The organism is uncultured Oxalicibacterium sp. (assembly GCF_913776015.1).
Lineage (GTDB): Bacteria > Pseudomonadota > Gammaproteobacteria > Burkholderiales > Burkholderiaceae_D > Oxalicibacterium.
This window is the reverse complement of record NZ_CAJYMD010000014.1, coordinates 1-57,671: the sequence shown is the minus strand read 5'-3', so window position 1 is coordinate 57,671 and position 57,671 is coordinate 1. Positions and strand designations below refer to the sequence as shown.

General features: G+C 57.3%; 45 protein-coding genes and 1 pseudogene (1 of these 46 running past the window's edge). 33 read left to right on the top strand and 13 right to left on the bottom strand.

The genetic code is table 11. The features are described from left to right. Nucleotides 1-8,208 carry the 3' portion of a Calx-beta domain-containing protein gene (locus tag QZ725_RS02665; protein ID WP_293776083.1) on the top strand. Its footprint begins 1,152 nt before the window's first position, so the window shows 8,208 of its 9,360 coding nt (coding positions 1,153-9,360); its start codon lies off the left edge, out of view; it ends in the stop codon at nt 8,206-8,208. 102 nt (nt 8,209-8,310) lie between these two features. On the opposite strand, the gene QZ725_RS02660 is transcribed toward QZ725_RS02665, so the two are convergent. Together QZ725_RS02660 and QZ725_RS02655 are read right to left on the bottom strand one after the other, a co-directional pair. Further along, nucleotides 8,311-10,221 carry an EAL domain-containing protein gene (locus tag QZ725_RS02660; RefSeq protein WP_293776082.1) on the bottom strand — a complete coding sequence of 637 codons (1,911 nt, stop codon included), beginning with the start codon at nt 10,219-10,221 and terminating at the stop codon, nt 8,311-8,313. Between the two features lie 43 nt (nt 10,222-10,264). After that, entirely contained in the window at nt 10,265-10,927 is a 663-nt protein-coding gene (locus tag QZ725_RS02655; RefSeq protein WP_293776081.1) for a transglutaminase-like cysteine peptidase, read from the bottom strand. 238 nt (nt 10,928-11,165) lie between these two features. Here QZ725_RS02655 and QZ725_RS02650 point away from each other — a divergent pair, with 238 nt between their 5' ends. The 12 genes from QZ725_RS02650 to QZ725_RS02595 all read left to right on the top strand — a co-directional run bounded on the left by QZ725_RS02650 (nt 11,166) and on the right by QZ725_RS02595 (nt 23,352). Beyond that, nucleotides 11,166-12,977: a TolC family outer membrane protein gene (locus QZ725_RS02650; protein WP_293776080.1), complete on the top strand. Its 1,812-nt coding sequence runs from the start codon at nt 11,166-11,168 to the stop codon at nt 12,975-12,977. Nucleotides 12,978-13,113: 136 nt separating this feature from the next. Further along, on the top strand, nt 13,114-14,196 hold the full coding sequence (hemE, locus tag QZ725_RS02645) for a uroporphyrinogen decarboxylase (protein WP_293776079.1): 1,083 nt from the start codon (nt 13,114-13,116) through the stop codon (nt 14,194-14,196). Between the two features lie 1,106 nt (nt 14,197-15,302). Beyond that, nucleotides 15,303-17,348 (top strand): primosomal protein N', encoded by a 2,046-nt coding sequence (locus tag QZ725_RS02640; RefSeq protein ID WP_293776078.1) that lies wholly within the window; start codon nt 15,303-15,305, stop codon nt 17,346-17,348. A gap of 13 nt (nt 17,349-17,361) precedes the next feature. Next, the gene (locus tag QZ725_RS02635; protein ID WP_293776077.1) at nt 17,362-17,613 is read left to right on the top strand and encodes a DUF2164 domain-containing protein; all 252 of its coding nucleotides are present in this window, start codon (nt 17,362-17,364) and stop codon (nt 17,611-17,613) included. After that, a complete protein-coding gene (locus QZ725_RS02630) occupies nt 17,610-18,035 on the top strand; it encodes a lysozyme inhibitor LprI family protein (protein WP_293776076.1) in 426 nt (141 codons plus the stop codon). The genes QZ725_RS02635 and QZ725_RS02630 overlap by 4 nt, the downstream gene beginning before the upstream one ends. Beyond that, complete coding sequence (locus QZ725_RS02625) at nt 18,032-18,520, top strand: GNAT family N-acetyltransferase (RefSeq protein ID WP_293776075.1); 489 nt, start codon at nt 18,032-18,034, stop codon at nt 18,518-18,520. The genes QZ725_RS02630 and QZ725_RS02625 overlap by 4 nt, the downstream gene beginning before the upstream one ends. Nucleotides 18,521-18,753: 233 nt before the next feature. After that, the gene (locus QZ725_RS02620) at nt 18,754-19,248 is read left to right on the top strand and encodes a MarR family transcriptional regulator (protein WP_293776074.1); all 495 of its coding nucleotides are present in this window, start codon (nt 18,754-18,756) and stop codon (nt 19,246-19,248) included. Nucleotides 19,249-19,355: 107 nt separating this feature from the next. Further along, on the top strand, nt 19,356-19,916 hold the full coding sequence (ectA, locus tag QZ725_RS02615; RefSeq protein ID WP_293776073.1) for a diaminobutyrate acetyltransferase: 561 nt from the start codon (nt 19,356-19,358) through the stop codon (nt 19,914-19,916). 80 nt (nt 19,917-19,996) lie between these two features. After that, nucleotides 19,997-21,292 (top strand): diaminobutyrate--2-oxoglutarate transaminase, encoded by a 1,296-nt coding sequence (ectB, locus tag QZ725_RS02610; RefSeq protein ID WP_293776072.1) that lies wholly within the window; start codon nt 19,997-19,999, stop codon nt 21,290-21,292. Then, on the top strand, nt 21,289-21,720 hold the full coding sequence (locus QZ725_RS02605; RefSeq protein WP_293776071.1) for an ectoine synthase: 432 nt from the start codon (nt 21,289-21,291) through the stop codon (nt 21,718-21,720). The genes ectB and QZ725_RS02605 overlap by 4 nt, the downstream gene beginning before the upstream one ends. 11 nt (nt 21,721-21,731) lie before the next feature. Beyond that, nucleotides 21,732-22,646 (top strand): ectoine hydroxylase, encoded by a 915-nt coding sequence (gene thpD, locus QZ725_RS02600; RefSeq protein ID WP_293776070.1) that lies wholly within the window; start codon nt 21,732-21,734, stop codon nt 22,644-22,646. A 79-nt stretch (nt 22,647-22,725) separates the two neighbouring features. Next, the gene (locus tag QZ725_RS02595) at nt 22,726-23,352 is read left to right on the top strand and encodes a MarC family protein (RefSeq protein WP_293776069.1); all 627 of its coding nucleotides are present in this window, start codon (nt 22,726-22,728) and stop codon (nt 23,350-23,352) included. Between the two features lie 124 nt (nt 23,353-23,476). Here QZ725_RS02595 and QZ725_RS02590 read toward each other — a convergent pair whose 3' ends face one another. Beyond that, the gene (locus QZ725_RS02590; RefSeq protein WP_293776068.1) at nt 23,477-24,022 is read right to left on the bottom strand and encodes a hypothetical protein; all 546 of its coding nucleotides are present in this window, start codon (nt 24,020-24,022) and stop codon (nt 23,477-23,479) included. 295 nt (nt 24,023-24,317) lie between these two features. On the opposite strand from QZ725_RS02590, the gene QZ725_RS02585 reads away from it, so the two are divergent. Next, nucleotides 24,318-24,656 carry a BON domain-containing protein gene (locus QZ725_RS02585; RefSeq protein WP_293776067.1) on the top strand — a complete coding sequence of 113 codons (339 nt, stop codon included), beginning with the start codon at nt 24,318-24,320 and terminating at the stop codon, nt 24,654-24,656. Between the two features lie 84 nt (nt 24,657-24,740). Here QZ725_RS02585 and QZ725_RS02580 read toward each other — a convergent pair whose 3' ends face one another. Next, nucleotides 24,741-25,211 (bottom strand): SRPBCC family protein, encoded by a 471-nt coding sequence (locus QZ725_RS02580; protein ID WP_293776065.1) that lies wholly within the window; start codon nt 25,209-25,211, stop codon nt 24,741-24,743. Between the two features lie 227 nt (nt 25,212-25,438). Here QZ725_RS02580 and QZ725_RS02575 point away from each other — a divergent pair, with 227 nt between their 5' ends. The 5 genes from QZ725_RS02575 (at nt 25,439) to QZ725_RS02555 (ending at nt 30,781) form a co-directional block, all read left to right on the top strand. Then, nucleotides 25,439-27,493 (top strand): UvrD-helicase domain-containing protein, encoded by a 2,055-nt coding sequence (locus QZ725_RS02575; protein ID WP_293776064.1) that lies wholly within the window; start codon nt 25,439-25,441, stop codon nt 27,491-27,493. Between the two features lie 105 nt (nt 27,494-27,598). Then, nucleotides 27,599-28,981: a chloride channel protein gene (locus tag QZ725_RS02570; protein WP_293776063.1), complete on the top strand. Its 1,383-nt coding sequence runs from the start codon at nt 27,599-27,601 to the stop codon at nt 28,979-28,981. After that, entirely contained in the window at nt 28,978-29,181 is a 204-nt protein-coding gene (locus QZ725_RS02565; protein WP_293776062.1) for a SlyX family protein, read from the top strand. Before QZ725_RS02570 ends, QZ725_RS02565 begins: the two co-directional genes overlap by 4 nt. A 22-nt stretch (nt 29,182-29,203) precedes the next feature. After that, nucleotides 29,204-29,536 (top strand): DUF2288 domain-containing protein, encoded by a 333-nt coding sequence (locus QZ725_RS02560; protein WP_293776061.1) that lies wholly within the window; start codon nt 29,204-29,206, stop codon nt 29,534-29,536. A gap of 87 nt (nt 29,537-29,623) precedes the next feature. Continuing rightward, the gene (locus QZ725_RS02555) at nt 29,624-30,781 is read left to right on the top strand and encodes a hypothetical protein (RefSeq protein WP_293776060.1); all 1,158 of its coding nucleotides are present in this window, start codon (nt 29,624-29,626) and stop codon (nt 30,779-30,781) included. Between the two features lie 59 nt (nt 30,782-30,840). On the opposite strand, the gene QZ725_RS02550 is transcribed toward QZ725_RS02555, so the two are convergent. Then, complete coding sequence (locus tag QZ725_RS02550; protein ID WP_293776059.1) at nt 30,841-31,416, bottom strand: outer membrane beta-barrel protein; 576 nt, start codon at nt 31,414-31,416, stop codon at nt 30,841-30,843. A 95-nt stretch (nt 31,417-31,511) separates the two neighbouring features. Continuing rightward, nucleotides 31,512-32,207, bottom strand: a complete 696-nt coding sequence (locus QZ725_RS02545) for a hypothetical protein (RefSeq protein WP_293776057.1) — start codon at nt 32,205-32,207, stop codon at nt 31,512-31,514. 199 nt (nt 32,208-32,406) lie between these two features. On the opposite strand from QZ725_RS02545, the gene QZ725_RS02540 reads away from it, so the two are divergent. The 5 genes and pseudogenes from QZ725_RS02540 to QZ725_RS02520 all read left to right on the top strand — a co-directional run bounded on the left by QZ725_RS02540 (nt 32,407) and on the right by QZ725_RS02520 (nt 37,625). After that, entirely contained in the window at nt 32,407-32,739 is a 333-nt protein-coding gene (locus QZ725_RS02540; protein WP_293776056.1) for a hypothetical protein, read from the top strand. A gap of 189 nt (nt 32,740-32,928) precedes the next feature. Continuing rightward, the gene (locus QZ725_RS02535) at nt 32,929-33,357 is read left to right on the top strand and encodes a hypothetical protein (RefSeq protein WP_293776054.1); all 429 of its coding nucleotides are present in this window, start codon (nt 32,929-32,931) and stop codon (nt 33,355-33,357) included. Between the two features lie 233 nt (nt 33,358-33,590). Further along, nucleotides 33,591-34,757, top strand: a pseudogene (gene dinB, locus QZ725_RS02530) (DNA polymerase IV). 213 nt (nt 34,758-34,970) lie between these two features. Continuing rightward, the gene (locus tag QZ725_RS02525; RefSeq protein WP_293776052.1) at nt 34,971-35,348 is read left to right on the top strand and encodes a DUF2946 family protein; all 378 of its coding nucleotides are present in this window, start codon (nt 34,971-34,973) and stop codon (nt 35,346-35,348) included. 246 nt (nt 35,349-35,594) lie between these two features. Beyond that, entirely contained in the window at nt 35,595-37,625 is a 2,031-nt protein-coding gene (locus QZ725_RS02520; protein ID WP_293776051.1) for a TonB-dependent receptor, read from the top strand. Between the two features lie 379 nt (nt 37,626-38,004). Here the strand turns inward: QZ725_RS02520 and mqo (QZ725_RS02515) are convergent, their stop codons facing one another. From mqo (QZ725_RS02515) to QZ725_RS02505, 3 genes are all read right to left on the bottom strand, one after another. After that, a complete protein-coding gene (mqo, locus tag QZ725_RS02515) occupies nt 38,005-39,678 on the bottom strand; it encodes a malate dehydrogenase (quinone) (RefSeq protein ID WP_293776049.1) in 1,674 nt (557 codons plus the stop codon). 250 nt (nt 39,679-39,928) lie between these two features. Further along, the gene (gene mqo / locus QZ725_RS02510; RefSeq protein WP_293776048.1) at nt 39,929-41,542 is read right to left on the bottom strand and encodes a malate dehydrogenase (quinone); all 1,614 of its coding nucleotides are present in this window, start codon (nt 41,540-41,542) and stop codon (nt 39,929-39,931) included. Nucleotides 41,543-41,778: 236 nt separating this feature from the next. Further along, complete coding sequence (locus QZ725_RS02505) at nt 41,779-42,456, bottom strand: epoxyqueuosine reductase QueH (protein ID WP_293776047.1); 678 nt, start codon at nt 42,454-42,456, stop codon at nt 41,779-41,781. 390 nt (nt 42,457-42,846) lie between these two features. Here QZ725_RS02505 and QZ725_RS02500 point away from each other — a divergent pair, with 390 nt between their 5' ends. From QZ725_RS02500 to QZ725_RS02475, 6 genes are all read left to right on the top strand, one after another. After that, nucleotides 42,847-44,469: a sigma 54-interacting transcriptional regulator gene (locus tag QZ725_RS02500; protein WP_293776045.1), complete on the top strand. Its 1,623-nt coding sequence runs from the start codon at nt 42,847-42,849 to the stop codon at nt 44,467-44,469. A gap of 212 nt (nt 44,470-44,681) precedes the next feature. Beyond that, nucleotides 44,682-45,239: an OsmC family protein gene (locus QZ725_RS02495; protein ID WP_293776044.1), complete on the top strand. Its 558-nt coding sequence runs from the start codon at nt 44,682-44,684 to the stop codon at nt 45,237-45,239. Between the two features lie 29 nt (nt 45,240-45,268). Beyond that, on the top strand, nt 45,269-46,399 hold the full coding sequence (locus QZ725_RS02490) for an acyl-CoA dehydrogenase family protein (protein ID WP_293776043.1): 1,131 nt from the start codon (nt 45,269-45,271) through the stop codon (nt 46,397-46,399). Further along, complete coding sequence (locus QZ725_RS02485) at nt 46,396-47,655, top strand: FAD-dependent oxidoreductase (protein ID WP_293776042.1); 1,260 nt, start codon at nt 46,396-46,398, stop codon at nt 47,653-47,655. Before QZ725_RS02490 ends, QZ725_RS02485 begins: the two co-directional genes overlap by 4 nt. A gap of 132 nt (nt 47,656-47,787) precedes the next feature. After that, entirely contained in the window at nt 47,788-49,032 is a 1,245-nt protein-coding gene (locus QZ725_RS02480; RefSeq protein WP_293776041.1) for a PAS domain-containing sensor histidine kinase, read from the top strand. Continuing rightward, nucleotides 49,017-49,703 carry a response regulator transcription factor gene (locus QZ725_RS02475; protein WP_293776039.1) on the top strand — a complete coding sequence of 229 codons (687 nt, stop codon included), beginning with the start codon at nt 49,017-49,019 and terminating at the stop codon, nt 49,701-49,703. The genes QZ725_RS02480 and QZ725_RS02475 overlap by 16 nt, the downstream gene beginning before the upstream one ends. Before the next feature lie 46 nt (nt 49,704-49,749). Here the strand turns inward: QZ725_RS02475 and QZ725_RS02470 are convergent, their stop codons facing one another. The 4 genes from QZ725_RS02470 to QZ725_RS02455 all read right to left on the bottom strand — a co-directional run bounded on the left by QZ725_RS02470 (nt 49,750) and on the right by QZ725_RS02455 (nt 54,116). Next, a complete protein-coding gene (locus QZ725_RS02470; protein WP_293776037.1) occupies nt 49,750-51,090 on the bottom strand; it encodes an ATP-binding protein in 1,341 nt (446 codons plus the stop codon). After that, nucleotides 51,087-51,749, bottom strand: coding sequence for a response regulator transcription factor (locus QZ725_RS02465; RefSeq protein WP_293776035.1), 663 nt, complete (start codon nt 51,747-51,749; stop codon nt 51,087-51,089). Before QZ725_RS02465 ends, QZ725_RS02470 begins: the two co-directional genes overlap by 4 nt. Nucleotides 51,750-51,921: 172 nt before the next feature. Then, nucleotides 51,922-53,397, bottom strand: coding sequence for a phospholipid carrier-dependent glycosyltransferase (locus QZ725_RS02460; protein ID WP_293776034.1), 1,476 nt, complete (start codon nt 53,395-53,397; stop codon nt 51,922-51,924). Continuing rightward, nucleotides 53,394-54,116, bottom strand: coding sequence for a phosphatase PAP2 family protein (locus QZ725_RS02455; RefSeq protein ID WP_293776033.1), 723 nt, complete (start codon nt 54,114-54,116; stop codon nt 53,394-53,396). Before QZ725_RS02455 ends, QZ725_RS02460 begins: the two co-directional genes overlap by 4 nt. Nucleotides 54,117-54,492: 376 nt before the next feature. Between QZ725_RS02455 and QZ725_RS02450 the strand changes: the two genes are divergently transcribed. The 3 genes from QZ725_RS02450 to QZ725_RS02440 all read left to right on the top strand — a co-directional run. Further along, nucleotides 54,493-55,893, top strand: a complete 1,401-nt coding sequence (locus QZ725_RS02450) for a CmpA/NrtA family ABC transporter substrate-binding protein (protein ID WP_293776032.1) — start codon at nt 54,493-54,495, stop codon at nt 55,891-55,893. Nucleotides 55,894-55,895: 2 nt separating this feature from the next. After that, the gene (gene ntrB, locus QZ725_RS02445) at nt 55,896-56,765 is read left to right on the top strand and encodes a nitrate ABC transporter permease (protein WP_293776031.1); all 870 of its coding nucleotides are present in this window, start codon (nt 55,896-55,898) and stop codon (nt 56,763-56,765) included. After that, on the top strand, nt 56,755-57,671 hold a 917-nt coding region (locus QZ725_RS02440; RefSeq protein ID WP_293776030.1), incomplete at its 3' end, for an ABC transporter ATP-binding protein. The genes ntrB and QZ725_RS02440, both read left to right, overlap by 11 nt.

Here is a 57,671-nt window from a genome sequence, read left to right as displayed (position 1 = left end):
AGCACGGCAGATGGCACGGCGATTGCCGGTAGCGATTACTCGTCGGTCAACGGTACGTTGACATTCAATCCGGGTGAAACGATCAAGACCATCATTGTTCCTATCACCAACGATATCCTCCATGAAAACAGTGAAACCTTCACGGTCAACCTGAGCAATCCGGTCAATGCCATCATTGTCGATGCGCAAGGCGTGGGCACGATTGTCGATAACGATCCTGTGCCGGTCATTTCTGCGATCAACAATCCGAGTACGGCAGAGGGCGGCACGCTGGTTTATAACGTCAACGTCAATGGCACATCGAGCATGCCGACGACGTTCACGTTCGTTCTGGGTGGCGGTACCGCGACCGCGGGTGCCGACTACAGCACAAGTGCGCCGACCTTCAGCAACGGTGTGACGTATGACAGCAGCAACGGCACGATTAGCGTGCCTGCCGGCGTGACCAACTTCACGGTTAGTGTACAAACGATTGACGATGCCATCAATGAACCGAGTGAAACCGTGCCGCTGGTTATTGGCGGCGTCACTGGCACCGGCACGATCACAGACAACGATGCGCAACCGAGCCTATCGATCAACGATGTGAGCGTGAATGAAGGCGCAGGCACGGCAACCTTCACAGTCACGCTTTCGGCAGCATCCGGCCAGCAAGTCACGGTTGGCTACAACACCAGCAATGGCACCGCAATGGCGGGTAGCGATTACACCGCCATCAGTGGCACGCTGACATTTGCACCGGGTGAAATCACTAAAACCATCACGGTACCAATCACCGACGATACCTTGAGCGAAGGTAGTGAAACATTCAACGTCAATCTGACGGGTGCCACCAACGCCACGATTTCTGATAACCAGGGCGTGGGTACCATCGTCGATAACGATGTGGCACCAAGCCTGACGATCAATGATGTATCCGTCAACGAGGCCGCGGGTACGGCGACGTTCACGGTGACCTTGTCTGCGGTATCGGGGCAGTCTGTTACCGTCAACTATGCTAGCGCTGATGGCACCGCAACGGCCGGTAATGACTATGGATCGGTCAACGGCACATTGACGTTCGCGCCAGGTGAAACCACCAAAACCATCACGGTACAAATCAATAACGATGCCGTGCATGAAGGTGATGAAACCTTCAACATCAATCTCACCAATGCCGTCAATGCGACGATTGCCGACAGCCAAGGCGTTGGCACCATCGTCGATAACGATCCGGTACCCGTGATCAATTCGATCAACAACCCAAGTACTGGCGAGGGCGGTACGCTGGTTTACAACGTCAGCGTGACAGGTACGTCAAGCACATCGACCAGCTTTGCTTATCAACTGGGCGGTGGTACGGCGACGGCAGGATCGGATTACAGTACCGCTACACCGACCTTCAGCAACGGTGTCACGCTCAGTGGTGGCAATTTGATTGTGCCTGCCGGTGTGACCAACTTCACGGTCACCGTACAGACGCTGGACGATGCCATCAACGAACCGAATGAAACTGTGCCACTGCAAATTGGTGGTGTAACGGGTACGGGTACGATCATCGATAACGATGCGCAACCGAGTCTGTCGATCAATGATGTCAGCGTAAATGAAAGCGCAGGCACGGCAACCTTCACGGTTACTTTGTCTGCAGCTTCCGGCCAGCAAGTCACGGTTGGTTACAACACCAGCAACGGTACGGCCACGGCCGGTAGCGACTATACGGCTACCAACGGCACCCTGACTTTTGCGCCGGGCGAAACGACGAAGACCATTACGATTGCGATTAGTGACGACACCGTCTTCGAGGGCAATGAAACCTTCAACGTTAACCTGACGGGTGCGACCAACGCCACGATCAGTGACAACCTCGGTGTGGGTACCATTGTCGATAACGATGCCGCACCAACTATCGGTAGTATCAGCAGTCCGAGTGTCAACGAAGGGTCTGCACTGGTCTACACAGTGAATGTGACGGGCACGTCGAGTACATCGACCAGCTTTGCCTACACACTGGGTGGCGGTACGGCTTCGGCGGGCGATTACGGTACGCCAACCTTCAGTAACGGTGTCACCCTCAGTGGCGGCAATCTGATTGTGCCGGCCGGCGTCACCACCTTCACGGTGACGTTGCCGACAGTTGATGATGCGCTGAACGAACCGAATGAAACGGTGCCGCTCGTCATTGGTGGCGTGACTGGCACTGGTACGATTCTCGATAACGATGCGGCCCCAAGCCTGTCGATCAACGATGTTTCGGTCAACGAATCTGCTGGCACGGCAACCTTCACCGTCACCTTGTCGGCCGTATCTGGCCAGAGCGTTACTGTCAACTACGCCAGCAGCAATGGTACGGCGACGGCCGGCAGCGATTACACAGCAGTCAATGGCACACTGACGTTTGCGCCGGGTGAAACGACGAAGACGATCACGGTTCAGATCACCAACGACACAGTCTATGAAGGTAATGAAACCTTCAATATCAATCTGAGCAGTCCGAACAATGCGACGATCAGCGACAATTTGGGCGTTGGCACGATTGTCGATAACGATCCGGTCCCAGTTATCAATTCGGTCAGTAGTCCGACCGTAACGGAAGGAACGTCGCTGGTGTACACGGTTAACGTGACAGGCACATCAAGCACGTCGACGAACTTTGCCTACACGTTGGGTGGTGGTACGGCATCCACGAGCGATTACGGCACGCCGACCTTCAGCAACGGCGTGACATTGAGCGGCGGTATCTTGAGCGTACCGGCCGGCGTGACGAGCTTCACAGTCACGTTGCCAACAGTGGATGATGCGCTCAATGAAACGAGTGAAACGGTCCCGCTTGTCATTGGTGGCGTGACAGGCCTCGGCACGATCAACGACAACGATGCGCAACCGAGCCTCTCGATCAACGATGTGAACGTCAACGAAGATGCCGGCACGGCCACGTTTACGGTCACTTTGTCGACCGCTTCCGGCCAGCCGGTCACCGTCGGCTACAACACCAGCAATGGCACGGCGACGGCTGGCAGCGATTACACGGCTGTCAATGGCACGCTGACGTTTGCCCCGGGTGAAACTACCAAGACCATCACCGTGCCGATCATCAATGACACGGTGTTCGAAGGCAATGAAACCTTCAACGTCAATCTGGTTTCGCCAACCAACGCCACCATCAGTGACAATCTTGGTGTCGGTACCATTGTGGACAACGATGCAGCACCGGTCATCGCCTCTATCAGCAGCCCGAGCGTCAATGAAGGTACAGCGCTGATTTATACGGTCAACGTCACCGGTACATCGACGACAACAACCAACTTTGCCTACACCTTGGGCGGTGGCACGGCCTCCACCTCCGATTACGGCACGCCAACGTTCAGCAATGGCGTGACATTAAGCGGCGGTATCCTGAGCGTGCCGGCCGGTGTGACAACATTTACCGTTACGCTACCCACAGTGGACGATGTGCTGGATGAAGCCAACGAAACCGTGCCATTGATCATCGGTGGCGTCACGGGTACCGGCATTATCCTTGATAACGATCCAACGCCGAGCCTGTCGATCAACAACGTTTCGGTCAATGAATCGGCTGGTACGGCAACCTTTACGGTCACGCTGTCTGCCGCATCGGGCCAGAACGTCACGGTCAATTACGCCAGCAACAATGGCACGGCAACCGCTGGTAGCGATTACACGGCTGTCAGCGGTTCGCTCACGTTTTCTCCTGGTCAAACGACTAAGACCATCACGGTACCGATCATCAACGATACGGTTGCCGAATCGTCCGAAACCTTTACCGTTACTCTCAGCAATCCAGGTAATGCAACGATCGCGACCGCAACTGGTACGGGCACCATCATCGATAACGATCAGCCACCAGCGATCGACCTTGATGGCAACAATTCCACCACAACGGGCAACAACTATGTAACGAGTTACACGGAAAACGGTGCGGGTATCAGCATCGCTGATACCGATATCGCCATCACCGATGTGGACTCAAGCACATTGGCAAGCGCTACCATCACGCTGACCAATGCCCAAGCCGGCGATGTAATGACGGTGGGTACGATGCCTGCCGGTATCACGGCTAGTGTCAATGGCAATGTCATTACGCTCAGCGGTAATGCCTCGCTGGCGAATTACCAGACAGCGATCCGTGCGATTACTTACAGCAGCACCAGCGAAAATCCGAGTACTACGCCGCGCATCATCAACGTTGTGGTCAACGATGGACAAAGCAACAGCAACACGGCCGTTGCCACGATCAATGTAATTGCCGTGAACGATGCGCCAGTCGGTGTGGCTGATAACTACAACGGCAGCAATAGTGTCGTCGAAGGTAAGACAGTCGTGCGCGGCAACGTGCTGGCCAACGACACCGACGTTGATTCGACCACGCTCACCGTCGCGCAATTTGCGACCAATAGCGGCTCGACCGCTACTACCGTCAATGGCAGCAACGCCATTACTACAGCGCTGGGTGGCACGGTCGTGATGAATGCCGACGGTACGTTTACTTATACGGCACCGATACGTAACCATGCGGACAACATTTCGGACATCGACAGTTTCGTCTACCGCGCTTCGGATGGCAGTCTTAATTCGGGTTGGACCACGGTGCAGATCAATGTTACCGACTCGGCACCGGTTGCTAATCCCGATACGGATAGTGTCGGCATCGGTTATCGCGATCAATCGACAAATAGTGTGGCAAGCGTGGCGGGTAACGTCATCACGGGTGCCGGTGGAACAGGTGGGCCGGATATGCTAGGTGGCGATGCCGCTCGCGTATCGAGCATCGTCTTTGGCGGTACGACGTATAACCTCACGTCGTCGAACACCACGATCACAACGACGAACGGTACGTTGGTTATCAACGATACGGGTGCCTACACGTATTCGTCGAATTATCAGAACAAGGTGGTGACTTCTTCGTCTGCGACGGCAGCGACAATTGCCGGCTGGAGTGCGGCCGGAATCTCTTTGTTTGGCTTCGACGGCACATCGCCGCTGACCAATGGTAATAACAACTTGAGTCTGTCTGCCTTAACTGGCACAGCATCTGGCATCGTGCGTCAGCGTGATAACAGCGGTACTAACAACGATGGTGTTGGTGTCGAAAACTCGAATAACACAGGAAATAATAATGACCGCATTGAGAATGGTGAGCATCTTGTCTTGAATCTTGGTATGGCTAGCCGTAGCACCAGTATCACTTTGACGGATCTATCTGCAGGTGAAACTGCGCAATGGCGAGCTTATGATGCAAATGGCGCACTAGTTGTTTCGGGGACGATTGCCGGAGTTTCAGGCAATATCGCCAGTGCGACGATCAGCGCAAATTCGCCTTTTCAGTACATTGTGCTCTCGGGTACCAATGGTTCTGCCTATCGCGTCAACGGACTGACCGCCACGCCAGATCTGACGGCTGTTACACCGGATCAGTTCACTTACACACTGACTGACGCCGATGGTAGTGCTTCCACCACGACGCTTACGGTCTCTACCGATAGTGTGGTGACGGCAATTGCGGATACTGCCACGGTGTACGAGTCCGGCCTTGCCGGTGGTACGCAGGCAGGTAATGCTGCATTGCCTGTGACGGCCAGCGGCAATCTATTCGACAATGATGCCGGCGTGACACCGAGTACCATCATTACCAGCGTCAACGGCGTGACAGCATCCAACGGCACCATCACGGTGACCGACTCGATCGGAACACTGGTTGTTAATGCCAATACAGGTGCCTATACCTATACGCTTGTAAGCAAGACGACAGAGGGTGTCAATGATCATCCAACGTTCAATTATGTCGCGCGTGACACTTTCACGAACCAGACGACGAATGCCACGATGACGGTGAATATCGTCGACGATGTTCCAATCGGTGGCGATATTGAGCAAACGCTTCAGGCTGCATCGACTTCGCTCACGTATAACCTTGTCATCATTCTGGATCGTTCGGGCAGTATGGCCACGGATGCTAACGGCAATTACTCGTTCCAGTCTGGCTACGATCCTTCTACGGTGAGGATGGAAATTGCCAAAGAGGCGTTAGCCAAATTGATCGACCGCTATGATGGCTTGGGCAACGTGAACGTCAAGATCATCGATTTTTCCAGTACGGCGAGTGGTAGCGCGGCAGTCAACGAAACCGACTGGTTCATGGATGATAAAGGCAACGCGGTCAGTTACATCAACGGTATCCAGTCGTCTGGTGGTACCGAGTATTCGACTGCACTGAATGAAACGATGAATGGCTTTACCAAGCCGGCAGCAGACAAGACCTTGTTCTACTTCATTACCGATGGTGAGCCAAGTTCAGGTTTCGCCGTAAATGCCACGCAGCAGACACAGTGGCAAAACTTCGTTGCAGCCAATGGTGATGTTGCTTTTGGTATCGGTATCGGAAGTGCTTCGTTGAATGCGTTGCTGCCGATTGCGTATCCGAATACGGATGCCGATGGCAATGGCGTGGAAGACTATGCGATCAAGGTTAACAACGCGGCGGATCTGGCCGACACCCTGCTGGCAACTGTGGGTTCCGGTCTGGTAACAGGCAACCTCGGCGTCTTGAGTGGTAATGCTACACACGGGTTCTTGCTCGGGGCCGATGGTGGCGCGATCCAGAGCGTCACAGTCGATGGTCAAACTTATACTAATAATGGTAGCGGTTCTGTTTCCATTGCGACCAACAAGGGTGGCGTACTGGAGCTGAACTTCGTGACAGGTAGTTATACGTACACGTTGGCAGTCAACAAGACCACACAGAACCAGCAGGAAGTTTTCCAGGTAACGGCAGTCGACGGCGATGGGGACGCCAAGACCATCAACCTGAAGGTCAATCTCGATTACATCGCCAACCTTGATGCCAATCGCGATACGATCCTGACCAATGTGCAAACTGGTACGGCAATTACGATCTCGTCGGATGCGTTGTTGCACAACGATGCAACGGGCACCAGTGCCACCGTGACGAGTTCGCAGAACGCCGTCAATGGTTCGGTCAGTGGTAGCGGTACGATCACCTTTACACCGACTGCTGGCGCGAGCAGCGGCACGGCGATCAAGGTGACGAAAGAAGCCTTGCTGGACAATACGCAGGGCGGTCAGACGCCAATCAACGATGATCGTGCCAATGCGTTCGAGATGTTGCGCGAAGGATTCGGCACGGTCTTGCCAGGTGGTCAGGCCTGGGCGGTGGATGTGGCAGGCAGTACGCAAGTCTTCAGCGGCACGATCAACAATCGTTCGAACACCGTGCGTGACAGCGACTACGTCAAGATGGCTTTGTTTGCCGGAGAGCGTATCTTTGTCGATGTTGATAACCAGACTGCGGCCATGAATGCCTATGTCGAATACTATGATTCGCTGGGCGTGTTGCAGACGGTACAGATTACCAATACTGGAACCGGCACGGGCTCGGCACCGAATGGCTACTTTGTCGCACCGACCGACGGCGAGTTCTATATTCGGGTCGAAACCGCAACGATTTCCACCAACAGCAACACGAATTACAACCTGCTGGTGACGCTCGATCAGATACAGGGGCCATTGTCCGAGTCGGCGCAGTTTGATTACACCGTGACGGAAAATGGTGTCACGTCCTCTGCTACGGCCGACATTTATCACGTCTCCGGTACAACCATCCACGGTACGGATGCCGATGAAATTCTGATCGGCGGCAGCACGGATGACATTCTGTACGGTGGTGCCGGCAATGACGTGCTGATCGGTGGTGCCGGTAACGATACGCTGTACGGTGGCACGGGCGCGGATCGTCTTGATGGCGGCGCGGGTAACGACATCTTGAATGGCGGTGCGGGTAACGACATCCTCATCGGTGGTGCCGGCAACGACACGCTGACGGGCGGGCTCGGTGCCGATACCTTCAAGTGGATGCTGGCTGACAAGGGTGCGGTCGGTGCGCCTGCCATCGATACCATCACCGATTTCGATAGCGTGACAGGCGGTGACAAGCTGGATCTGCGCGATCTGCTGCAAGGCGAGATCGGTCAGGGCGTGGGTACCAACCTGACCAACTATCTGCATTTCGAGACAGTCGGTTCGGACACCAAGGTCCACATCAGTAGTAGTGGCGGTTTCAGTAACGGTTACAACGCCGCCAATGAAGATCAGACCATCATCCTGCAAGGCGTCAATCTGCTCAATGGCATGAGTGGCGATCAGCAGGTGATTCAGGATCTGATCACTCGCGGCAAGCTGCAGACGGACTGATCAATATCCGGCCACAAAAAAGCCCGTCACAAGACGGGCTTTTTTTATTTTCTCTGCGTCAGACTGGGGATCCGTCAAAGCGAAGTTCACTTGTTTACAGCTTTAACGCACGGCAGGCCCTGTTGCACCATCGAAATCCAGTGTACGCAGTATGCTCAATTCGGCTTCAGTGGATACGCCTTCGGCAAAGATTTGCAGATCGATCAGATGCACGATGTTGATCATGCCTTTGAGGAAAGCATGGTTGCTGGCATTGGTATCGAGTTCGCGGATGAAGCTTGCATCGACCTTGAGGTAATGGAATTCGAGTTCGTGCAGTTTGCCGATCTGACTGAACTGGCGGCCGAAGTGCTCAATGCCGACGCGGCAGCCATGCTGCGCGATGTCGCTACAGAAGCGACGGAATGCCGCCAAGTGTGCGAGCACGCCGTATTCAGGGATTTCCAGCAACAGACGCTGGCTAGCAAGGGGATGCTTGTGCAAGAGCGCCTTGATGTTTTGCAAGAACGTGGCATCGTGCAGCGATTCGCCGGACAGATTGATGGCCAGTCCGGGCAGGGCTTGGTCACGCGCCAATTCTTCCAAGCCGTGGCGTACTGCGATCAGATCCAGTACGCCAGTCATGCCGAGGCGTTCGGCAATCCACAGGAAGCGGCCAGCCGGCAGCCATTCGACTCCATCACTAATCTGAATGCGCAAGGCACTTTCGCGATGCACCACCTGATTGTGATTGTCGAGTACGGGGAAGAGGGCGAGCTTGGTGCGGCCATGCTGAATGGCTTCGTTGAGCGTCTTGCTCCATTCTTCAGCATTGCTTGGCAACGACTCCATACCGACTGTCGTACTTTCGTGAATGCCGTTGGTATTGGTTGCTTCCACCTTGGCGAGTGCATGGTCCACGCGTTCCAGCAAGGTACCCAGCATTTCGCCTTGTTGGAACGAGCCGATGCCGATGAAAGCAATTGCCTGATCCGGTACATAGACGGAAGCGGTGGCGACTAATTGCTGCAGCAGTTCATCGGCTTTTGTTCGTGCGTCCCATGCATCGGGCAGCATGATGGCGAAGTCGGCGCCATTGAGACGAGCGCTCAATGCACCGGGCAATGGAGCGCAGAAATGGTCGATGGTGGTGCCAATACGTTGCAACAACGCGTCAGTGGATTCACGACCAAGTTTGCGATTGATGTCAGCCAGGTGCGCGATGCGAATCAGCAGCAGATGACCGCGGTGTCCTTCATCGACATCGAGAAAGGCTTTGAGTCCGGCCATGAAGCGCGTGCGATTGAGCAGGCCTGTCAACGCATCGTGATTGGCTTCCCGTTTGAGTTGATCGAGACGTACGGTTTCTTCATCGAACATGCTCTTGAGACGCATAACGGATGAGTTCATCGCAGCCACAAGCTGGCGTAGTTCCGGTACCTTGGGTTCCGGTGTGGTGAGGAAGCGGCGATCACTGATGGCACGTGCCTGTTCGACGACCTTGTCGAGCGGCTTTTTGATGCGACGCAGGATCAGTGTGCTCAGATATGCGCCGACCAGGCCTGCCAACAACAATGCCAGTGCCAGTTGCTGGGTCGATGACCACAAGGTGCGATATACGAAAGCATGCTGACTGGTCACCTGCACGGTGCCCAACTGTTTCCAGCCATCGCTGATGCTGGCTTGACCTGCCGGCGCGCTGATCGGGAGTGTGTGAATGAACCACGCTGGCGCACCAGCATCGAGATCGCCTGCGGTGCGTTCAACAAGCATCTCGCCGCGTGGGCCGACGATGCGAATGGATTGGAAGTAACCGCTGTCGAACAGCGCTGCTGTCGCCAGTTCCATTTCGATCGTATCGACCCCGCCGCGACTGAGCGAAAGCGCCAGCGCTGTTGCTGTGTCATTGTTCTTGAGCCGCAACTGTTCTTCCAGATAGGTGCGTGCACTCAGCGTGGAGGCGAGAAAACCGCCGATCAGCGCAAGTGCAGTGCTGAGGATCAGAGCCAGCCATAGTTGACGATACATCGACATGATTTTTTCCTTCGTCTTTCCTGAGTCACATACGTTGCGTTATTCAAAAACCTTGTTCGCGTGCGCGCTGCAACAGATCACTCCAGCGCGAGAGTTGTTGCACACCGCCGCTGCCTACCGTGGCATGGCCTTCCACGCCGGCGAAGATGCCTTGGCTGTTGAAGCTGAACACCGGTTGCAGGTCGCTGCGGCGTGAAGCCGGGCGAATGTCGGTGATCAGATTGTCGAGTACCAGTGGCTCGGCGTCGGGAGAAGGGTAGTAGGCCAGCACCATGTGTGCCACTTGCACATTGCTGGCAGTGCCGCCAATGCGTGCCTTGACGTAAATGAGTCGCAACTGTTCGACAGGAATGCCGAGATGCAGCAGGGTGAAATATTTGGCGATGGTGAAGTCTTCGCAGTCGCCGGCACCCTTGGCCAGGGTTTCGAGTGGCGTTGCCCAGTAATCGCTTTGACGCCAGATTTCCATGTCGCTACGAAACTGGATGCGGCGATTGAAGAATTCATTGATGCGTCGCAGTTTGTCATTCGTACTGAAAGCCTGGCTTTCTTCCATCACGCGTTGCCAGTCGATGACATTCTGCTTGTTGCCGCCGAGTGTTTGCATCGCTTGTTGCAGGCGCGTGAAATCGATTGCCTTAACATTTCCATGTGGCAATACAAAGCACGCGATCAGCATCAGTGCAACGAGATGCAGCCATGCCATGCGAGACAGGCACTTGTTCAAGGGCGATTCACTAAGGAAGGAAAAACGATTGTGACAGTCATTTTGCCAGAGAGAAAGCAGCGTGATTTATGCCACACATTTCCATGTGGCAACCCTATCTTCGCAGACTTTAACAAAAATTTTCATTCGTAAATTTAAAACCTTGTATAACGTAATTTTTGGCAACACTGCTCGTGAGAAACAATTGAAAATGAAAAAGATTTGTTGCGGATTACTCTTGCTCGCACCTCTTGCCGGGCATGCCCAGACATTGAAAGAAGCAGCGCAACAGGCAGTGTTATCAAACCCGGAAATTCGCGCACAAATGCATGCGTTTGAATCAGCGGATGCAGAAAAAGATGTGGCATTCGGTGCCTTCCTGCCGCGCGTCGATGTGAATGCCGCTGTCGGTCGCGATCGTTATCAGGAGCCGATAGCCGACGAACGCAATCGTCGTACGACCAACGTTACGCTGACGCAACTGATCTACGATGGTTTTGCCACGAGTAACGAAGTGGCACGTCTTGATTATGCGCGTCGCGTGCGTCTCTATCAGTTATACGACATCACCGAAACGACGACGCTTGAGGTCGTGCGAGCCTATGCCGATGTCATGCGTCAGCGCGAGCTGGTCACGTCGGCAGAAGAAAACTATGTGCGCCATCGTGCCGTCTACGAACAGATTCAGCGCAAGACGGCCGCCGGTGTCGGTCGCCGTGTCGATCTTGAACAGGCCAGCGGCCGTCTGGCATTGGCCGAATCCAACCTGCTGGTCGATACCTCGAACTTGCACGATGTCAGCGCACGTTTCCAGCGACTGGTCGGCGCGGTGCCCGGCAAGGACATGATCATGCCAACCGGATTCGAGCGCGGTTTGCCTGCCGATTTGCGTACCGCCTTGAATGATGCCGGCAGCAATCCTGCCTTGCTGGCTGCAATGGAAAACGTGCGTTCGGCCAATAGCGCTGCCAAAACGCGCAATGCCGCTTTCCAGCCACGTTTCGATTTCCGCCTGCGTAATGATCGCGGCACCAACGTCTCGGCCAGTACCGGCCCGATCGGTGAAAGCCGCATCAATACCGCAGAAGTCGTGATGAGCTGGAACATCTTCAATGGTGGCAGCGACCGTGCACGTGTTCGTCAGTATGCAGAGCAGATCAATACTGCGCGCGAACAACGTGACAAAACCTGCCGCGATCTGCGCCAGACACTGGAAATCGCTTACAACGATACGCGCAAGCTGCGCGAGCAACTGACGTATCTGGATCAACACCAGCTTGCCATCGAGAAGGCGCGCGATGCCTATCGCAAGCAATTCGATATCGGCCAGCGCAGCCTGCTGGACGTACTCGATACCGAAAACGAACTCTTCCAGTCGCGCCGCGCTTACACCAATGCGCAATATGATCTCGCCATTGCGTATGCACGCGCGCAGGCTGGTATGGGCAAACTGTTCCAGATGCTGGAACTGGCAAGGCCACAGACGACCACGTTGCCTGAACGTTCGAACGATGGCATGGAAGATGTGGTGGGTTGCCCACCGGAAGGCCCGGTGACCTACGTCGTGGACAAATCGGCGCTGGATGCGCGTGCCGAACAACTCGTGAATGAATCGATTCCACAAGGCGTGCAGCCTGCGGGTATTGCCGCGGCAGCGCCAACCCCAACCCCTGTAATGCCGAGCGCGCCGGTTTCGTCGGAAGCTGCCACCAAGGCGGTTACCGATGCACTGGATCGCTGGATTGCCGCCTGGGTACGTCGTGAACCAAGTGCCTATCTGGCTGCCTATTCGGCGGGCTTCACGCCTGCGAACGGTGTCACGCGTGAAGTGTGGGCAGAGCAGCGCACACGTGCGCTGGCCAACGCCGGCAAGATCGATTTGCGCATCGAGAATCTCAAGATCGATGTGAAGGGCAGCAAGGCACAAGCCACCTTCAAGCAAAACTATCGTTCGGAAAAATACCAGGACATCGTGCAAAAAACGCTGCAGTGGGAACTGGTGGAGGGACGCTGGCTGATTACCAGCGAAACCAGCAGCCCCGCAAAATAAGTGGCTCGCGCTCCCCGGATTTCATCCCCAAGGCCCACTTCGGTGGGCCTTTCTTTTGGCTGAGGCGATTTGTCGAATGTACGTGGCGCAAGACGGTGGGTCATAATAGGGCTTCCCTCCATCTTCCGTTCCGCTGATGTCACATTTCGCTCCGCTTCAGAACGACACCTTCCTGCGCGCACTGCTGCGTGAACCTGTTGAATACACGCCGCTGTGGCTCATGCGTCAGGCCGGGCGCTATCTGCCGGAATATCGGGCGACGCGCGCGCGTGCCGGTTCCTTCCTTGGCCTGGCGCAGAATCCCGATTTCGCAACGGAAGTCACGTTGCAACCGCTGGATCGTTATGCGCTGGATGCCGCCATCCTGTTTTCGGACATCCTGACGGTACCGGATGCGATGGGCCTCGGCCTGTATTTCGTCGAAGGCGAAGGGCCACGTTTCGAGCGGCCCTTGCGCGACGAAAAGCAGGTGCAGGCGCTGGCAGTGCCGCCAATGGAACGTTTGCAATACGTATTCGATGCCGTTACGCAAATCCGTACGACGCTGGCCGGACGCGTGCCGCTGATCGGGTTTTCCGGCAGTCCCTGGACGCTCGCCTGTTATATGGTCGAGGGCGGTGGTTCGGATGACTTCCGTACCGTCAAAGCCATGCTGTATAACCGCCCGGACCTCATGCGCCACATTCTTTCCGTGAATGCGGCAACGGTGGCGGCCTATCTGAATGCACAGATCGATGCTGGTGCGCAAGCCGTGATGATCTTCGATACGTGGGGCGGTGCCTTGGCTGATGGGATCTACCAGCAGTTTTCGCTCCAATACACGCGTGAGGTGGTGCAGGCGCTGCAAAAGGAAAAGAATGGTCAGCGCATTCCGAGCATCGTGTTTACCAAGGGCGGTGGCTTGTGGCTGGAAGAAATTGCCGATATCGGTGCCGATGCCGTCGGCCTGGATTGGACCGTGAATCTGACCAAGGCGCGTGCCGCCGTTGGCAATCGCGTCGCGTTGCAAGGCAATCTCGACCCAACCGTGCTGTTTGCCGGACCGGAACAGATTCGCCAGGAAGTTGCCAAGGTACTCGATAGCTTCGGCGCGCATGGCGCAGGTTCGGGGCATGTATTCAACCTCGGGCACGGTATTTCGCAATTCACGCCCCCAGAAGCCGTTGCAACGCTGGTGGATGCCGTGCACACCATGAGCCGTCCTTTGCACAAAGCCTGAGCGAGGTATTGACGTAAAGAAAATAAATGGCTTGACAAAGGCGCCGGTTTTCCGCCCCACACACCCATTTATGCACAGAATATGGGAGTGGGTAAGCACTATCATACGTGGCAACTTATGTGGGTTGACGTACGAAGGCGAATTTATAAGTCATTGATTCTATTGGTTAAAAAATCTGCTTTTTGTTTTGGCATTTTATTGAAACCCGCGTGGAATCGGGCTTGAGCGGGCGATTTGTTGAGTTACCCACAAAGTTATCCACAGGATTTGTGGAAGAGTCGAAAAACCTCTTAATAATCGAACAGTTAGCGCACGAGTTGAGAAATCACTTCAGATTGTTAACTTGCTTTCATCAGAACAGGCTGGTTTGCCGCAGTACTAAAAAGGTGAATATCACTGTGTAAAAATTGCCAAAAAGAATGTGTTTTGGCGCAAACCGCGAAAGCTTATTCACAAAATGGTGCATGCACATGGATAAGAACGGTTATCGTCTTCTGCATGGTTCATTTTCCGTAAACATGCTAATGCATTGAATATAAAAGAGAAAATTCGATTGTTTGATGGTTAGCAGAGCAGGGTCGTAAAAGTCTGATCAGGCGATTATCGATTACCATCCAGTTGTTCACAAAGTTATCCACAGATGATGTGGGTAAATGAAAAAGTGTTTGGAAAACCGTGAGTTAGCGCGATTTTCCCCAATGACGATCAGCTTCATGTGCGATTGCAACATTTGTGAGAGATCGGCGGACGCCATCTACAAAATCAATTGTCAGCGCTTGTTGATGGTTCTTTGTAAGAATTACTTTCAGGATAGGGATAGGCGTTACCTTCGTACTTACTTATGCACATAAATGAATTTGTCGAAAAGCGCCAAAAAATTTTTCAAGAAAATTTCTCGCCGCTGAAGAATGTTTCTAAGTCATTGATTTTTAAGGCGTCATTTTTTGCACGGCTTTTGAGCAATCTGTTGAAACCCGCACGTTTCCTTGCTGTTCCGTGTGTCAAGGTATGCTTATGCACAAAGTTATCCACAAAGGATGTGGATAGCTGAAAAAGCACTTATGAAACGTACAGTTAGCTCATTTCTTCAGGATTTACCTTAACTCGTGGACGCTCGCATTCTCCAGATCGCGCTCGATACCCCGCTTGACAATTCGTTTGACTACTTGTGGCAGCCCGTAGACGGTGTTGTGCCGCAGGTCGGGCAATTGGCGCTGGTACCGTTCGGACGACGTGAAACAGTGGGCCTCATCATCGGCATGTCGCAGGAAAGCGATGTGCCGCGTGAAAAATTGAAAGCCGCGTTGGCCGTGCGCAGCCAGATGCCGCCGTTATCGGCGCAGTGGTTGGACCTGTGTGCGTTTGCCGCCGATTATTACCAGCGCCCGCTAGGCGAAGTGGCCTTGCCCGGTTTGCCCAAGAATCTGCGCGGCATCAAAACCACCTCACTCGACAAGGCGCTCAAGAAGCTGGCGGCTGCCGCAGAGAATGCAGATGTGACGCCGCGCGATGCGCCTGTGCTGAACCGGGCGCAACAGACCGCCGCCGATGCCATTGCCGACTTGGCCGGATTCCAGCCGGTGCTGCTGTACGGCGTCACCGGCAGTGGCAAGACGGAAGTGTATTTGCATGCGGTTGCCCACATGCTGGCGAAGGCCGCAGCCGACGGGCAGGCAGCGCAAGTGCTGATTCTGGTGCCCGAAATCAACCTGACGCCGCAGCTCGATGCCAATGTACGCGCGCGTTTTCCGGGGGTGACGGTAGCCACGCTGCACAGTGGACTGGCCGAAGGCGAGCGTCTGCAGCACTGGATGGCGGCGCATACCGGGCACGCGCGCATTGTGCTGGGTACGCGGCTGGCGATCCTTGCTTCGCTGCCGCATCTGAAGCTCATCATCGTCGATGAAGAGCACGATCCCTCCTATAAACAGCAGGAAGGCTTGCGCTATTCGGCGCGTGATCTGGCGATCTGGCGTGCGCATCAGTTGGCGATTCCGGTGGTGCTCGGCTCGGCCACGCCCTCGCTGGAAACTTGGCAGCACGTGCAGTCGGGCCGGTATCGCAAGCTCGAATTGCGCGAACGTGCGGTGGCCGATGCCGTCCTGCCCAAAGTTGGATTGATCGATCTGGAGCGCAAGGCACCGCGTGAGCAACTGACCGAAGGCTTGAGTGCGACCTTGCTGGCAGCGGTACGAAAACGCATCGAGCGTGGCGAACAATCGCTGCTGTTTCTCAACCGCCGCGGTTATGCGCCCGTACTGAATTGCGATAGCTGCGGCTGGATCAGCAATTGCACGCGTTGCAGCGCTTTCATGGTGCTGCACAAGCGCGACCGTCGCTTGCGCTGCCATCACTGTGGTTTCGAACAACGCATTCCGCTCGGCTGCCCCGATTGCGGCAATGTTGATCTGCAACCGCTCGGGCAAGGCACGCAGCGTGTCGAGGAAACCTTGCAGGCGATCTTTCCCGAAGCGCGTATTTTGCGCATCGATGCGGACTCCACGCGCCGCAAGGGAAGTGCGCAGCAGGCGTTCGATGCCGTGCATCGCGGCGAGGTCGATATCCTGATCGGCACGCAAATGGTCGCCAAGGGGCACGATTTCCAGAATCTCACACTGGTCGGCGTACTCAATCCCGATACTGCTTTGTTCTCACATGACTACCGCGCCAGCGAACGCCTGTTTGCACAATTAATGCAGGTCGCTGGCCGTGCGGGGCGCGCTGCACAGAAGGAAGACGGCAACGCGGCCGAAGTATTGATCCAGACGCGTTATCCGCATCATCCCTTGTACGCTGCCGTGCGTGCGCATGATTACGATCGCTTTGCGGGGGAGTTACTCGACGAGCGACGACAGGCGTGCTTTCCGCCATTCATGTATCAAGCCTTGCTGCGTGCCGAAGCACGCGAATTGCAGCAGGCGCTGGATTTCCTGCGTGCTGCGGTTGCCTGTGTGGATAACGCCGATATCACCGTCAACGATCCGGTGCCGATGACCATGACGCGTGTCGCCAATGTCGATCGGGCGCAGTTGCTGGTTGAATGTGGTTCGCGTCCTGCGTTGCAAGCCTTCCTGAAAGAATGGATGACGCATTTGCGGGCAATGAAAACGCGTGTGCGCTGGTCGCTTGAAGTCGATCCTGTCGATATCTGATTGAGAGATAAGTATGGCGATCAAACTGGGAAAAGAGACCGAAGAACGCCTGATCACGTCGATCCGGCGTTACTTCGATGCAAACATGGATGAAGGGATCGGTGACTTGCGTGCGCGTATGCTGCTGGATTTTTGCTTGCGCGAACTGGGGCCGAGCATTTACAACCAGGCCATTGCCGACGCGCAGTCGGCCATGCAGGAACGGATTGCGGAGCTTGACGTCCATTGCTACGAACACGAATTCAGTTACTGGAGCAAAAAATGAACGTTACGCGCATCGTTTCTACCGCATTTGTCATGTCCTTGTTCTGTGCTGCATCGATCGTGCCGGCGCAGGCAGAGGATGCCGTGTTGCAGGAGGCGCTCAAGGATTGCGAACGCAATCAGATGACGATGAATCTGTGCGCCGGCCATCGCTACACGGAAGCCGATCGCGAATTGAACCGCCAATACAAACGCACCATGGCAGCGCAATCGGGCGAACAGTCCAGAAAGCGGTTGCGTGATGCGCAGCGTGCCTGGATCACGTTTCGTGACAAGGATTGTCTGGCAGAAAATGGCCCGCGTGAACAATCCGGGTCGATCTGGCCGCTGTTACAAGCGACATGTCTGACGCAACATACCGAGCGTCGCACGCAGGATCTGGCGCGACAGGCATGCGGTATGGAAGGCTGTAGCAAGCCATGACAGCGGCGACGGTGCCGACAGCAGGCATGTCGATCGCATGGCAATGGGCACCGTTTGATGCCCTCGATGGCGTGACAGTCCATGCGATGCTGCAAGCCCGCCAACAGGTATTCGTACTCGAGCAGCAATGTTTGTATGCCGATATCGATGCGCTGGATTTGCGCGCCCATCATCTGCTTGGCTGGCATATCGTCGATGGTGTGAAAACGCTGGTGGCCTATCTGCGTTGCATTGCGCCCGGCGATCACTATGCGGAAATTGCCATCGGGCGTGTGCTGACTGTCGCGACCGTGCGGAATCAAGGGTTGGGTCTGGCGCTGATGACGGAAGGCATTCGACAAGCCGAGGCCTGTTTTCCCGGCCACTGTATTCGCATTTCCGCGCAGGCGCATCTTGCGCGTTTCTACGGTGCACTGGGTTTTGAGCGCACATCCGACATTTATCTGGAAGACGACATTCCGCATATCGCCATGCTGCGCGAGTGAAGCAATATCGATGGGGCCAATCTCGGCTGTTTAAACCGCTTTGCCTTGCCCGCACAATCATTTCATCAGTATTGATTCGAATTCGAATGATTTGACATGAATGAATGCCGGGCGTATAATGATTGTTCTTTTATAAACAGGGACATCAGAAAAACAGGAAAATGTGAGCTTGTTGCGAAACGGCACGGTTCTGGACACGACAGGGCAATATCGGATGTCGTACACTCCCGTTCATGAATGACACTGCTCCACTTGTTGCCGTTAATGATTCGATCCGCATCCTGCAAAGCGTTCGTCGCATTGCGCAATGTGTGGAACATCATTCGAAGCGTCTGGCCGTTACCCACAACATCACATCGCCCCAATTGGTGGCGCTTCTTGCCATTGCCCAGATGGGTCCCAGCACGCTCAAGGCAATCGGGCGTGCGATCCAGCTCAGTCCCAGCACCGTGGTCGGTATCGTTGACCGGCTGGAGGAAAAGGGGCTGGTCCACCGTCAGCGCGACACGCGCGACCGCCGCAATGTATTCGTGGCGGTGACGGCGGCGGGACAGACGATTCTGGCCAATGCGCCTTCGGCCTTGCCGAACGGCTTCAGTAGTGCACTCGGTGCATTGCCGGAACCGGAACGGCAAGCTTTGGTGGTATCACTTGAGCAATTCGCCACCTTGCTCGAAGCGAAGATTCCTGCAGAAGCAACCGAGGTATCGAGCAGCAAAACCGTTTGATTACCTTTGCTTCGGCGTTCGTCTAGCGTTTTTCTGATTTCCTTTTTTTGAGTGTAACTGCGGCAAACTTTGTCGCGGGGATCGCTTTTCTCAAAAAAGGAGAAAGCATGACCGCACGAGTACTTACACCGGCACCGACGCGTCAGACCGTTCTGCGCATGCCAGCCCGACGCGATGGCGCAGCTTTGCACGATCTGATCGCGCATTGCCCGCCTCTGGATCTCAACTCCCGCTATGCCTATCTACTGCAATGCGATCACTATGCTGATACCTGCGTAGTAGCCGAAGTGGATGGTCGTATCGTCGGTGCCATTACTGCCTACATCCCGCCGGGCAAGCCGGACACCCTGTTTGTCTGGCAGGTCGCGGTCGATCCCACCATGCAGGGTCAGCGCCTGGCGTCGCAAATGCTCGACAACCTCGTCGATCGTTGTCGCCAGCATCATCCGCTTCGCTACATCGAAGCCACGATCAGCCCAAGCAATATCGCCTCGCGCAAGCTGTTCACCAGCTTCGCTACGCGCTATGGCGTGCAGATTGCTGCCGGTCTGCACTATGCAGCGTCCGACTTCGGCAAGGGCGATCACGAAGAAGAGTGGCTGTATCGCATCGGCCCGTGGCCGTTGACGAACGAAGTTACTGCTTCTGCGCATTCAGCCCGTCGCTGATCCCTTTTTTCGATTTGCCGTTGCACGGTACGACTGTGCACGCCCCTTTATTTCCGATACAACCAGAACAGGAGAACGCCATGCGTATTTTCAATCGACTTGAATCAGAAGTTCGCGGTTATATCCGCTCTTTTCCCACCGTTTTTTCGAAAGCACAAAATGCCGTGCTGACGGATGAGGGCGGTACCGAATACATCGATTTTCTTGCCGGTGCCGGCACGCTCAATTACGGGCATAACAATCCCATACTCAAGCAAAGCGCCATCGAATACCTGAGCGAGGATGGCATCGTGCATGGTCTCGACATGGCGACCAGCGCCAAGAAACATTTCCTGCAGACCTTCGAGCAACACATCCTCAAGCCGCGCAAACTGCAGTACAAGATGCAGTTCACCGGCCCAACCGGCACCAACGCGGTAGAAGCTGCGATCAAACTGGCGCGTAATGTCACCGGCCGTCAAAGCGTGATCTCGTTCACCAACGGTTTTCACGGCGTGTCGCTGGGTTCGCTGGCGCTGACCGGTAATCGCAAGTTTCGCGATGCGGCTGGCACCGCGCTCAATGACGTACATCGCGCGCCGTATGCTGGTTATTTCGGCCAGAACATCGACACCATCGCCATGCTCGACAAGCTGATCGTCGATCCGAGTAGCGGCGTCGATCTGCCGGCTGCCGTGATCGTTGAATGCGTGCAGGGCGAAGGCGGTTTGAATGTCGCCGGCTTCAATTGGCTGAAGAAACTGGAGCAACTGTGCCAGCGTCACGACATTCTGCTGATCGTCGATGACATTCAAGCCGGTTGCGGCCGTACTGGTACCTTCTTCAGCTTCGAGCCGGCCGGCATCAAGCCTGACATTGTCACGCTGTCGAAATCGCTGTCGGGTTTCGGCCTGCCAATGGCCATCCTGTTGATGAAGCCTGAGCTCGACATCTGGAAACCGGGTCAGCACAACGGTACCTTCCGCGGTAACAACTTGGCGTTCGTCACGGCGGCCAAGGCGATCGAAACCTATTGGTCCGACAACAAATTTCAGGGCTCGGTGCAGAAGAAGGGGCAGACCATTGAGGCTTTCCTCGACAAGCTCGTGACTAGCTACCCGGATGCGCAACTGACGCGTCGTGGTCGCGGCATGATGCAAGGTATCGCCTGTGCCGATCCGGCATTGGCCGATCGCATTACCTCGATCGCTTTCCAGAACGGTTTGATCATCGAAACCTCAGGCGGTCAGGATGAAGTGGTCAAGCTGCTGATGCCGCTGACCATCGAAACCGAAAAAATGCTGGCCGGTCTGGACATTCTCGAACAGGCCGTCGCCGAAGCCGTCAACGAGAAAACAGCAAATGAAGTCGAATCGAATAGCGAGGTGACCGCATGATCGTACGCAAACTCAAGGACATTCTCGACACGCCGCGTGATGTAAAGGCGCCCACATGGTGCAGCCGCCGTTTGCTGCTGGCCGACGACAACATGGGCTTTTCGATGCACCACACGGTGATCTACGCCGGTACCAAGACGCACATCCACTACAAGAATCATCTGGAAGGCGTCTATTGCGTGCAGGGTACGGGGTCGGTCGAACTCGTGAAGACAGGCGAAGTGTTCAAGATTGAGCCGGGCACGCTGTACGCGCTCGACAAGCATGACGAACACTGGCTGCGTGCCGACGACACCGACCTGCACCTGATCTGTACCTTCAATCCTCCGCTGGTGGGTGACGAAGTGCATGACGAGAATGGTGTCTATGCATCGGCATCCGAATTCCAGCAGCAGGCGGCGCACAAGAGCGCCACTGCCAAGGCATAAGGAGAAACACCATGCTTTCACAAGATGCTTACCCCACAAGAACACCGAAAAGTGCCGCGATCCTGGCGCGTCAGGATCCCGTGGTCTATGCGCCGGGCGGTCTGAACGACAAACGGCTAAGCAAGGACCAACGTGCCTCGTATGAGCAAGATGGTTTCCTGTTGATGCCCGATCTATTCAATCAGGACGAAGTCGCCTTCCTGTTCGATACGATGCAGAACATGCGTGAAGAATTCACGCATGCCGGTCGCAAGGAAGTGATTGCCGAACCCGGTAGTGGCGAAGTGCGTTCGATCTTCAATGTGCATCGTCTAAACGACATCTTTGCGAATCTCGTTCGCGATCCGCGTGTGCTGAATGTGGCGCGCGAGATTCTCGGCAGCGAAGTCTACATTCACCAGTCGCGCATCAACTACAAGCCGGGTTTCACTGGCAAGGAGTTTTACTGGCATTCGGATTTTGAAACCTGGCATAGCGAAGATGGCATGCCGGCAATGCGTGCGCTGAGTTGTTCGATTTTGCTGACCGATAACAGCGAAGCCAATGGTCCGTTGATGGTAATTCCGGGCTCGCACCAGCATTACGTTTCCTGCATGGGCGAAACGCCGGACGAGAACTACAAGAAGTCCCTGAAGAAGCAGGAAATCGGCGTGCCCGATGAAATTCTGCTGCGCTATCTGGCCGATCTCGGTGGCATCAAGACGTGCACCGGCAAAGCCGGCACGGTGATCTTTTTCGACTGCAACACCATGCATGGGTCGAACAGCAATATCTCGCCGTTCCCGCGCAGCAATGTCTTCTTCGTCTACAACAGCATCGACAATCAGTTGCAGACGCCGATCAACGATCTCGTACCGCGTCCCGAATTCGTGGCGGCCCGTCAGGGGATCAAGGCACTGACGCCATCGCCGCTGGATATCGACTAAAGCCTGACAAGCAGTTACCGGTAAAGCCGGCGCCTTTTTCCGGCGCCGGCTTTTTATTTGACCTTTACTCCAGCATCTGATGGAAGATCCCTACCTGCGCTCGTTCGCGCTTTTTTTCGCCCTCTTCAACCCCTTCCTGATGAGCATTTATCTGCTCGACCTGATTCGGGGATTGCCGACGCAGGTTTTCTCACGCGTGCTGGTGCGTGGCAGTCTGATCAGCGCGATCGTTTTCATTCTGTTTGCCTGGGGCGGCGAAGCATTTTTCCGCGATTACCTGCAAGTACGCTTCGCCTCCTTCCAGATTTTCGGCGGCATCATCTTCTTGCTGATCGGCTTGCGCTATGTATTCTCCGGCGCGCATGCAATTACGGCCATGCGCGACAATCCGAGTGCAATGGCCGGTAGCGTCGCCATGCCCATCATGATCGGGCCAGGTACCGTCAGTGCTTCGGTGGTGATCGGCACGCGGCTGCCGTTGCCGGGTGCGGCTGCCGTCATCTTTGGTACATTGGCCTTGACGGTATTCATTCTGGTCGTGATGAAGGTGCTGCATGACCGTCTCAAGCAGCGCCATGCCGCCATGACGGATCGCTACATCGATCTGGTCGGACGTATGTCGGCGCTGCTGATCGGGACCATTGCGATCGACATGATCATTACGGGCCTGGCCAGTTCGGGGCTGTTGCCCGGAGTGACAGATTGACGGATTTATGGGCCAAAAAGAGCGGGCAGGGCACGGTAAGGCGCTTGAAAACAGCGCGTTCAGGCTGATGTGAATTATGGCAAGGCCGGCGCGGTGAGCGTAACCGCAATTGGTCGCCCGGCTCTTACTTTTCGCCGTCGATGAAATCCGGTGTCGATAGCGGATCGAAATCCACCCAGTCGCCATCGACGATCTGGCCTTGCGCACGTTCGAGGCAGGTGCCGCCCTGTTCGCGCAGTGTAGCAATCGCACGCTGTTCCTCGTCGGTATCGGTCACCGTGACAGCGACCAGCATGCCGGACTGGCGTATCGGCGGCATATCCTTGTCTTCATCGGTTTGCGAGAGCGACCCGATCAGCGATCCGATGTGCGCGCCGACCAGTCCACCGGCAATCGCGCCCAGCGGTCCGGTCGCAGGGGCCGTGATGGCACCGGCCGCGGCGCCTGCTGCACCACCGGCACCGATGCCGGCTGCGCTGCCTGCGTCAACATCCTCTGCACCCGGTGATTCGTCACGATCGCCGCCGACCGGATAGACGTCGTGCTGTCCCGGCGGGTTGACATAGAACGACGTGATTTGTGCGGCTGGTGCACCCGCCGCCTGTAATGCCGCGATGGCATCGCGAACCTGATCCTGCTGGGCGAAACGCCCGATGATGATGGTGGCCATGTCTACCTCTCTTCGATGCGTGCGTCCCCGCCCGTGCGCGGACCGTGTTTGCGCATCTTGGAACCGATGGCAGCGGCCTTCCGTTCGGTAGCGCACCGGCTTGCTGTTGCGAGCAGGCGACAGCAAGCCGGCCTAGTCCAGAGCGGCAGGCATGCACTGCGTAAATATTTTGCAGCGACCCATGCCATTTCCCCGAAGCCTGTGGAATACTCGATCGCGAAGGTGCAATGCCTTCAGATTTGCGACAAAAAATACAATCACAAGCTTTACCAACAATAGACAACGGAGGAGCACCATGAAGCAGATTCAACGTGTTTTCGCACTGGCTGTGTTCGCATCGGTTCTGGCAGGTTGTGCATCGACTGGTATGGACGAGAAAAAGGAAAGCAAGCCTGCGGCAGCCCCAGCGGCAGCGATGTCGAGCGCGGATGCAGCGACCAAGAAAGACGTGGAAGCCGCGATTGCCAAGGAGTCGCAGTTTGCCGGTAGCAAGATCAACGTGGCTGCCAAAGATGGCGAAGTTACGCTGACCGGCGAAGTCAAGAATGACTGGCTGAAATACCTGGCGGAAGACACCGCCAAAAAAGTGAAATCGGTCAAATCGGTGAAAAACTCGATCAAGGTGCCCGATTAAAAGGTAGCCGACTGAGCACGTTAGCCGTGTAGCAATAAAAAACGCCGGATCATCTCCGGCGTTTTTTTGTTGCTACGTATCAAGTTACATCGGCTGCGCCAGCCGGCCTTCTTCGGCCAGTTGGCGGATGACCTTGATCGTTTCGATATCGGCTTCGTGATATGCCGAGCGGCGGAACTCGTCGTAAAAGGCATCGGCATCGTCTTCGGGTTTGCCGTCGTCGTACAGAAAGCGCACGAACAGCGCGCCCGGTTGCGGTTCCTCGATCGTGACGACCAGACTGGAAGCCGGAATCTCACCCTGTGCCGGGACGTCGTAATGGACGCGCTCCTGCGGCGTGAAAGTAACTACATCGTGCACCAGCAGGGCGGCGTAGCGCAGCGTGCGTTGCAGGCCGGCATCGGTACGGGTAATCGTGGATTCGTCCAGATAGTCGACGAACAACTTGGGCATTTCGGCGCGCATGACAAGGCCGCGCCAGAGCTGGTCGCGGGTCAGCGCATCGATAAGGGGATTGAGCGGATCATTGATTTCAAGCAGATGTTCGAATTGCATGGGCATCCAGTACGAGCGGTGCGGGGCCTGCGCGGCAGGGCGGTTGACGGTCATTGTAGCGCGCACCCGCATTGACAGGAAGGCAAGTCGTTGCGGAAAGGTGAGGGCGGCGTGGTGATTCGGCAATCGCGTTTTGGCGCAACGGTGCGCGCTGCTACAATGTGCCGCTTCCATCGCGCCATTTTTGGCGCGCCTCGTTTGCCTTCCTGCCGAGCCGGTTCCTGTCGATGTCGTCTTCCGCTTCTTCCCGCATGCATGGTCTGAATACGCCGCAGCGCGAAGCCATCCAGTACATGGATGGCCCGTGTCTGGTGCTGGCAGGTGCCGGTTCGGGCAAGACGCGCGTGATCACGACCAAGATCGCCAGCCTGATCGAGGAACACGGCTACGAAGCGAAAAACATCGCCGCGCTGACCTTCACCAATAAGGCTGCGCTCGAAATGCAGGAGCGCATCGCCAAGCTGTTGACCGACCCCAAACAGGCCAAGCACCTGACGGTCAGCACCTTCCATTCGCTGGGCGTGAAAATCCTGCGGCAGGAAGCGCAGGCGCTGGGATTGAAAGATCGCTTTTCGATCATGGATAGCGACGACTGTTTTTCCATCGTGCAGGATCTGGCCGTCACCACAGACAAGCAGTTGATTCGCCGCATTCAGAATGCGATGTCGCTGTGGAAGAATGCGTTGGTCGATCCCGACACCGCCTTGCGCAATGCCATCGATGAAGATGAGGCACAGGCAGCGCGCATCTACGCCAGTTACGTCGCCACGCTGTCGGCGTATCAGGCGGTCGATTTCGATGACCTGATCCGTCTGCCGGTCGAACTGTTCCGCAACAACGAACAGGTGCGCGACAAATGGCAGCGCAAGCTGCGCTACCTGCTGGTCGATGAATACCAGGATACGAACACCTGCCAGTACGAGCTTGTGAAACTGCTGGTGACGGGGCCAGGCAAGAAGCCGATGTTCACCGCCGTGGGCGACGACGATCAGGCGATCTATGCGTGGCGCGGTGCCACCATCGAAAACCTCAAGCAGTTGCAGGTCGATTTTCCCGATCTGCGCGTGATCAAGCTCGAGCAAAACTACCGTTCCAGTACGCGCATCCTGCAGGCGGCGAATGCCGTCATCGGCAACAATCCCAAGCTGTTCGAGAAAGCGCTGTGGTCCGAACATGGCCTCGGCGATCCTATCAAGGTTGTCGCCATGCAGGATGATGATCAGGAAGCCGAGCAGGTCGCCATCCTGATTTCGGCGCACAAGTTCGAGCGCCGCGCCAAGTTTTCCGATTACGCGATTCTCTATCGCGGCAATCATCAGGCGCGTGTGATCGAACAGGCGCTGCGGCGCGAACGTATTCCGTACACGATCTCCGGCGGCCAGAGTTTCTTCGACCGCGCCGAGATCAAGGACATCATTGCCTACCTGCGCCTGATCGCCAATGAAGACGACGATCCGGCCTTCATCCGTGCCGTCACCACGCCCAAGCGCGGCGTCGGCCAATCGACGCTGGAAACGCTGGGCGCGTTTGCCGGCCAGTGGCAATGCTCGTTGTTTGAAGCCGTGTTCAAGGGCGGGCTGGAAGCCAAGCTGGCCGAGCGCCAACTGACGCCGCTGCGTGAATTCTGCAACTTCATCAATCATCTGGAAACGCATGCGCATCGCGAAGGCCATGCGGCGACGCTGCTCGACGAGATGATGAAAGAGATTAACTACGAAGCCTATCTGTACGATAACTTCGACGACCGGCAAGCGCAGTCCCGTTGGCAGAACGTGATCGATTTCACGATGTGGCTCAAGGAAAAAGGCAGCGGCGGCAAGGACGGCAATGACGATGAGCGCAGCCTGCTTGATCTGACGCAGATGGTAGCGCTAATGAGCATGCTCGAAGGCAAGGACGAAGAGCCGGATGCGGTGCGCATGTCCACGCTGCATGCTTCGAAAGGGCTGGAGTTTCCGCATGTGTTTCTGGTCGGTGTCGAGGAAGGCATCCTGCCGCACAAGGGCGATCCCGATGCGCCGGTCGATACGCTGGCCGCACGTATCGAGGAAGAGCGCCGCCTGATGTATGTCGGCATCACACGTGCGCAGCGCAGTCTGCACGTGACGTGGTGCAAGCGCCGCAAGCGCGCACGCGAATACATCAATTGCGATATTTCGCGCTTCATCAAGGAAATGAAACTCGACGAAGGTGATGCCGTGCCGACCGAGGATGAAATCATTTCGCCACAGGATCGCCTCGCCAACCTCAAGGCGCTGCTGCAAAAGCCGCGCGCGGCCTGAGAGAGCGATGGCACAGTTTGTGGCATGGATCATGCGTGATTTGCCGCATCCCGCGACGTCTGTTTGCGCTCCTGCTTTTTGCTGCTATCTGCCGATCTGATTGCCATGCCTGAATCGCCACGCCATCTCAAAAAACGCACGCGCCACGGGCGTCGTGTCTCGCGTCATTCGTGGCGTATTGCCGTTTTTCTTGGCGGTGCTGCGGTGGTGGCACTGTTCTCGCTCGGCTTTGCCTGGCTGGCCGAAACCATGTTGCACTGGAATCGCGAGATCACGCACGCGCATTGGTGGAGCGGTTTGCTGATGCTGCCGCTGGCATTTGCCGGCATTCGCTGGTTGACCATGCGCTACGCACCCGAAGCACGCGGCAGTGGCATTCCACAGGTAATCGCGGCCATGTCGATGCCGACAGGCGAAGAGCAGAGCCGGCTGGTATCGCTCAAGCAATCGTTGTGGAAGATCGTGCTGACGGCAGCGGGTTTGCTGGCCGGCGCATCGATCGGCCGCGAAGGCCCCTCGGTGCAGGTGGGCGCGGCCGCCATGCTGGCGTGGGGCAACTGGTGGCAGAAGCGTCGTCGCTTTGCCGTCGGCTTCCGCCCCGATGCGCTGATCGCGGCAGGTGCCGCGGGTGGTCTGGCGGCAGCATTCAATACGCCGCTGGCCGGTGTCGTGTTCGCCATCGAGGAACTGGGGCGCGGCAGCGTCGTGCGTTGGGACCGGCTGGTGATCGCAGCCGTCTTGAGCGCCGGTTTCATCGCGCTCTCGCTGGTCGGCAACAATCCGTATTTTCGTCTGGTCGCCATGATCGAAACCGCGCACGATGCCTGGGGCGCGGTGCTGGCTTGCGCCGTGCTCACCGGCGTGTTGGGCGGCTTGTTCGGCAAGACCTTGCTGGCCGGGCCGATGGTGTGGTTGCCGGTGCGCGCACGCGGCTGGGTGCAGGCGCATCCGATCCTGCTGGCCTTCGTGTGTGGCGTGCTGGTCGCCTTGCTCGGTTTGCTGACTGCGGGCGCGACCTATGGTACCGGTTATGAACAGTCGGCCGCCTTGCTCAACGGCCATCCGCTGGATACGGCGCTGTTTGGTATCGCCAAGCTGGGTGCGACCATTCTGTCGTATTTCGCCGGTATTCCGGGCGGCATTTTCACGCCCTCGCTGGCGATTGGTGCCGGCATCGGCGACAATATCGCCGCGCTGCTGCCGGGCGGTGTGGACGGCAGATTGATCGTGCTGTTGTCGATGGCCGGTTTTCTCGCTGCCGCCACGCAGTCGCCCATCACCGCTGCGGTGATTGTGATGGAAATGACGCGTACGCAGGAAGTGACCTTGCTGTTGCTGGCGACGACCTTGCTGGCATCGTTCGTCTCGCGTCAGTTCTGCCCACGGCCTTTTTATCACGCTGCCGCTCGCAATTTTCGCCGCGATGCCATGCACCGGCATCAGGTCCGGCAGGCATCGACCAACCCTACGGAAAAACCGCTTTCATGAACGAAGAACGCCTCGTCGATATCGAGATCAAGCTGGCCAGCCAGGATGATTTGCTCGATGTACTCAACAAGACGGTGTACGAACAGCAGAAGAAGATTGATGAACTCGAAACGCTGTGCGTTACGCTTGCACGCCGCCTGATCGAGATTCGCGAAGAAGTGCAGCAGAAACCGCTCAACGAACCGCCGCCGCACTATTGATGCGGCTTCATACCGAACAACCATGACGCAAAATGACAAAGAGCAGCAACTGCTGCACGCCAAACTGAATCTTGAAACCTCGCAGATCGCATGGAGCGAGTTGCTGCGCTATTTCGCCGGCGGCCATGTGGTGGTCGTCAGCAGTGCGCTCGATCTGGTCGATGTCGCCGCCCGTTTCACGGTGGACGATAAGGCGATGGTCGAACAGTGGATCAACGAAGGCCGCATCCAACGCGCCACGGACGAACAGGCGCGTGCGTGGCTGGATGCCGACGCGATGCTATGGGCGGTCGTCACGCGGCCGTGGATTCTGGTGCAGGAGAAAAAACCGGATCCGGCTGCTACCGTGCACTGAACGCAATTGTGTTGCTTGCCGGCATTGGCTAAGATGTGCTGACGAAACCATTCGTCCTTGCAACTTCGCCTTTCTCTTGCCATTGACATGCTTGCCTCTTCCAAGCCGGACATTCCCGACGGCTTTATTTTTCTCGAGCATCTTTACGACGCCGTCATGGCGCCCACCGGCTTTCAGTCGTTTATTGAGCAGTTATGCACGGTATTGGCGTTGCGTGCGGTCACCATGATCATTCGTCATCGTGACACGGGTGAGGTCAAGGCACTGTGGCTGACGGGACTGGAACCGGAGGCGATGGAATCCTATGCCTTGCAATATGCACGCGAAGACATTCTCGCCAGCCACATCATGCAGGCACCGATTGCGCATTTCTATGCCAGCAATCTGGATGTGCGTTATCCCGAATCATTTTCGCAAACCCAGTTCTATACCGAATGGCTGGTGCCGCAAGGCGTTGCCTACGCTGCGGGTGCCATTGTCTTGCAGGAAGGAAGCTGGGTTACGCAACTGATCGTGCAACGTCGTCGCGAACAGTATCCATTCGATCGGGAGGAGATGGGATTTCTCAACCGACTGGTGCCGCATCTTCAACGTGCCATTCAGATGCGGCAGCGTATGGAAGAGTCGCAGATTGATCGTGATCGGCTGACAAGTGGTCTGGATGCCTTGACTGTACCGGCTATGCTGTTCAACGAGCAGATGCATATCTTGTATGGCCATCCGCAAGCAAAAGCCTTTCTTGAAACCGCCGACTTTGTTTTTGATGGCGGACGCCTGGTACCACCAGCGCGTGCGGGTGCGCGGCAATTGGGCCTGCAGGTATCGACGGCGGTATCGGCCAGCCGGTCTGGTGGCGAACAGCAGTTGCACAGCATCCTGCAGATACCACGCAAGGACAGGGCACCGCTGACACTGATGATCTTGCCATTGCGTCCGGAAGGGGCCTCGCCGCAGCATGGCGTGGCCATGATGCTGGTGTTCGACCCGGAAGCGCGCGTGTCACTGGCAACAGAGCTGGTGCAGTCGCTTTTTCATCTCTCTGAAACCGAAGCGCAACTTGCGATTGCGCTTTGTCATGGCAAGACGCTGGACGAATTCGCCGCGGAACGCGGTACCTCGCGCCATACCGTCAAATCCCAACTCAAGAGCATCTATCTCAAGACCGGTACAAGTCGGCAGACGAATCTGGTCAGCCTGCTGTTGAGCAGTCCGGCATTCTTTGTGGCGGCATCATCTCGCACATGAAAGGCGTAATAAAAAAGGCCGCGAGAGCGGCCTTTTTCAAATCTGTTCAACAGCGGTGGTCAGAATGCGTAGCGCAGGCCAACGGAAAGCAGGTTGGTTTTTAGCTTGACGTCTTCTGCGGTGACTTTGCCATAGTTTTCATATTCGGCTACAACCGCCAATTCCTTGGTGATGTTGAAGCTGGCACCGATGCCGAACAGGGCATTGGTCTTGCTTTTCGACAGGGTGCTGCCGAGCACGCCATTTTCTTCAAAGCTTCCCTTGACGCGGGTTTGTGTCACACCCAGTTTAGCGAACAGTGCGAACTGTTCGTTCAGCGGCAGTGTTGCCGTTGCTGCGGCGTAGATTGCACGTGCCTTGAACGTGTTCGTGCCCGAATCGGTGCCGTCCACCCAGCTGTCAGTCAATTTGCCGAGCTGGGTGTAACCGCCCTCAAGACCAAAGTTCGGGTTGAAGTTGTAGCCAGCATACAGTTTGTAGCCAGTTCTGTTGTCCTTGGCGGATTCGCCATCAGCGTAGTTGACTTTGTGATGGGCACGACCGGCGTTGACGCCGACGTAAGCACCTTCAGCGAAAGCGGAGAAGGGCGCCGTGATGGCGATGCCAAGGGCCAGGATGGAAAGCTGCTTTTTCATATTGGTCTTCTTTCATGTGAGTAGAGCAATTGCTCGGCGACATGGTAGGAAGACCGAATTGATGCAGCTATCCTCCGTTTGGGGGATAGCTTTTTTTACTGCTTCGACTGGTGATGAATCGCAACGAACAGTGTCGCCAGCGTTTGCAGCACGGCACCGAAGTGCTCGTCCGGCTCGGTGTTGTCCCAGATGTAGTGGGCCATCACGGCTTCGAACTCCTTGCGCTTCTTCTTGGCCGTAACCGAGTGCGCGCGTGTGATCGCCTTGAGGAACTGGCGGCGCATGTTCGGTAGCACGGGAATGTGTTCGCTGTCGTCGAGGAACTCGAAACCCATGGGCAGCTTGCTGCCCTTGATCTGGAATTCCAGGCGTTCGTAGACGGCCGGTGGCAGGTCTTTCGCCAGTTCGCAGCCGTTTTCGTTGAGCTTGAGCACCATGCTGAAGCCGGGCGGATAAATCACGTCGTCGTCTTCGCGTTCCGACAGGAATACCGATAGGCGCAACGAGTATTCGGCGTTCGACGCATCTTCATGTGTGCTGGTGTCGCTGGTGCGCGTACGTGGCCAGAAAACCAGGGTGCCGGGCGTGCCTTCGTCATCGGGATCGGGAAAGAATTCGACGGCGATATCGTTGGCGGAGTCGCCGACGACCGACAGCATCTTCAAGACGGGTTCGGCCAGTTCGCCGAGAATGGAGGCGGCCAGTGCACCGGTGGTGGTAATGTCGGCGTTGCTGAGGTCTTCGACGATGTAGCCGTCGAGCGGGGCCAGTAAGGCGTGGGGATCGAGCATGGAAAATCTTCTGTGTACGGGTGAGGAAAGCATGCGGGCATGCAGAAAGTGCCCTGCACTATAACCGCACGCTGCCGAAAAAGACAGATCGGCAGCCGCATGCAACGTCTGTCATGATGGCTTGTCCATCGATAAGGTGCTGCGCATTCCGCTTCGACAGTGCGTTGTCGTCTTCATTCAACGAAAAAAGGAATTCATCATGTATGCATGGCTGTTGCCGACCGTCAAGGCGATCCTCCCGCATGTGGGCACCATCATTACTGCGGCGCAACCGATTTTCAAGAGCCGCAAGGTGGACAAGAGTGCGGGCACCGACGAGCTGATCCTGCAGGAGCAGATCAGCGAATTGCAGCAGGCCGCCTCGCACAACGCCGCGCATATCCGTGAACTGGCCGAACAGTTGCAACAGACGGTCATGACGCTGGAGCGCGCCGCCATCGAAAACGCCAAACGCACGCGCCGTCTAACGATCATGGCAGCGACGGCGCTGGTGTGCGCGGTGATTGCGTTGGCTGTGGTGTTGACGAGATAGCCGGACCGCATTTGTGTGACAGCGCACAGAAGTGTGCAAACAGGCAATGTTTCAATGCGATTTACCTGAACTCTGCCGTATGCGGCGGGTCTGTAGGGTAAGCGTATTGCATGAGTGCTATCTATTTGTGCAATGCCTCCGACTGCCGGGCACTTCGCTTCGGTTGATAACACAAGAACAGGAGTCACCATGATCAAACTCAACACTATCCTCGCTGGCGTGGCGCTTGCCATGTTCTCGCAATTTGCTGCTGCACAAGGTATTCCACCAGGCGCACCTGCGCAAACCGTGGTGCCGGCTGAGCAAGCACCGAAAAACCCTAACGATCCGGCATACACCGATCAGTCGCGCCTGAATCGCACCAACGATCCTTACGTGAAAAATCGCGTAGCGAAGAAAGAAGCCAAGGCTGAGTACAAGCACGAAAAGAAGGCAGCTCGTGACGAGTACAAGCAAGAGAAAAAAGCGGCCAAGCAGGAATACAAAGCCGAGAAAAAAGAAGCACGCGAAACCCGCCGTGAAGAACTGAAGGAAATGCGCAAGCAGCCTGCAGTCGATCCAGTGACGGGCAAGCCTTCGACGATGGATAGCCCGGTCGTTCCGGCTACGCCACGCTAATCAAGGCAATCTGAAGGTAATCGCCTGATCACCTGGTGAATGCATGCTCGAGGCTTGCGCAAGCAAGTCTCTCGCTGGTGCATAACCGATAAAGGGCAGTTACGAAAGCGGGACCGGCGACGGTGCCGCTTTTTTGTTGCCCGAAAGGAATGGCTATGGAAAGTGATGGCAACCATGTTGCCTGTGTTTTTATACAGTAAAATTCCTGCCAATTCCTTTCTTTTGCTTTCCTCATGTCTTTGCCGCGCGGTCCGATTGCCCATCTCGACATGGATGCCTTCTACGCATCGGTCGAATTGCTGCGCTATCCCGAGTTGCGCGGGCAAGCCGTCGTCATTGGCGGCGGCTCGGCCAGTGCGCCGCTGGAACGTCCGGACGGCACGCGGGAATTCCGTCGCCTGCGCGATTATGTCGGGCGCGGTGTCGTGACCACTTCCACCTAGGAGGCGCGTGCGCTGGGGGTGTTTTCCGCAATGGGTTTGATGAAGTCCGCCAAGCTCGCGCCCGATGCGATCCTGCTGCCGACAGACTTCACCGCTTACCGCCATTACTCGAAACTGTTCAAACAGGCTGTGACGCAGATCGCCCCGCGCATCGAAGATCGCGGCATCGATGAAATCTATATCGACCTGCGTGCGCATGGCGATGCTGCGCCCGATGTCGCCAGCAAGATTCGGCAGGCCGTGCACGAAGCGACGGGGCTGACGTGTTCCATCGGTCTGGCGCCCAACAAGCTGCTGGCGAAAATCTGCTCCGAACTGAACAAGCCGAATGGCATGACGGTACTGAGCGAAGCCGAGATTGCCACGCGCATCTGGCCCTTGTCGGTCAAGAAGATCAATGGCATCGGACCCAAGGCAACGCACAAGCTGGCAGCACTCGGCATTGAGACGATTGCCCAGCTTGCGGCTTGTGATGCGGGCATCTTGCAGGCGCATTTCGGCCGCAGTTACAGTGCGTGGCTGGCAAGGGTGGCCCAAGGCATCGATGAGCGCGATGTGGTGACGTATTCGGAACCCAAATCCGTCAGCCGCGAAACCACCTTCGAGCGCGATTTGCATGCACGTCAGGATCGTGCCGAACTGAGCGCGCTGTTCACCCATTTATGCGAACGCGTGGCGGGCGATCTCGAACGCAAGCAGGTGGTGGGGCGCACGGTTGGCATCAAGTTGCGTTACGCCGATTTCAGCACCGTCACGCGCGACTGCACGCTGGAGTGGCCGACCGATGATCCGGTGGCGATTCGCAAGGCGGCCGGCGAATGCCTGCGCCGTGTGCCGCTCGACAAGCGGTTGCGCTTGCTGGGTGTGCGCATCGGTACCTTGTCGCCTCGCGAGGTCGCGCCGCTGCGCATGCCGGTGCAGAGCAGCCTGTTCGATGCTGTTGCCGTCGAGGCCTGAAGGCCGCCTGCGAGTACGGAAGATGTTGGTGAGGTTCGCTGGCATGGTTGTTACCTCTTCGTTTCAGATGCCGTCCATGTGTTGATGGTCGTGCAAACGATGCGGTGAGCAAGCAGACAAGAGCATCCGCAATCGGCGATGCATCTCTTACCATCTTGGTCTGTCCGCACGTTGGATCGTCTGCAGTGCGCGCCAGGCCTGTAAAATGGCGCGATGTCTCGCCTACGTCTCTTTCCCATTGCCTGTCTGCTGGTGTTTGTCACCCTTGCGGCGGCATTGCTGCCGCCACTGTTGCACGCGCACGTACATGCACATGGCAAGGACGAGGTTTGCGAACATCTGGGTATCAAGCTGATCCAGACACCGAAGGCGATTGGCGATCTGGCAACAGGGCAGCAAGACCCGCAGCTTGAACATTGTCCTTATTGCCAGCACCACGCGCCGCATGGATTGCCCGTGACGCTTGCGTTCGAGCGTGCGCTGGCCAGTGTTGGCGAAGTCTTCGTGCCGCGTCTTTTCCTGCTGGCGCCCCGCCCGCTATTTGCGTGGCACATGCCGGCGTCGCGCGCGCCGCCTCTTTCCCTCTCTTGAGTATTGCTATCGCTCGACAAGGCATTCGCGTGTCTTGTCGTATCGCGCCATCACATGGATGGCTCGGATTTTCCATCTAGAGCGACGAACAAGACCGTTCGGACATCGTTGCTGCGCCTGGCCGTAGCACACGCGCTGTCTGCATGCCGCGCCCGACCATACGCTGCGCTAGATCTTGTTCGTCCTTCTTTGGGCGCCTGACGCCCTGCAAGAGAGTTTGTAATCATGAAAAGAAAATTACTGCCCATGGCAGTCACATCCGCGCTGCTTTCGTTCGGCCATGCCACGCATGCTGCCGATTCCGTCATCGTCCTTGGCGAGATTCCGGTTACTGCACAAGGAAACGGCACGCTATTGACGCGCAATATCCTGACCTCGGTCGATGTGCTGGGTGCCGATCAGGTGGAAGACAAGAATGTCGCCAACAGTTGGGAACTGGTCGGCCAGATGCCGGGTATCCAGCTCACCGAAACCCGCATGGGTGCCGAATCCGGCAAGGCGACTTTCCGCGCCTTCAATGGAGAGGGTTACATCAACGGTATCAAGGTGCTGATCGACGGTATTCCGAGCAACGTGAACAGCGGTAATCAGCGTTTCATCGACATGATCTTTCCGCTGGAAATCGATTACATCGAAGTCGTGCGCGGTACCAACGATCCGCGCTATGGCTTGCACAACATCGGCGGCAACATCAATATCGGCACGCGGCAGGGCGGCAACTATACCGATGCACGCGTGACGTACGGCAGCTTCAACACGCGCGAGGCGCAAGTCGCATTGGGACGCGAAGCCGACGGTTTTTCGCAAAACTATTTCTTCGGTGTGCAGGAAGCCGATGGCTATCGCGATCATGCGCATTCGGAAAAATACACAGCCGGTGCCAAGTGGTTCGTGACCTCGTCTGATGGTGATCTCAAGGCGGGCATCGTCGTGCGTGCCTATCATCAAAAGGCGGAAGAGCCTGGCTTTCTGACCGCAGCGGAAATGGCGGCAAACCGTCGCCAGTCACCCGCCAAGAATGCCAACGATGGTGATGATCGCGACATGGGCCATATCAGCGCACATCTCGACTGGCGCATCTCGTCCGATCTTTTCTTCAGCAACAAGCTGTACTTCAACAGCTATCGCGACGACCGGCGCGTGACCTTCACTAGCAATCCGGTCGGTAGTGCGCCGCGCCAGCGCCGACAGTGGGATGAAGACCAGACCGGCTTGCTCAGTACGCTGACATGGAACGCCAACGACATGCTTGCCCTGGAGGGCGGCCTCAATGTCGAGCGGCAGGACAATCACTACCGTCGCGATCGCTATACTTTTGCGACGCCGACCAGTTTTGCAACGCCCGTTCAGACACAGAACAATGATGACTACACGCTCAACAACGTCGGCGTCTATGTACAAGCGATCATCAAGCCGACCGAAAACCTCAAGATCATTCCCGGCTTTCGCGCAGATCGGTTCAGCGGCGATACCTTGATTCGCACCACTGGCGTCACGGCACCGTTGCAGGATTACGGCTGGATCAACCAGCCCAAGCTCAGCATGGTCTACAGCCCGACGCAGACGCTCAGCCTGTATGCAAACTGGGGACGTACTTTCCAGATCCTGACCGGCTCGCGCGATCCGGCCTACCTGACATCGGGGCAGCGTACATTTGCGCCATCGATCAATACGGGCAAGGAGCTTGGCATCAAAATCAAACCGACGGCGCAGAGCGATATGCGCATCGCGGTCTGGCAGCAGGACGCGACCGACGAGGTTGCCAACATGCCGAGCACCGGTACCACAGTCGGACTTGGGCAGACGCGTCGCAAGGGCATCGACTTTCAATTGTCGGGACAGGTGACCGACAAGCTGAATTTGTGGTTCTCGCATTCGCTGCAGGAAGCGAAGGTTATGCGTGCGTTCACCACTGGCGGTGTGGCCCTGGCCGGCAAGGAAGTCATTGCCACGCCGCGCCACATTACCAACATCGGTGCCGACTATCGTGCTTCCGACAAATGGCGCTTCGGCATGCAGGGGCGTGCGCAGGGCGATTACTTCATTGATGACTTGAATGCACAAGGCAAGTTCGGTGGCTTCGTGCTGTGGGATGCGAATGCGCGCTACAACGTCTCGAAAAATTTCAGCATCGATGTTCAGGTGAAGAATCTGACGGATCGTCAGTATGCCTACGTCTGGTATGACAACTTCTTCTGGCCGTCGGGTAGCGAGCAGCCGATGTATTCGCCGGGGGCAGGGCGGGCGGCGTTTGTGTCGTTGAATTGGAAAATGTAGGGAGGGGTGACTTGGTTGCATTGCTTAAGAGGTGATTTCTTCGAGCAGGCTTGCCGGGGGTAGCCCGGCGGCTACCTACTTTCTTTGCGTTCGCCAAAGAAAGGAGGCAAAGAAAGCCGACCGCGGTACGCAGCCCTTCGGGTTCCCGCTACTGCCACGCCCAAATCGGGAAACGGGCGAAACTCGCACTGCGTGCTCAGACAACGCCCGTTTCTGATCCGATTGGACGCGTCATCAGCGGCTGCGTACAAGCGGAATGTCGAGGCTGATAAAGCTGTCTGCATCGAAGAAAGTAAAACGATAGGCACCGTTCTTTACTTGCGAAATAAAAAAACGGCACTGGATTTCCAGTGCCGTTTTTGTTGAAGCGATGCAGTGATTACAGTGCCTGCATGGCCTTGTTGCTGCGGTCTTCCTTGACCGGTGCGACGGCAGGTGCCACGGCCGAAGGGTTGGCGGGGACTTGCAGGTAAGGCAGATTCAATGCTTCGCTGGTGTAGCGACGAATCTCGTTGGTCAGTGCGGGGCTATCGTTGAGTTTCTTGCCGTACGAAGGAATGATGTCCTTCAGGCGGGTTTCCCAGCTTGCAGCCATCTCTTGCGGGAAGGCTTGCGATAGCACTTTCAGCATGATCGGTGGCGAGGTCGAGGCGCCTGGCGATGCGCCCAGCAGGGCAGCGATGCTGCCATCCTTGTCGCTCACGATTTCCGTGCCGAATTGCAGAATCGCACCTTTTTCCTTGTCGCGCTTGATGACTTGCACGCGCTGGCCGGCGGTGATGAGTTTCCATTCGTCGCGCTTGGCTTGCGGGAAATACTTGAGCAGTTCCTTGTGGCGATCGTCATCCGACAGTGCAGCTTGTTGGGCCAGATACTTGACCAGATCGAGGTTCTCGCTGCCGACGCGCAGCATGCCGGCGAAGTTGTCATGCGTGACCGACGAGAACAGATCCCACCACGAACCTTCCTTCAGGAACTTGGTGCTTTGCAGCGCGAATGGGCCAAACAGCACGACTGGTTTGCCGTCGAGCTTGCGCGCATCCAGATGCGGTACCGACATCGGTGGCGAACCGGCTTCGGCCTTGCCGTAGGCTTTCACGTCATGACGATCGGCGATGGCCGAAGACTGGAAAGCCAGGAACTGACCACCGACCGGGAAGCCTGCATAGTCCTTCGATTCGGGAATGCCCGACATCTGCAGCAGCTTGAGCGAAGCACCGCCGGCACCGATGAAGACAAAGCGCGTTTTGATGGTGCGCTCTTTCTTCGCGTTCAGATCGTAGACGGTAACGTTCCAGGTTTTGTCGGCATTTTGATGCAGGCCGCGCACTTCATTGCTGAGGTGCAGATGGAAGTTGTTGTTACGCTGAAGCGCCGCCATCAACTGGTTGGTGATGACGCCGAAGTTGACGTCGGTGCCGATTGGCATCCAGGTTGCGGCAATCTTCTGGTTCGGGTCGCGGCCTTCCATCATCAGCGGTGCCCACTTGCGAATCTGCTGCTGGTCTTCGGAAAACTGCATGCCGTAGAACAGCGGATTCTTGACCAGGGCCGCCTGGCGCTTGCGCAGGTATTCGATGTTGTCGTCACCCCAGACGAAGCTCATGTGCGGCGTTGGGTTAATGAAATCGGAAGGCGTGTGCATGCGGCCGGCCTTGATCTGGTGTGCCCAGAACTGGCGCGACACTTCGAACTGCTCGGCGATGTTGACGGCACGCTTGGTCTCGATCGAACCATCCGGCAACTCAGGCGTGTAATTGAGTTCGGCAAAACCGGAGTGGCCGGTGCCGGCGTTGTTCCAGCCGTTCGAGCTTTCCAGCGCGACGCCATCCATGCGTTCGAACATGTGGACTTGCCAGTTCGGTTCCAGCTCTTGCAGGTAGGTGGCGAGCGTGGTGCTCATGATGCCGGCGCCGATGAGGACGGCATCGACGGGTTTGTCGTTTTCCGCTGAGGGGGCTGATTTTGGAAACAGCGGCCAGTAGAGGAACAGGGCAAGCGCGACCACCAGGGTCACGACGATGCCAATCAGGGCTTTGAGGGTCTTTTTCATGAGCAGAAGCTGCCGTTTTTTGGGTTTGAGGGGAAACGAGCGTATGCCGTGTGCGGGCAGAATAAACACCAAATCTGACTTGCTACTGACGCGCTTGTTCCGCGTGTTGCAAATCCGTCTTCGAGTGTGATGCTGTGCGGCAACACGGTGCCGGCAAGGCGCCGGCGCGAGCGGAATATTGTGGTGCTGCTGGGAACTGCCGTCAGTCACATCCCGGCATAGCCAGAGATGCACCTGACACGTGAAGGACTTACACGGCTTGCAGGGCCTTGTTGGCGGGATCGTCGCTGACGGTTGCGACTGGCGCTGACGACGTGGTCGTTAATTCGGCAGGCACTTCCAGATACGGCAGATTGAGAGCAGTGCTGGTGTGCTGACGAATCGCATTGGTCAGTTCGACACTGGTGTTGAGCTTCTTGCCGTACGAAGGAATGATGTCCTTCAGGCGCGCTTCCCAGCCGGCGGCCATTTGTTTCGGGAACGCCTTGGCCAGCACGTTGAGCATGATCGGTGGTGAAGTGGATGCACCGGGCGAGGCACCCAAAAGGGCCGCCAGCGTGGCGTCGCGGCTGCTGACGATCTCGGTGCCGAATTGCAGGATCGCACCCTGTACCGGATCGCGCTTGATGATCTGTACGCGCTGGCCGGCGGTGATCAGTTTCCAGTCTTCAGGTTTGGCCTGCGGAAAATACTTGATCAGTGCCGCATGGCGATCGACATCGGTCAGGCTGGCCTGCTGCGCCAGATATTTGACCAGCTTCAGATTCTGGCTGCCCACGCGCAGCATTGCCACCACGTTGTGACGATTGACGGACGACAGCAGATCGAAGCGCGAGCCTTCCTTGAGGAACTTGCTGCTTTTGAGTGCGAACGGGCCGAACATCACCGCAGGTTTGCCCTCTAGCTTGCGGGCATCCAGATGCGGCACCGACATCGGCGGCGAACCGGCTTCAGCCTTGCCGTAGGCCTTGACTTCATGACGTCCGGCAATCGCCGGTGCATCGAAGGCGAGGAACTGGCCGCCGACCGGAAAGCCCGCATAGTTGCGTGCCTCGGGAATGCCCGAGCGCTGCAGCAACTTGAGCGAAGCACCACCGGCGCCGATGAACACGAAGCGCGTGCGGATCGTGCGCTGCTTGTCGGTCTTCATGTCGGTCACGCCGACATTCCACGTGCGATCGTGATTCTGACGCAGGCGATTTACCTTATGGCACAGGTTCAAGTGGAAATTCGGATTGCGTTCCAGCGCGTGAATCAACTGGCAGGTGATCTCGCCGAAATTGACATCGGTCCCCAGCGGCATGTAGGTGGCGGCGATGTGTTGCGTTGGATCACGCCCTTCCATCATCAGTGGTGCCCACTGGCGAATCTGTTCGGGATCTTCCGAATACTGCATGCCGTAGAACAGCGGATTCTTCACGAGTGCGGCATGGCGCTTGCGCAGGTAGGCAATGTTTTCTTCGCCCCACACGAAGCTCATGTGCGGCGTCGGGTTGATGAAGCTCGACGGCGTTTGCAGTCGGCCTTCCTTGACCTGATGTGCCCAGAACTGGCGGGCCACCTCGAACTGCTCGGCAATATCGATCGCGCGCTTGGTTTCGATCGAGCCGTCTTCCAGTTCCGGCGTGTAATTGAGTTCGGCAAAACCGGAGTGGCCGGTGCCGGCATTGTTCCAGCCGGCCGTGCTTTCCAGCGCGACTCCGTCCATGCGCTCGAACAGGTGAATCTGCCAGCTCGGCTCCAGCTCCTGCAACAGGGTGGCCAGGGTCGTGCTCATGATGCCGCCGCCGATCAGGACGACGTCGGCCGGATGATGATGGTCTGCGGCTGCAGACCCTGGTAAGAAGGCGCGTTTAAGGTTCACGTTGGTGCACAGGTGAAGCCGGCTCGTCCGGCACAAGTCCCGCAAGGCCGGATGGAACAGAATTCCACGGCCGATACCATGCGGGACTTGCTTTGAGAAAACGCCAGTCGCATGACTGACGGGAAGCCCACAATTTTAGCGTTTGCGAGCCCGATCGCGCAAAGTTTTCCACGGCTGTAAGGTCCTGTAAGCCTTGGTTTGCGGCATATTTCTGGCGAAAACCAGAAGTAAAACGTTTATTTGGCCGGATTCGAACGATAAAACTGCACGCCAAATGCAATCTTTTCACGTCCGTTTTCACGGCGGTGGCGGTTGGTGTCGCGTAATGAATACACGCAGCCGCAATATTCCTGCTGGTAAAAATCCTCGCGCTTGGAAATTTCGATCATGCGCGCCGAACCGCCTTTCTTGCGCCAGTTGTATTCCCAGTACAGCATGTCCGGGTACTTGGCCGCTGCCCGTACACCGCAACCGTTGATCTGGTTCATGTCCTTCCAGCGCGAAATGCCGAGCGAGCTGGTGATGACCGGAAAGCCATGCTCGTGTGCATAAAGGGCTGTGCGCTCGAAACGCATGTCGAAGCACATCGTGCAGCGCTCGCCACGTTCTGGCGAGTCTTCCATGCCCTTGGCACGTTCGAACCAGTTATCGGTGTCGTAATCGGCATCGATGAAGTCCACGCCGTGCTTTTCTGCAAAGCGGATGTTTTCCTCCTTGCGCAGCAGGTATTCCTTCTCGGGATGGATGTTCGGGTTGTAGAAGAAGATCGTGTAGTCGATGCCCGACGCCAGCATGGCTTCCATGACTTCGCCCGAGCACGGTGCGCAGCATGAATGCAGCAGCACCTTGCCCGGTTTGGCTGGCAGGGGAATCGGTTCGCGAAGAAATTCTTTGATATCGGTATCGGTGCTCATGGTGACCTCGGTACGGCAGTGTCTCGGGGTGACGTTAGGGGTATGCGTCAGCAGCAGCTAACAAGGCCCGGCGCGCGATTCTGGGTAAACACGACGGTGAAGACAATCTTGCGCAAGGTGAAATACAAGCGGACAAGTTGCTCCAACCGGGCCAGAAGGGTTTGTTAGCGGCTTGCGATCGGGACAGCCGTGTTGTTCAAGCCGCTATGGTAACAAACGCCCGCCCTGGCCGCAGGTGGCGTGGGGAGGATGCAACAACAAGTCGGGCGGTGAGAGCGTTGGGGCACCGTACGCTGGCATGCTTGCCCATGCAAGGCACTTCTGTGCGCAGGCATTCCGGCTAGAATGAGCGGCACTTGCTTGCCCCCGTTTCCTGCCGACTGTTTATCGATGAGCACTTCCGCCAAGCCGCGTTCTGACTCTCTTTCGCCCGATGAGCCATCGTGGCGTGCGCAGGAGCGCCTGCTGCTGGGTGAGGTCATGCATCTGGTCGGGCAAAGCCTGGCGCCCGAAGTCGTGTTTCGCGAAATGCTGCATCTGTTGTCGGAACTGCTGGGTTTGAATCGCGGCCGCATCGTGTTGATCGATGATCTCGAACGTGTGGGCAGCCCCGGGCGCTTGCCACCGAACCCGTCTTCCTCGATCCGTTTTTCCTATGGACTGACGCCCGAAGAAGCGGCCCGCGGTCGCTATGCGCATGGCGAAGGTATTACCGGGACCGTGCTGGCGACCGGGCAGGCGGCGGTAATTCAGAACATCGATGCCGAGCCGCTGTTCCTCGGGCGCGCCGTCGAGCGTGCACGCTTGCCGCAGGAAATGGTGGCCTTCATCGCCATTCCGATTGACATGAACGGAAGAACCGTCGGTGTGCTGGCCGTGCATCGTCTGCGCAAGCGCACGGCCTTGCTGTCCGACGATCTGGCCTTGCTGAAGATGCTGGCGACGCTGGCCGGGCAGCTGTTGCAGTTGCAGTCGCTGGTGGCCGAGAAAACGCGCGAACTCGAAGCGCGCAATGTCATGTTGTCGCGTGCGCTGGAATCGGCGGCGGCGCGCTACGGCATCATCGGCAGTTCGCCCGCGCTGTTGCGTGCACTCGACGAGCTCGAACGCGTTTCGCAAGCCACGGCCAGCGTGTTGTTGCTGGGCGCGTCGGGTACCGGCAAGGAACTGTTTGCACGTGCGTTGCACATGGCCAGCCCGCGTCACAATGCGCCGTTCATCAAGGTCAATTGCGCGGCGATTCCCGAGACGCTGTTCGAGTCCGAATTGTTCGGCCATGAGCGCGGCGCCTTTACCGGTGCGGCCAGTGCGCGTGCCGGCTGGTTCGAGCAGGCCGATGGCGGCACCATTTTCCTCGACGAGATCGGTGAGATGCCGCTGGCGATGCAGACCAAGCTGCTGCGCACGCTGCAGGAAGGCACCATCGTGCGGCTGGGCGGCAAGCGCGAAGTGCCGGTGGATGTCCGGCTGGTCGCTGCCACCAATCGCGATCTGGCGGTGGAGGTTGAGCAGGGCCGCTTCCGCAGCGATCTGTTCTATCGACTCAATGTGATTCCCATCCATTTGCCGTCGCTGGCCGAGCGGCGCGAAGACATCCGTTCGCTGGCCTTGCATTTCCTCAACCGCAACAACCAGGCCAATCAGCGCAATGTCCACTTGTCCACCGAGGCGCTGGATGTGCTCGAAACGCACGCCTGGCCCGGCAATATTCGCGAGCTGTCGAATGTGATCGAACGGCTGGTATTGCTGACGGACCAGTCGCTGGTCACCGCTGAAGAAATCCGACGGTTGTTGCCGCAAGCTACGGCACTGTCAGCCTTGCCATTTGCACGGCAAGTGGAATCGCCGTTGCCCTTGGTGCGTGATTATCTGCAGCACGATTCGCATTCGGCCGAGGTGCTGCGACAAGCGATGGCGCGCGCCGGCAATAACCAGTCGCGTGCGGCGCAGTCGCTGGGTTTGACGACACGCCAGTTTGCCTACCGCTGGCGCAAGCTGCACCCCTCTTCTTGAACGACACTTTGTCGACAAAATGTCGACAAAGTGTGTGAGCTTGCAGGCAATCTGGATTCCTTCATACCCCCTTCGCCCGCCACGAAAATCCGCCAAGTCTTTGTTATGAAAGCACTTTCCTGTTATTGGAAAGTGCTTCTCTGCGATTTGTGCCGGGTGGCACAGCGCTTGCAAAAAGGAGGATGTTCCTTCCCATCCACCAGGAGATTTTCATGACTGCAAGCACTGCCGATACCGTTCAAACCGTCAAAACCAGCCTGCGCCCGATCGACCGCGATGGCTTGCTCGCCTTTGCCGAAAAGGGCCGCAACAATCCCGGCTCGCGTGGTACCAACAAGGTTCATACCGTCATGGAAGGGCAATACCGTTCGTTCAGCTATGTGGCCGATCATCATCCGGTCGTGGTCGATGAGCCGTTGCATCTGTTCGGTCAAAACACCGCGCCGGCACCGGGCGAGATCGTGCTGTCGGGTCTGGGCGGTTGCCTCGCGGTCGGTATCACGGCGGTCGCCACGCAACGTCAGGTCAAGCTCTCGAAGCTGGAAATCTTCCTGGAAGGCGATATCGGCAATCCGGCTGCCTGGGGTGCCGGCGGTGCCCAGATGGCACCGGCCGACATGGGCTTTCAGGCAATCCGCGTGAAGGTGCTCGTCGAAGGCGATGCCTCGCGCGAAGAGCTGGACAAGATCGTGCAGCACGCCAATTTCTATTCGCCGGTTGCCAACACCATGCGCAATCCGATTCCGTTCGAGATTTCGCTCGCCGACTGAGCTACTGCGCAATACACAAGGAGCACGCGATGTCTGCCGTCCCAGAACGATTTGCTTCACTCTCGTCGGAGCAGGAAACCATGATGGCTGCCGTGCGGCAGATTGCTGCCGGTCCGCTGGCGAACATGGTCGAGGAGATCGACCGCCACGGTACCTATCCGCGCGCGATCCTGATGGCGCTCGGCGAGGTCGGTGCCTTCAAGCCGCACATGGCGGTCGGTGGCACCGATTACGGTACCGCCATCCGTGCCATGGCCGAAGTCTCGCGCGTGTGCGGTGCCACCGGTTTCATGATGTGGTGCCATGCGGTGTGCGGCTTGTACATGGAAGAGTCGGGCAATCCGGCCTTGCAGGGTGCGTTGCTGCATGCGCATATCCACGGCCAGACGCTGGGCGGTACCGGCCTCAGCAATCCGATGAAAAGCTTCGCCGGCATCGAAGCCATGCTGTTGCGCGCGAAGAAGGTGGAGGGCGGTTACCTCGTCAGCGGTACGCTGCCGTGGGTCAGCAATCTCGGTAGCGATCATTACTTTGGCGCGATTGCGCATGTCGAAGGTGAAGGCACGCATGAACTGATGTTCCTCGTCGATTGCGCTTCGCCGCAGGCCGAACTGCGCGATTGTCCTTCTTTCGCCGGCATGGAAGGCACGGGTACCTGGGGTGTGCGCCTGACCGATTACTTTGTCGGTACGCACAACATGATTGCCGATCCGGTGCGGCCGTTCATTGCCCGCATTCGCGCGGCCTTCATCCTGCTGCAATGCGGCATGGGCCTTGGTGTGACACAAGGCGCGATCGATTCGATGTGGGATGTCGAGCAGCAACTCGGTCACGTCAACCAGTTCCTCGAAGATCGTCCCGATACGCTGCAGGCCGAGCTCGATGCATTGACGACGCGTGTGATGGCGCTGGCACGCACGCCGTTCGAGACCGACACGGCTTATCTGATCGATGTACTCGACGTGCGCGCACATGCTTCGGAAATATCGCTGCGCGCCGCGCAGTCTGCCTTGCTGCATCAGGGCGCACGCGGTTACCTGATGTCGTCTGCCGTGCAGCGACGCGTGCGTGAATCGCACTTCGTCGCCATCGTGACGCCGGCGATCAAGCACTTGCGCAAGGAAATGGCGCGGCTGTCGACACAGGAGCAGCCGCAATGAGTGCCGCTCTCACGGCCATTGCCGGCACGCCGCCGTGGCGCAAGTTCATCTGCCGTGCCTGTGGATTGATCTATGACGAAGCCGAAGGCGATCCCGATAGCGGCCTCGCGCCGGGCACGCGTTTCGAAGACATTCCCGCAGACTGGGAATGTCCGCTGTGCGGTGTCACCAAGGCCGATTTTGAGCCGTGGCTGGCGGTGGAAATGCCGCGTCAGGCCGCAGCGGCACAACCGGTCGGCCTGCGTGGCAAGCCGGGTGTCGTCATCGTCGGTGGCGGTTGCGCTGCGTGGCAGATGGTGCGCAGCCTGCGCGAGCACGATGCGGCCTTGCCGATCACCGTGGTCTCGGCCTGTAGTGCCGATGTCTATGACAAACCGCTGCTATCGGTCGCGCTGCAAAAACGTATGGACATGGATGCGCTGGTGCGCGAATCGGCTGCCGATGCCGCGGCACGCTGGAATGTGCACCTGCTGCCGCAGACGCATGCGATCAGTGTCATGCGTGAGGCGTCGGCGTTGCGCACCACGCGCGGCACGCTGCGTTATACGCATCTGGTGCTGGCTCACGGCGCGTCTCCGCGCGCGCTACCGACATTGCCGGCGTCGCTCTGCTGGCGGATCAACGATCTGCAAACGTATGCACACTTTCGCAAACGTCTCGGCCCGGTCCGGCCTGATTTGCCGCAACGCGTGCTGATCGTCGGTGCCGGTCTTGTGGGTTGCGAGTTGGCCAACGATCTGGCGCTGGCCGGGTATCAGGTGTTGCTGCTGGATCAACAAACACGACCCTTGCAGTCGCTGGCCATGGAGGACGAGATTCGCACGCTGACCGATGCATGGCGCGGATTGCCTTTGCAGTTCTTGGGTGGCATGCGTATTGCTCGCGTTTGGGAGGAAAACGGGACGCGGCGCGTGGCTTGCGAAGACGGTCGAATGTTCGAGGTCGAGCATGTCATCTCGGCAACGGGTTTGCAGACGCCGAGCCGGCTGGCAACCAGTGCCGGGCTGGCCTGGCAAGACGGTATTGCGGTCGATGCTGACACCCTGCGCACGAATGTCGCCAACATCCATGCGCTTGGCGACTGCATCAGCATCGATGGCAAGACGCATCGCTACATCGAGCCGATCGCACGGCAAGCGGCATGTATCGCGGCCAATATCGTTGGTGCGCCAGCGGTGCCGTATGTCAGTCGCTGTCCCCCGATCAGAGTCAAGACGGGATCGCACGCCTTCACGCTTGCCGCACCGCCGCATTAACCGACAAGGTCAGCGACAAGACCCGCGGCAAGGCAAGCGACAGACCGGCGCTCCCGAACGAAAGGAAAGATCCATGCAAAACAAGTGGCACCCCTACTTTCAACGAGGATCGTCCGGCCGGCGGGAGGCTGCATGAGCGCCACCCCCGCCAGCATCCAGATCGATCTTCCCGGTCGCAAGCGCCTGTCGCAGGCCGAACGCGGTGCGCAGCTCTGGCGCGACCGTCTCGATCTGCTGCTCGAATCGACCGGCGACGGCATCTTCGGCGTGGACATGGATGGCAACTGCATCTTCATCAATCGCGCCGCTGCCGACATGATCGGCTACACGCCCGACGAAGCGTTGCATCAGAACATGCATCACCTGATCCATCACACGCATAACGATGGCAGCCACTATCCGGTCGAGCATTGCCCGATTTTCCATGCCTTCAGTCACGGCCTGCCATGCCATATCGAAGATGAAGTGCTGTGGCGCAAGGACGGCTCCTCGTTTCAGGCCGAATACACGTCGCACCCCATCATCGAACACACCGCCGATGGCGACATCATTCTGGGTGCGGTGGCGACGATCAAGGACATTTCCGAACGCAAGGAGTCCGAGCGCCTGCTCAAGCAGGCCAATGACGAACTCGAACGGCGCGTTGCCGAGCGCACCGAAGAACTGACGCAGGCGCTGGCCGATCTGCGCGCGCTGGCCGCCTACCTGGAAACCGTGCGTGAAACCGAACGCACGCGCATCGCACGCGAAATCCACGACGAACTCGGTTCGTTGCTGGTGGCGCTCAAGATGGACGTGAACTGGCTGGAAAAGCGGCTCGACGACCGGCCACCGCTCAAGCAGAAATGCGACAACATGGGCACGCTTATTGACACAGCGGTGGACAACGTCGGCCGCATCATCACCGATCTGCGCCCCAGCATTCTCGACCATCGCGGCTTGTGGGCAGCGCTGTCGTGGCAGATGCAGGAATTCATCAAGAGCGCCGAACTCGCTTCCGATATCCAGATGCATGTGGCAGCCGGTGTCGGCAATCCCGAGCGCGGCCAGGCCACTGCCGTGTTCCGCATCTTTCAGGAAATTCTCAGCAATATTGCGCGGCACGCGCAGGCACGCTCGATCACCATCCGCATCCTTGTCGATCAGCCGCCGGACCCGGTGCTGTACATCGAAGTGCTGGATGACGGCGTGGGTGCGCGCAGCGAACAACTAAATAGTCCGCAGAGTTACGGCGTGGCGGGCATGCGCGAACGCGCCGGCTATTTTGGCGGCAAGTTGACGATCAACGGCATGCCGGGGCAGGGCACTTGTGTGAAACTCGTGATGCCCTTGATGATGGAAATGAACGAGGAGGGCATGCCATGCACAGACAAGTGATCAAGGTACTGGTTTGCGACGATCATCTGATCGTGCGCCAAGGCATACGACAAATTCTTGCCGACGCCGACGATATCGACGTGGTGGCTGAAGCCGGCAATGGCGTCGATGCGATTCGCCGGGTGCGAGAACTGAATGAAGGCAAGACGGAAAAAACGCAGGGCATCGATGTCGTGTTGCTCGACATCGCCATGCCGCAGCGTGACGGGCTGGACATGCTCAAGCAGTTCAAGAACGAGTTCCCCAAGCTGCCGGTGCTGATCCTGAGTACCTACCCCGATCGCCAGTATGCCGTCTTCAGCCTCAAGCTTGGTGCCGCCGGATATCTGAACAAGAGCGCCGATTCGGAACAGATGATCGCAGCCATTCGCAAGGTCGCGCAGGGTGGCTTGTTCATCACGCCTTCTGTGGCGGAATTGCTGGCGTTCTCAGTTGGGGCCGGTCCGCTCGACAAGGGTGACAGGCCGATTCAGGAAGTGCTGTCCAACCGCGAGCATCAGGTTTATCAACTGTTGTCACAAGGCCAGAGCGTCGGTGAAATCTCGGTCCAGCTTTCGCTCTCGCCCAACACCGTCAGCACCTACCGTGCGCGCATTCTCGAAAAAACCGGTGTGCGCAACGATGTGGAACTGGCGCTGTTTGCGATGCGGCAATCGACGATGGCAGAGTAACCGCGCAATTGCTGTTCGTTCGTCATGCTGAGTATCAGCATCGTGCCTAGGCGGCTGCCTGTAACAGCGACAGGCGATGGACCAGCGGTATATGGACACGCACGATCAAGCCACCTAGCGGGCCCTCGTTCAGATCGATCTGCGCCTGATGCTGGCTGGCGATTGCGCGAGCAATGAAAAGACCCAGTCCGCTGCCGGTTTCATCGGTGCCTTCGCGTCGATAAAAACGGTCGAACACGCGGCTACGATCGCAGGCGGGAATGCCGGGGCCATTATCGGACACGGCAAGAATGCCGACGTCCGCCCGGGTTTCGAATGTCACATCCACACGACCGCCGCGTGCGGTATAGCGCACGGCATTGTCTATCAGATTACCAAGCAGAATGCGTAAGCTGTCTTCGTCGCCTAGGATCTGCAGCGCAGCGTCAACCGTTTCGTCTGAGACGACACCCAGATCAATTCCTTTTATTTCAGCCTGCAAGGCATGATCCGATACAGTATCGGCGATAAGTTGAGCAGGATCGAGCATCTTCATAGTGCCGGAGACGTATGGCTGTTCATGGCGTGCCAACACCAATAATTGATGCACCATATGTGTGGCGCGGTTCAGGCGATCGTGTAGTTTGCCGAAGCCCTGGGCAATGACACGTGGATTACGTTCCTTTTCCACCAGATGTAACTGGAATTTCAACGCGGCCAATGGGGTACGCAGTTCATGCGCGGCATCGGCCACAAATGCGCGTTGCGCATCTAGTGCGTCATTCAGGCGTGCTAGCAGGTCATTCAATGCCGTCAAAATTGGACTGAGTTCGGGTGGATAGCGATGGGTTTCCAACGGCGTCAACAAAGTTGGAGAACGACTTTTTACTTCCCATGCGAGTTCTTGCAGCGGTTGCAAGCTGCGTCCGACGACTGACCAGATCAGAAAAGCAAGAATGGGGATCAAAGCGACGAAGGGACTCAGGGCACGCATTGCCATCGCTGCGGCGAGTTTGTTCCGAATAGCGTTCGGTTGTGCGATTTGGGTGATGCGGCCGTGATCGTCTTCTGTGTACAAGCGCCAACCTACGCCATCGATGGAGATCGAAGAAAAACCGGACTTGCGGCTATAGGGCACGGTTTTGAAGGGGCCGGATGTAAAAATGAGTACGCCCCTGCGGTCCCAGATCTGTACGGCGGTCTCTTCATCTACTTCATTTTCGGCAGCGATACCATTCTCGGCTGTCATTTCATTCGGCAACGCGGCTGCAATTTGTTTCAGTTGGTAGTCGAACAGATCACTGGTGTCGTTACGTACTTCAATGTAAGTGGCAATGCCGGCGAGTACAGTAGCCGTCATCATGCCGACGCACAGGTAGATGAGTAGTTGCCGACGCATGGTTTTCATGTGTGGCTCGCGATCATGTAGCCAACGCCACGCACGTTCTTGATGAAGTCGGTGCCGAGTTTCTTGCGCAGGCCGTGGACGTAGACTTCGATCGTGTTGCTTTCGATTTCTTCGCACCAGCCGTACAGGCGTTCTTCGAGTTGCGATTTGGAGAGCACCTTGCCCGGCGCATCAAGTAAGGTCATCAGCAGCGTGAATTCGCGAGCCGAGAAGCTGATCGCCTGGCCATCGAGGGAGGCTTCGCGTGTTGCCGGATCGATTGTCAGGCCGCGATGCCGCAGTGCCGGGCTGGCGCGGCCATGCCGACGGCGACTGGTGGCACGAATGCGCGCGAACAACTCATCCGGCTCAAAAGGTTTGACGAGGTAATCATCCGCACCTTCGTCGAGTCCCTGCACACGATCCGTTTTTCCGTCGCGCGCCGTTAGGATCAGCACCGCCGCCTTGCCACCTTGCCTGCGATAATTTTTCAGTACCTCAATACCGGACTTGCCAGGCAAGCCGAGATCCAGCAAAAGGATGTCGTAGTCGTGAGCATAAATGGCAAGTTCGGCAAGTTTGCCATCTCGCACCCAATCGACAGCGTGCATTTCTTTGCGCAAGCCTTCTTCCAGACTTTCGCCAATCATCAGATCATCTTCTACAAGTAAGACGCGCATGTCGGACCCCTCCTGCCTCGCCAAAGGCAATCTAAGTGACGGGAAGTGTGGCGACGCACGCGTTAATAACAGGTGAAGTCCGCGAATGCGGATTCTCATTGCGCTAGATGTTCAGTCTGCACAAGATAAGCGCGTGATTATGCGATCGCAGTTCTTCCGGCGGGCTGGTCGCTTAATGCGGTTTGATCAACGAATAGCGTGTGCCGTGAAAGTAGACGGGGGCATTGCCAATCAGCTCGTTGCGCTCTACTGCGAATGGCGCCACATCCGCGGGTAGATGTCGACCTGCATCCGATTCATCCAGAAGGTTGTCGCGCGTATAGAAGTGCGCCGAGTAAGCAGGCTTGATGCGATAGGCGAGCGGGATATCGTTGTCTTCGATCTGATGGAATGCGCGCACAAGGTCGCGATCCGAATTGCCGCTGACATTGGTTTGTATCAGCTGATAGCAACCTGCCGCGGCAATGGTCAGTGCGAGGATGCCACCACCGGCGATGCGCGTGCCGGCGCTGGATGCGTTTTCCAGCCAGCGTGCGGCCAGTACGGCGAATGGCACGATGGAGGTCAGGCCGTAGGTCCAGATGATGTTGTGCGCGAAGGTGAAAAAGAGCAGCGGCATCAAGGTGGCGCACCAGAGGAAGCGCTCAAGCGGTTCGACGGCGTCGGCCCGCTTGCGCAGGAGTTGCCACAGTTGCATAAGGAACACGCCGAGCCAAGGCAAAATGGCCGCAGACCAGAACAGCCATATCGTGCCCAGTGGTTGCATGTGCGCGATGCCGTAGCGATCTCCCTTCCAGCCTGGAACCAGGAACCGCGAAAAGTGTTCGCCGACGATGAAGTAATTCAGAAAGCCCGGATAAGCATGTTCGGCAGCCAGATACCACGGCAGGAACAGGGCGATGCACAGGGCGATGCCGGTGCCGTCCATGAGCTGACGCAACAGGGCCAGTGGACGGCGTTCGACCAGTGCATATGCGATCAGCGGCATGCCGATCAAAGCCCAGTCTGCCAGGCCCTTGCATAGCGCACCGATGCCCACCATTACCCAGAAACCGATGCGCCAATGCCGACGTGTGCGGCGTTCGGCGGATTCGCCCTCAGCCAGCGGCGCAATCGCCCGCCATGCGCAATACAGGGCTGCCATGACCACGCTCATCTGGATGGCATCCGTCATCACCGCGCCAGCGCTGATGAAGAACAGCGGACAACTGGCGAGGATCGGAATCACCAGCCACGTCTTGCGGATGTGGTACGCCGCAGCAAATGCCATCGCGGTACGCACGGCAATCAGCGTGGCCAGCAAGGCCGGCAGGCGGGCGGCAAACTCATTGATGCCGAACAGCGCCATTGCACCGGCCGACGCCCAGGTCGAGAGTGGCGGTTTGGCAAAGAAAGGGGTCGTCGCATCGATATGCGGCATCAGCCAGAAACCATGCGTGACGGTCAGCCGCGCGATTTCGCCGTAGCGAGCTTCGGTGGTATCGGCCAGTGGCAACAGCCACATCAGCACGATGCGGTAGGCCAGCAGTAGGATGGCCGACGCGGCCAGCATGCCAAGGAATACCTTGCGCGAAGCGAATGGTGCAGGTGCTGCCGTGCGGATGTCGTGCCCGCGAAGAGTGTCGTTCAAGGCAGGATGCAACTTCATGCCATGCTCCTTTTCAGCGGCAGGGGCGCGTTACGGAAAAGCAGCGCCATCAGGCTGACCCACGCGATGGCCAGCGTCCATCCGGCCAGGATTTGCGAGGGGTAATGCAGCCCCAGATACATTCTTGCAACGGCGACAGCGCCCACTGCGACGATAACCAGTACGAACAAGGTGGCTAAAAGATAAGGCGACACGCGCGTGGAGGGTTGTTTGCTCATGAGGATCAGTACGCCGACTGCGAGCGCCATCGATTGCACGGCGTGGCCGCTGGGAAATGCGTAGGAAGAATGATGGGCGACCACTTCCCACAATTGCGGACGTTCGCGATGAAAGACGATCTTGGCAGCCAGTGCCAGCAAGGCCGATCCACCCACGCAGGCGAGGATGAATCCCAGCGCCTGCCAGGCGCGCTGCCACGCGAGACGGGCCAGTGTCAGCACGCTCAAGACCGTGACCGAGGCTGAAATCCAGAGCGCTAGCACATCGCCGGAGTGGGACGCGAAGCGATGTAGCCAGTGCAGGAGATCTGCTTCGCCCGACAGGGGGAGGCTGCCTTGGGTGACGAATGCGATAAGCAGGAACAACGTTGTCGCGCAGATGGCTGCTGTCAGGCAAGGCGATGTAAGTACCCGCTTTCCGCCGGGTGCTTGTATGGAGCTTGCCAGCGGAAAAGTCAGGTCGGGGGAAGGATCGTAATCGTTCTTGCTTAACGCTGTCATGGTGCACCCACGGGTCGTGACGAAATGGGCACAGCGTAAAAAGGAATTATTAAACGATCCTTAAGGTGGCAAGAAGAAGCTGCTAGTGGTTGAGGCTGCAGTGGCGAGGCAATGGCATAGGCACTACGGCATGCAGCCAGTCCATCGACGGCGAAAGTGCAACGCTATGCCGAGACTCTCCGTTTCCTCCTTGTCTGCACAGACTGCAGCTCTGCGTGCGCAGCCTGCTTCTGTGCATGCGGCGTTATCTATTTCGTCTTTGTAGTGCTACAACTACAAGCCACCGTATTCGCACTACAGAAATTCCATCGCCAGCACGATAGTGCCCACGGGCAGCACTTCCTAAGATGACACCATCTACTTCAGGGAGAGCGCCATGACCCGTTTCTTTGATCCTTACAACGCCGACAAGCCGCTGCATATCGGTTGCAGTTGCGGCAAGCACGACAGCCAGGAAGCCCACGATGCGAGCCGTGAGGCCGCCATCGCTACGCTGAAGGCGCGCAGTGAAACCGACGAATTCGAAGCCTATTCGAACGAATTTGTCGAAGCGACGCTGATGAAGGCGCTGTTCCCGCAGGATCATGTGCGTCGTAGTTTTTTGCGTGCCGTTGGCAAGGGCGCGGCAATGGCGGCAATTTCCAGTGTGCTGCCAGTAGCAAGCCTGCAGGCGATGGCACAGGAAAAAAACGGCTCGCTCGAGAAAAAGGATCTGAAGATCGGCTTCATCCCGATCACCTGTGCGACGCCGTTGATAATGGCGCATCCGCTTGGCTTCTACAGCAAGCAGGGCTTGAATGTGCAAGTGTTGAAGACGGCGGGCTGGGCGCTGATCCGCGACAAGATGATGAATCGCGAATACGACGCCACGCATTTCCTGTCGCCGATGCCGCTGGCGATTTCGATGGGTCTCGGTTCGAATGCACAGCCGATGAATGTGGCGACGATCCAGAACGTCAATGGTCAGGCCATCACGCTGTCGCTCAAACACAAGAACAACCGTGATCCGAAAAACTGGAAGGGTTTCAAGTTCGCGATTCCGTTCGAGTATTCGATGCACAACTTCCTGTTGCGCTATTACCTGGCCGAAGCCGGCCTCGATCCGGACAAGGATGTGCAACTCCGTGTGGTGCCACCTGCCGAAATGGTCGCCAATCTGCGTGCCGGCAACATCGACGGTTTCCTGGGCCCCGATCCGTTCAACCAGCGCGCCGTGTTCGAAGAGGTCGGTTTCATCCACCTGCTGACCAAGGACTTGTGGAATGGTCACCCGTGCTGCGCCTTCGGCACCTCGGCCGAATTCATTCAGCAGAATCCGAACACCTTTGCCGCGCTGTATCGCGCTGTGCTGACGTCGGCAGCGATGGCGCGCGACAAGAAGAATCGTGAACTGATCGCCAAGGTGATTTCGCCGCAAGCCTATCTGAATCAGCCGGAAGCCGTCGTTGCACAGGTGCTGACGGGACGGTATGCCGATGGTCTGGGCAATGTGATGAACGTGCCGGATCGCGCCGACTTCGACCCGCTGCCATGGGAAAGCATGGCGGTCTGGATGCTGACGCAGATGAAGCGCTGGGGTTACATCAAGGGTGATGTCAACTACAAGCAGATGGCCGAGAAGGTCTTCATGCTGACCGACGCCAAGAAGACCATGAAGGAACTCGGTCAGGACGTGCCGTCGGGCGGTGCCTATCCGAAGTTCACGATCATGGGCAAGCAGTTTGATGCCGACAAAGCCCCGGCGTACCTGAACAGCTTTGCCATCAAACGGGGCTGATCATGCGTACCGCCATTCCACTTCGACTGAAATCCGGCTTGCTGTCCTTGTTGGTACTGTTTCTGTTGGTCGGCATCTGGCATATCGCCACGCTGCCGACCAAGAGCACGGCGGCGAGCTTGACGCCGGATCAGATCGAATACGCCAAGCTCATGGGCAAGGATCCCGAACAGATGATGGCACCGGTCAAGTCGGCGTTTCCGACGCCGTCTGACATGGGTGCAACGATTGTCGAACAGTTGGCGCATCCGTTCTATGACAACGGCCCGAATGACAAGGGTATTGGCATTCAGCTCGCGCACTCGCTGCAACGCGTCGGACTCGGCTTCGGTCTGGCTGCGCTGGTGGCGATTCCGCTGGGGTTCGTGATCGGCATGAGTCCGCTTGTCTATCGCGTGCTCGATCCCTTCATTCAATTGCTCAAGCCGATTTCGCCATTGGCATGGATGCCGATTGCGCTCTACACGATCAAGGATGCGTCACTATCCGGCATCTTCGTGATCTTCATCTGTTCGATCTGGCCGATGCTGATCAATACCGCCTTTGGCGTGGCTGGCGTGCGGCGCGACTTGCTCAATGTGGCACGCACGCTGGAAGTCAGCCCCTTGCGCAAGGCATTTGAAGTGATCCTGCCTGCTGCCGCGCCGACCATCCTGACCGGCATGCGCATCAGCATGGGCATCGCGTGGCTGGTCATCGTGGCCGCCGAGATGCTGGTCGGTGGTACTGGCATCGGCTACTTCGTCTGGAATGAGTGGAACAACCTTTCTTTGACCAATGTGATCTTTGCCATCCTGATGATCGGACTCGTCGGCATGGCGCTGGACCAGATTTTTGCCAAGGCGCAGAAGGCGGTGACCTATGCCGACTGAAATCGACAACAACGCTGTCTCCTTGGATGTAAAAGCCGACAGCAAACCTTTCCTGCGTGTGGAAGGGCTGAGCAAGACCTATCTGGGTGGCACCGAACCCGTGTTCGACAGCGTCAATTTCGGCATCCAGCGCGGCGAATTCGTTTGCGTGATTGGCCACTCCGGTTGCGGCAAGACGACTATCCTCAACGTCCTTGCTGGTCTCGAAGAGGCGAGCGATGGCCATGTGCTGATGGATGAACGCGAAATCGTCGGCCCCGGCCTCGAACGTGGTGTGGTGTTCCAGGGCCATGCGCTGATGCCGTGGCTGACGGTACGCAAGAACATCGGCTTTGCCGTGCGCAGTCGCTGGCCTGAATGGTCGGCCGACAAGGTCAATCAGCAGGTCGAGAAATATGTGGAGATGGTCGGCCTGTCGCATGCCATCGACAAGAAGCCGTCCGCGCTGTCCGGCGGCATGAAGCAGCGTGTCGGTATTGCACGTGCCTTCGCCATCGAACCCAAGATGCTGCTGCTCGATGAACCGTTCGGTGCGCTCGATGCGCTGACACGCGGCACGATTCAGGATGAGCTGTTGCGCATCTGTGCCGAAACACGCCAGACCGTGTTCATGATCACGCACGATGTGGACGAAGCCGTGCTGCTGGCCGACAAGATTCTGCTCATGAGCAATGGCCCGCGTGCACGCGTCGCCGAGATCGTGCGTAACACCATGCCGCGTAATCGCCAGCGCGCCACGCTGCATCACGATCCTCAGTACTACAAGATTCGCAATCACCTTGTCGATTTCCTGGTGACGCGATCGAAGAACCTTTCCGGTGGTCGCGCGCCCGCGCATCCGCCGATTGTCGAACCCGGGCTCGTCGATGCTGTTTCCGATCCTGAGCCTGTTTCCCAACCTGTGAT

Coding starts and splice junctions, on each gene's coding strand:
- QZ725_RS02540 (WP_293776056.1), top strand. CDS start 32,407: ATGTATGCATGGCTGTTGCCGACCGTCAAGGCGATCCTCCCGCATGTG.
- QZ725_RS02490 (WP_293776043.1), top strand. CDS start 45,269: ATGTCTGCCGTCCCAGAACGATTTGCTTCACTCTCGTCGGAGCAGGAA.
- QZ725_RS02655 (WP_293776081.1), bottom strand. CDS start 10,927: ATGGCATGGCTGCATCTCGTTGCACTGATGCTGATCGCGTGCTTTGTA.
- QZ725_RS02570 (WP_293776063.1), top strand. CDS start 27,599: ATGCCTGAATCGCCACGCCATCTCAAAAAACGCACGCGCCACGGGCGT.
- ntrB (WP_293776031.1), top strand. CDS start 55,896: ATGCGTACCGCCATTCCACTTCGACTGAAATCCGGCTTGCTGTCCTTG.
- QZ725_RS02590 (WP_293776068.1), bottom strand. CDS start 24,022: ATGGCCACCATCATCATCGGGCGTTTCGCCCAGCAGGATCAGGTTCGC.
- QZ725_RS02630 (WP_293776076.1), top strand. CDS start 17,610: ATGAACGTTACGCGCATCGTTTCTACCGCATTTGTCATGTCCTTGTTC.
- QZ725_RS02575 (WP_293776064.1), top strand. CDS start 25,439: ATGTCGTCTTCCGCTTCTTCCCGCATGCATGGTCTGAATACGCCGCAG.
- QZ725_RS02545 (WP_293776057.1), bottom strand. CDS start 32,207: ATGCTCGATCCCCACGCCTTACTGGCCCCGCTCGACGGCTACATCGTC.
- QZ725_RS02620 (WP_293776074.1), top strand. CDS start 18,754: ATGAATGACACTGCTCCACTTGTTGCCGTTAATGATTCGATCCGCATC.
- QZ725_RS02555 (WP_293776060.1), top strand. CDS start 29,624: ATGCTTGCCTCTTCCAAGCCGGACATTCCCGACGGCTTTATTTTTCTC.
- QZ725_RS02505 (WP_293776047.1), bottom strand. CDS start 42,456: ATGAGCACCGATACCGATATCAAAGAATTTCTTCGCGAACCGATTCCC.
- QZ725_RS02460 (WP_293776034.1), bottom strand. CDS start 53,397: ATGAAGTTGCATCCTGCCTTGAACGACACTCTTCGCGGGCACGACATC.
- QZ725_RS02455 (WP_293776033.1), bottom strand. CDS start 54,116: ATGACAGCGTTAAGCAAGAACGATTACGATCCTTCCCCCGACCTGACT.
- ectB (WP_293776072.1), top strand. CDS start 19,997: ATGCGTATTTTCAATCGACTTGAATCAGAAGTTCGCGGTTATATCCGC.
- QZ725_RS02660 (WP_293776082.1), bottom strand. CDS start 10,221: ATGTCGATGTATCGTCAACTATGGCTGGCTCTGATCCTCAGCACTGCA.
- QZ725_RS02595 (WP_293776069.1), top strand. CDS start 22,726: ATGGAAGATCCCTACCTGCGCTCGTTCGCGCTTTTTTTCGCCCTCTTC.
- QZ725_RS02605 (WP_293776071.1), top strand. CDS start 21,289: ATGATCGTACGCAAACTCAAGGACATTCTCGACACGCCGCGTGATGTA.
- hemE (WP_293776079.1), top strand. CDS start 13,114: ATGTCACATTTCGCTCCGCTTCAGAACGACACCTTCCTGCGCGCACTG.
- QZ725_RS02535 (WP_293776054.1), top strand. CDS start 32,929: ATGATCAAACTCAACACTATCCTCGCTGGCGTGGCGCTTGCCATGTTC.
- QZ725_RS02470 (WP_293776037.1), bottom strand. CDS start 51,090: ATGAAAACCATGCGTCGGCAACTACTCATCTACCTGTGCGTCGGCATG.
- thpD (WP_293776070.1), top strand. CDS start 21,732: ATGCTTTCACAAGATGCTTACCCCACAAGAACACCGAAAAGTGCCGCG.
- QZ725_RS02625 (WP_293776075.1), top strand. CDS start 18,032: ATGACAGCGGCGACGGTGCCGACAGCAGGCATGTCGATCGCATGGCAA.
- ectA (WP_293776073.1), top strand. CDS start 19,356: ATGACCGCACGAGTACTTACACCGGCACCGACGCGTCAGACCGTTCTG.
- QZ725_RS02550 (WP_293776059.1), bottom strand. CDS start 31,416: ATGAAAAAGCAGCTTTCCATCCTGGCCCTTGGCATCGCCATCACGGCG.
- QZ725_RS02495 (WP_293776044.1), top strand. CDS start 44,682: ATGACTGCAAGCACTGCCGATACCGTTCAAACCGTCAAAACCAGCCTG.
- QZ725_RS02475 (WP_293776039.1), top strand. CDS start 49,017: ATGCACAGACAAGTGATCAAGGTACTGGTTTGCGACGATCATCTGATC.
- QZ725_RS02485 (WP_293776042.1), top strand. CDS start 46,396: ATGAGTGCCGCTCTCACGGCCATTGCCGGCACGCCGCCGTGGCGCAAG.
- QZ725_RS02450 (WP_293776032.1), top strand. CDS start 54,493: ATGACCCGTTTCTTTGATCCTTACAACGCCGACAAGCCGCTGCATATC.
- QZ725_RS02525 (WP_293776052.1), top strand. CDS start 34,971: ATGTCTCGCCTACGTCTCTTTCCCATTGCCTGTCTGCTGGTGTTTGTC.
- QZ725_RS02520 (WP_293776051.1), top strand. CDS start 35,595: ATGGCAGTCACATCCGCGCTGCTTTCGTTCGGCCATGCCACGCATGCT.
- QZ725_RS02465 (WP_293776035.1), bottom strand. CDS start 51,749: ATGCGCGTCTTACTTGTAGAAGATGATCTGATGATTGGCGAAAGTCTG.
- QZ725_RS02585 (WP_293776067.1), top strand. CDS start 24,318: ATGAAGCAGATTCAACGTGTTTTCGCACTGGCTGTGTTCGCATCGGTT.
- QZ725_RS02635 (WP_293776077.1), top strand. CDS start 17,362: ATGGCGATCAAACTGGGAAAAGAGACCGAAGAACGCCTGATCACGTCG.
- QZ725_RS02565 (WP_293776062.1), top strand. CDS start 28,978: ATGAACGAAGAACGCCTCGTCGATATCGAGATCAAGCTGGCCAGCCAG.
- QZ725_RS02480 (WP_293776041.1), top strand. CDS start 47,788: ATGAGCGCCACCCCCGCCAGCATCCAGATCGATCTTCCCGGTCGCAAG.
- QZ725_RS02560 (WP_293776061.1), top strand. CDS start 29,204: ATGACGCAAAATGACAAAGAGCAGCAACTGCTGCACGCCAAACTGAAT.
- mqo (WP_293776049.1), bottom strand. CDS start 39,678: ATGAAAAAGACCCTCAAAGCCCTGATTGGCATCGTCGTGACCCTGGTG.
- QZ725_RS02580 (WP_293776065.1), bottom strand. CDS start 25,211: ATGCAATTCGAACATCTGCTTGAAATCAATGATCCGCTCAATCCCCTT.
- QZ725_RS02500 (WP_293776045.1), top strand. CDS start 42,847: ATGAGCACTTCCGCCAAGCCGCGTTCTGACTCTCTTTCGCCCGATGAG.